Source organism: Dendronalium phyllosphericum CENA369 (genome assembly GCF_016056275.1).
Taxonomy (GTDB): domain Bacteria; phylum Cyanobacteriota; class Cyanobacteriia; order Cyanobacteriales; family Nostocaceae; genus Dendronalium; species Dendronalium phyllosphericum.
Window position 1 is genome coordinate 1 of sequence record NZ_JAECZA010000009.1, and the last position, 57,671, is coordinate 57,671.

Consider the following 57,671-nt stretch of genomic DNA (forward strand, 5'->3'; position numbering starts at 1 on the left):
GATGAGGGGGATGGGGGAGATGGAGGGGATGAGGGAGATGAGGGAGTTATGGCGAGTTGATATTCAAAAAGAGCGATCGCTTACCAAAAAAAAGATGCGATCGCAGTTCTAACCTCGGCGTTTTGAGTTCCAAACACGAAGTTTGAAGTTCCAATCTCGGCGTTTCGAGTTCCAAGCATAAAGTTTCAAGTTCTAATCTCGGCGTTTTGAGTTCCAAGCACGGAGTTTCGAGTTCTAATCTCGGCGTTTCAAGTTCCAAGCACGGAGTTTCGAGTTTCAATCTCGGTGTTCCGAGTTCTGATGTTGAATTTTGCTACTTTGAAGATGTTTGCTGCCACTTTTTTAATTAAAAAGGCGTAGGCGTAGCCCGTCGTAGACATCGCTTGCTGCAACACTCAGCTTCAATGGAGAATCCCAAGCGATCGCCTGTGCTAGTTGCGTAAATCCTGCTCTCCTTAAATTTTCTTACTTAACCTTAATTAAGCTTTTTTGTGCTTCAACTTTGTGGCATCAAACTCCTTAAATTATCCACATTTACGTTTGTGAGTGAAAAAGGCAATTTAGTAATAACAGCAACAACAGTTATTGGGTTTGGAACAAATATAGCTTTGTTGAAATGTCTAAATTCCAAACCAAGTAAATAATACACAAACTCATAATCAAAGGAAACTCACAATTATGGCGATTATTAGTGGAACTATAACCCCTGCTGACGACAAAATCATCGCTGATGGAGCAAACGATAAAATCGATGCTTTAACAGGTAACGATACAGTTAATGGTGGCGCGGGTAACGATACTTTATTAGGCAACTTTGGCAATGATTCTCTATTGGGGGGACTTGGTAACGACTTCCTCGATGGTGGATCTAACAGAGATACCCTTGATGGTGGTGCGGGTAACGATACTCTCAATGGTGGCGACGACAATGACAGCCTTTCTGGTGGGACTGGAAACAATCTCCTCAATGGCGGTGCGGGTAACGATACTCTGATCGCTCAAAATGGTAACTTTCCTGGTGTCGGCGATATTGGCGATACTTTGATTGGCGGTGCAGGTAATGACGAGCTGCGCGTTGAGGGAGCCTCAAATTATTTCTTGACTAACAATCGGCTATTTGTCGGTAATTTAACGCATCAGTTTTCTGAAGTTGAGCGTGTTAAGCTCACTGGTACTTCCGGTAATGACACGATTAATGCGTCTCAAGCTTTATTATCAGATCGAACCGATCTCTCTGGTGGTGCAGGAAATGATACCATCATCGGTAGCCGTGGTCTTGACCAAATTTATGGTGGCAGTGGTAACGACAGCATTGTAGGAGGAGCAGGATTTAACTTCCTGCGTGGCAATGATGGTAATGATACCCTGATAGGTGGAAATGACGGCAATAGTTTTAATGGTGGAGCGGGGAATGACTTGCTCCAAGGTGGAACAGGAAGAGATAATTTTGTTGATGGTGCTGTTGATGGAGCAGGTGATGACCGCTACATCGGGGGAGTAGGCGACGACTTCCTATTCATCAATGGCGACAATAACTTTGAACTGTTTACCTTTGTCAATGACCCAAACAAAAGCCAACTTAAAGGTGGCAAATTTGGCCCCTTTGCTAATCTAGACGACTCAGCTACGGGTACTGACACCCTCGAAGGTATTGAAACTGTGCAAATCCAAGGAGGTGCTAGCAGCAATCGTATAGATGCCAGTCGCGCCACACAAAACCTTTTTCTTGATGGTCGCGGTGGCGGGGATACGTTGCTAGCTGGTAGCGGCAATGATGTACTGACTGGTTCAGCGTTTGGCAATGATTCTCTTGTCGGAGGCGGGGGCAACGATCGCCTTGATGGTTTCGGTGCTTTTAACAGTGGAGAAGTAGATATTTTAAGAGGAGGAGTTTCGGCTGGAATTGTTCCCTCTGGTGCTGACGAGTTTGTAATCGGAGACGGCTATCGAAAAGCTGGTCATGCCGTGATTATAGATTTCTCTGTACAAGATAAAGACGAGATATTTCTGCGTGGTTCTGCTAGCGATTACACATTCGTCAAGCAAAACTTTAGTACTTCTACAGGTGTGAATGACTCATCAATTTTAGATACGGTCATCTACTTTGGCTCGGCTACTGCCGGCGATGTTGTTGCTGTGGCTGAGGATGTGAGTTTAACTGCGATAACTCCTGGTATTACATTTAGTATCTAAACAGGACTTACGCACTCAGATCCCCAACCCCCTTAAAAAGGCTACGGTGTACACACAAATTATCTGATCCCCCTAAATCCCCCTTAAAAAGGGGGACTTTAAGAAATTTTTCCCCCTTGAAAAGGGGGTAGTGGGGAAATCTATGTTTCAGGCTTCAGTGCGTAAGTCCTACTAAAATAGAATTCAAAACTAAAAAGTAGCCAGTACGGTCTTGGAATCGCCCCAAGACCGTACTGGCTTACGAAATAGACTAGGATTAACACTTTGATTAACTATGGATAAACAACCGATACAAGTGATTGGAGGTGGATTAGCTGGGACAGAAGCAGCGTGGCAAATAGCCCAGGCTGGAGTACCTGTAATTTTCCATGAAATGCGGCCAAAACGTTTTAGTCCCGCCCATCATACAGAACATTTGGCGGAATTGGTGTGTAGTAATTCCTTTGGGGCAATGGCAAGCGATCGCGCGGCGGGACTATTGCACGAAGAGTTACGCCAACTTGGTTCTATCATCATCTCAAAAGCTGACGAACACGCCGTACCTGCTGGTGGCGCGTTAGCTGTAGATAGAGGTCAATTCGGTCAAGATTTGACGGAAACTTTATCTAACCATCCTTTAATTGAATTCCGCCGCGGCGAAGTGCCAACTCTACCTGAAGGAATTGTAGTTTTGGCGACTGGGCCTCTAACCAGCCCCGATTTGGCAGAAGATTTGCGCCGCTTGACGGGAATGGAATATCTCAGCTTTTTTGATGCGGCTAGTCCGATTATCGTAGGAGAATCGATTAACCGCGACATTGCTTTTATGGCATCGCGCTATGACAAAGGTGAAGCAGCTTATCTCAACTGCCCCATGAATAAAGAGCAGTATTTGCGGTTCTGGGAAGCACTTTGTCAAGCCGAACAAACAGAACTTAAAGATTTTGAACGGGAAACGGCAAAATTTTTTGAAGCTTGTCTGCCAATTGAAGAATTGGCAAGCCGGGGGGAAGACACAATGCGTTACGGCCCCCTCAAGCCAGTGGGATTATCTGACAGTCGCACTGGAGAACGTCCTTATGCTGTGGTGCAGTTGCGACAAGAAGACAAAGCCGGTCAACTTTGGAATATGGTAGGATTCCAAACGAACTTGCGTTGGGGCGAACAAAAGCGAGTCTTCCAGCTAATTCCAGGTTTGGAGAAGGCGGAATTTGTCCGGTTGGGAGTGATGCACCGCAATACCTTTATCAATGCTCCTCAACTTATGCATCCTACACTGCAATTTAAACAACGTCCGACTTTATTTGCTGCTGGGCAGTTAATTGGAACTGAAGGCTACACAGCAGCAGCAGCAGGCGGCTTGTTAGCTGGCACAAATGCCGCGCGGCTAGCTTTGAGCCAAGAACCTTTGACTTTACCAGCAACAACAATGATGGGGGCGCTATTTGAGTTTATCAGTTCCGCTTCACCCAAACATTTCCAGCCGATGCCGCCTAACTTTGGAATTTTGCCAGAACTGGGCGCGAAAATCAAAAATAAACAAGAGCGTTACGGACGTTATCGCGATCGCTCTTTGGCCGATTTGGCAAATTGGAAAGATATAGCAAAGTGCTGAGTGCTGAGTCAAAAGTAGAGACGCGATTAATCGCGTCTGTACAAGAGTCGGTTGCTGTAAGGCTTTGGGCAATTGCAATTGTCCTAAAGGGTGTGACTACGGCTATACTGTCTTGAAAATGAGTGTAGAGGTGTAATACCAATTCACGAATTAGTACGATATCTCATTCCTGGTAGTTGCAACACTAAACCCATGAGTTCCAACTGTAATAAGGCACTGGAAACTGAGCCAGCATTCATACCCGTTTGTTGGACAATAAAATCGAAGGACAAATTATCAACTGCGATCGCATCCATTACTTGTTGTAGTTCTGGCGATAAAGTTGGTAAGGTTAATTGTTCTGATTTTGGTGAAGCTGCAACTACATCAAGTTGGGGAACCGCTCCCAGCATTGTTAAAAGTTCGTCTAATTCTTTGAGAATAAAAGAAGCACCTTGACTGAGTAATTTTAAACAGCCTTGAGATGGGCGATCGTCTATTCTCCCAGGTAATGCATAGACATCTCTACCAAATTCATTTGCATAGGTAGCCGTGATTAACGCCCCAGATTTTAACGGTGCTTCCATTACTAAAATGGCGCGGCTTAATCCGGCAATTATTCTGTTACGCCGGGGAAAGTGAGTGCGATCTGGCGGGGTTTTGCCTGGATATTCACTCACGACTAACCCTGCACTTAAAATCTGTTTGTACAAATCTCGATTTTTGTGTGGATAGATAACATCAACTCCCGTACCTAAAACTGCGATCGTTCTTCCACCAGCTTTGATGGCAGCTATATGACTTTCTGTATCAATTCCTTCTGCCATCCCAGAAACAACTGTAAAGCCATTTTTCGCCAAAGCTGTACTGATTTGGCGAGTCCAACGAATACCGTAATCTGAGGGCTGACGAGTTCCGACAATGCCAACTAAAGGTTTTTGTCCGAGATTTTCTTGCAGTTCAACTTCACCGCGATAGTACAAAAGTGGTGGCGGACTGGGAGTTTCTAGCAACAAGCGAGGATAATCTGTATCTGCTGGTGTCCAGAAATAAGGGTTTTCTTGCTGGTGCTTGGTGAGTAGTTGTTCTGGATGCAGATGCGATCGCTGTTGTACTACCTTTTCTAATGTCTGAAAACCAAAACCCTCTACCTCTCCTAGTTGAGGCTTAGTAGCTTTCCAAGCGGTTGCTAGCGTGCCAAAATGCTGTTGCAATCGTCGTAGCAATACCGGGCCAATCCCAGAAATTTGCGACCAAGCCAACCAATAAGCACGTTCTTCTGCCACTTTTGAGTCCTCACCCTACTGGGTTGAGTATTCCCATTTTAGGTTGCTCTGTTGATGTATATGGGAAATGAGGAGCAGAGGAATATAAAACAACTAATATCATGTTCGGATGAATGCTTATAATTAGGGTTGACGCAAAGACACGGGGACGCGGAGACACGGAGAATTTTGAATTATAAGTAATTAAGCGAACTTGATATGACAACTGACTTTTAAACTTTCTAATTAACTAATAGAGCATAAAGATAAGCGATGATTTCAGAGATAATTACCCGCACCCCTTCGCTAGAATTCCACCATTTCTTTGGATCGTAATACGGTGGTTCAGCCGAAATTATACCCACTTTAATTTTGGGAGAAAGTATTTTTTTATGTATCAGCCAACTCCTGCGAGCGTGGGCATCAGTTGTAAATAAATTTATTGATTCTATGGTTGAATTTGACTCTGTTATCCATTGAAGTAATGCCCCAGCAGATGCATTGGTACGATTTTTAACTACATTAGGGGTAGGAATAGCTATTATCTTTTCTTGTGGTACACCTAGTTTCTTAAGAGTGGTTGCGGCAATTTCTGCAAAATTTTTGTATTCAGCCAAATAATAACCGTTATCTACAGTAACTCCTAAAGTAATTAATTGGCGATAGGAACCACGTTTAAATTCAGCAGCAGCTTGTTCTAGTGCGTAGTCTGATATCCAACCATCAACAACTAAAATATCTGCTGCTTCAATTGGGGAGGTTACGGCAAGAAATGGGTATAAATGAGCGATCGCAAAAAACATTGAAGCAGTAGAAGTTGCCAGGAACAATAACCATCCCTGAGCCGTAAGCGTCCATATTTCTTGGCGTTTGATTAGCCTGATTTGTGGGAGTTTTTGAGCTTGAGGATTTTTCTGCATTAAACCTTAGTTGAACGCTGTTGTTTCAAATAAGCAAACACAGATTTATCTCCAATATCTTGAGGAATTGCTTGTACTGTTTTACGCAGGGCAAATACTAAAAATAAAATTGCCCAAATTCCTAATAAAACTTGTTCTGCTGGAGTTGGTAAAATCCCTATTAAATGTCCTAACAATAATAGTGGAACTATGAAAGTTAAGAATTTTGTTTCTAAACGATTGAAGCAAAAAGCTTCTTTGAAATAAATACCTGTCAAAGCAACAAAAGTAAAACCTAATCCAAATAAGGTAACGGGCTGATTGTAAACGGTGACAGCTAATGGTTCGCTGCTATACAGTGCCAGTACTACTGATGTCAGACTACCGATCGCCCAAAAAACTTGCAACGCTCGGTGCAGCGATGCCATATAAATATGAATGGTGAATAAACTAACACCAAGAGCAAGACTAAAACAAGCGTACAGAGGCGTTAGTACCGTGAAAACGGATGAATTATTGTTGAACAACACCAAAGCACTGCCTATGGCAAAGCTAAGTGCAGCCACCATTAACCCAGCGCGGTAGATAATCACGCCAGTGCGATCGCTTTGAGTAATTGTAAATTCCCCAAATTGACCTTGATAAACTTCTGGTGCAGTTATTGTTTGCGTAGTCATAAAAAAACAGTGATAACAGAATTGGAAATATTCTCTAGTACCTAGTCTAATAATTAATGATTAATAACTGATAGAGCATCTTGCAAGTTGATTTGTAACTGTAAGTGGGCATTACCGCTATTAATAGCAATTTCTATCCATCCGTGACTACCCACTAAAGCGATCGCTTCCCCAGCTTTGACATCACTGTAAGTTTCACCCCCTGGTATCGTCAACCCAGCAGCTTGCACGTACCAAGTTTTACCTCGCACGTAACTCTCTGGAATGTTACTCACTAAGTTGCCAAAGTGGTCAATATATTGAATGCAACCCACCACACCGTTTGCAGTCTTTTTACATTCGCCGATATCTAGCTTAACTAAAGTCGCTGGCTCGATTTCTTGTCCTAGCTGTTTGAGAGGAACGCCACTGGTAAGATGCGCCGCTACTGGTGCAAAGATATCTCTACCGTGAAAAGTTTTACTAGGTTGTTGGGTTCTCCAATAATTAAGATTTGTAAGTTCCACTGCTGCGATCGCAGGACTTTGACTTAATACTCCACTAAATATGCCATTATCTGGGCCTACTAAAAACCCTTGAGCAAATTCTACAGCGATCGCTCTGCGCTTACTTCCCACACCCGGATCTACTACCGCTACATGTACAGTTCCCGTCGGGAAATAGGGGTAAACATTCATCAGGCTAAACCTAGCTGCGACGATATCTTGTGGCGGAATCTGATGCGTTAAGTCTACTATTGTCAGCTTGGGGTTGATTTGAGTTATGACTCCTTTGATCGCGCCTACATACACATCGCGATCGCCAAAATCGCTCAACAGTGTGAGAAATCTTGCTTGTGAAGGTTCCTGCCATTGTGGAGCCACTAAATTCTGGTTATTTGACATGATTCGAGAGTTAAATTATATTAATTCAGATTTTTCTGTAGCAACAGCTACAAAATATATGTTATGTTAGGAAAAGAAGACATAAACGGAACCATTAAAGTAGGTAGCACTATGAGCCAAAATAGATTTCAAGTTATCAGCAAATCAAAAGAAACCCATAGACAGAATATTCAAAGAAACATAGAGCATCGCTTGGAAGTTGCCAAAGCAAAAGGTGATGAAAGGCTAGTTGGTCAACTAGAAGCAGAAATTAGATATTTCAGCTAAATCAATAGTTTGTTGTTCGTAGTTTTGTTGTGTGTAACCCGCTTCGGCGGGTTTTATGTTTTGAGTGCTGAGTGCTGAGTGCTGAGTTAAGAGTTAAGAGTAATTTATCACTAGTCCCCAGTCCCCAGTCCCTAATCACCAGTCTCCTAAAACCAACCTTCTTGTTCTAGAGTTTCAATCAGCTGCAAGCCACGAGGATCGCCTACGCCCAAGAGTGAGGCTTTGGCATCTTCGCGCACTCCTAAATCTTGGTCTTCAGCGAAGGCTTGAATCAGTGCGTCGATCGCTGTGGCATAAACTATATTAGAAGGTAGTTCTTTACACAATTGCCCAATTGTCCAAGCGCAATTACTCCGTACTGCTGCTACTGGGTCTTGGACTAAAGCTTCAATTAATGATGGTATAGCCCCTACAACTGCCTCATAACCTACGTCTGCCATCTGTGCTAAGGCACTAGCCGACCATAAACGTACTGCGGAAATATCAGTTCTGAGGGCATCTGCTAAGGGTGCTAAAGAACGGCGATCGCGGCAGTTTCCTAAAGCCCAAACAATACCTTTACGCACATAGCCATTCCAATCTCGATTCAGTTGGGCAATTAAGGGTTCTACTGCATCGGGACTGGGATTACGACCGATACCATAAGCAGCACTAACTCGCACCAATGGGCAGGTATCAGTTAACAAACGAATCAGATGGGGAATAGCTCGCCTATCTTCAATATCACAGAAAGCACGAGCCGCTAACATTCTTTGCTGCGGTTGGGGATTTTCTAAAAGAGCTAGCATCACTTCTGGATTTGGCTTTGCTACTTCCGATTCAGCAGTAAGCGGCTCCATTTTATCTAGGGGGCTTTCTAGCTCTGACTCGACATCGAGTAGGCTTAAATCGTATTCGTCATACATATTTCACTTACATACCCAATTGGGATTTCTATGTAACCCCCTACGTCAATAAGTCAAAGCCTGATAGGCATTAACTGAATTATTGTACACTTTCTGTAGCCATTTAGTTGACTTTTATCCGCAGGAGAATTGCTATAACTAACGCGCTATAGGATGCTAATTATGCACCAGTTTTTTTATTAGTATGGAGTGATTTTACCATCCACAGAGATTGGGTTTGATAGCCTAGCTGATTGTAAAGATTTAAAGCTGCTTGGTTGGATTGAAACACTTGCAATCCAATTTGGCGATCGCCTCTTTGAGTTGCCCAATTTTCTAAATATCGCAACAAAGCCGTACCAATACCCCGCCGCCGATGTTCTGGCTCGACGTAAAGCAGAAAAATATGAGCGTGGCGATCGCCTTGAACTTGGTCTATGGCATTGCCCACCCAGAGGCAAGCGACGGGAGAAGAGGACGCGGAGAGGGGGAGACGGGGGGACGCAGAGAGTGTTTGGAATAAATTCCCCGCGTCTCCCCGTCCCTGTGTCGCCGTGTCCTCTTCCCCAGCTCTCTCCAATTCCACCCACCACAAAGGTGTGTCCCTGGAGAAGTATTGCTCGACTGTTCGTGCTAGGTGGGCAAAATCTTGGTCTGGAAATAGATACTGGTAACTGCGCTGCATAAACTTTACTAGCAGCGATCGCTCTAACGTTGAGCCACGACGAATAAAGTACTCCGGTAGCAGTTGCTCAGACACTTTAGTTGCTTATGTTTAGTTAACTAGCTGAGTCATTTACTACTGGTGGCTTGACATGAGTGGGTGAAAAATTCCCTCCTACTTCTTCAATAGGTGCGGGGGCTGCCATGTCAGAGGGTAAAAATATGCGGGCGCTAACTGCCACTAAAGCAAATAAAAATACCAAGACTACGAGTAGTGGGGCAATGTATTGACGGAAAATAGCCATGTTTAGATTGAAAATTGCTAGGTTCTTTTTGAAAACCTAGCTGAAAATTTATAAATTTTTCTTAACTTAATTTTAGCGACTTTTTGAGCCGAGAAACATCAGGTTATACCGTTTCACTTTAAATTTGATACGAATAGGTCGCAGGGGGGCAGGGGAGCAGAGGAGCAGAGGAGCAGGGGAGAAATTATTTGTATCATTTATTTGGTGAAATGGTATTACACAAATTGAGTTCGATGTATTGAAGAAAGAGTAGGAGCGCAAGACCTTGTGCCCCTAGCGAATTACGAATTAGGAATTACCGTCGATCGCGCTCTAAATCATCAAGGACTCTTTCGCAATACCAGCTTTCTGGCATATCTGGATAATTTAGTTTTGCCTGCTCGATTAACCGTTCGGCTGCTGCAACATCACCTCCTAACTTAGCGATTAGTTTGTTTTTAAGATTATTCTCAGAGATGCTCTCGTTAATGTTTTCATTTATCTGAGTGGTTCTTCGTGCTGGCAATACTTGCGACTGTTCTCTCTTTAATTGCCAAAATAAAACGTAATAAAGTGTACCAAAAATTAAAATCAGACTGAGCGTTCCAAAAAGAGTTAGAAGATTAAATGTGAGAAATCCTAGAACTAACTGTGAGAGAACGTAGCCAAGTAATAAACCAGTAAGTAAGAGAATAAATGTGCCGACAACAATAACTACTTGGTTCCCCATAAATCCTCTTCTTCCTCAAGTCCTGGTCTGGATAATACTGGTTTTTGACTCCAGGGGGCAAAGAATGGTAATAATAGCAATCCTGGCAAAGCAGCGATTGCTGTCAGCGCAAAGAACGTTGGCCAGCCGGTGGCTTGTGCCCATGTACCGGCTGGAGCTGTGAGAATATCTCTACTAAAACCCTGCAAACTCGAAAGTAAGGCGTACTGGGTAGCTGAAAAGCTTTGGTTACAAAGACTCATCAAAAATGCTACAAAAGCGGCGGTTTCTAGACCGGCACAGAATTGTTCTATATTTACAGCAGCTAACATTAAATAGTAATTTTTACCTACCACTGCGAGAGCAAAGAAAACCAAGTTACCGACAGCTTGCAGTATAGCGAATATCCAAAGCGAGCGATTAACACCAATTTTGGTGATTATTGCTCCTGCTGCCAAAGTTCCGATAATAGTGGCGAAAATTCCCAATGCACCAGGAAACGCTATGTCGGTTTGAGTGAAATGTAAGCCTTTATCTAATAAAAATGGGGTAGATACATTTTTCAATAAAGAATCCCCCAACTTGTAGATCACAATGAAAATTAGGATTAAAAGTCCTTGCAGCCAGCCCTGACGCTGGAAAAATTCAATAAAGGGTAATTTAATGGCGGCGGATAAAGTCTGAGGTGGGCGATCGCGCTCTTGTGGTTCTGGTGCAAAAATAGAACTGACCACCCCAACCAGCATTAATAACGACATTAACAAGTACACCGCTTGCCACGGCATTCTGTCTGCTAAAAACAAGGCGACATAACCTGTCACCAAAATGGCAAGGCGATAGCCTAATAAGTAAATAGATGCTCCAGCACCTCTTTCTGTGATTTCTACTACATCAGTGCGGTAAGCATCAACTAAAATATCTTGACTAGCGCTAAAAAAAGCAACGGCTACCGCAGCAATTACTAAAGGTTGTAGCCCTTGGGATGGGTTTTGCAAAGCCATTGCCGCAATACCCAATAGTAATGCTACTTGTGTAATTACCAGCCAGCCTCTACGCCTTCCTAAAAAAGGCGGTACAAATCTATCTAATAAAGGCGACCAGAGAAATTTTAAAGAATAGGGTAGTTTTACTAAACTAAAAGCGGCGATCGCTGCTAAACCAATTCCTTCTTTGGTCAACCATGCTTGTAATGTCTGACTGGTTAGATACAACGGCAACCCTGATGAAAATCCTAGAAATAACAATGCTCCCATCTTTGGGCTGCCAAAAATTCTAAGCAGCGATTTATTTGCTTCCACAATCTTGAGGATTCCTTTTTATCTAGGTGAATAGCAGCTATCTTGCCATAACTGCTATATAATTTCGTGCAAGCATCCAAACCTGCTAAGATTTTCTTTACTAAGATACACATCAGAAATGCTCTAACAGTGCAATTATTCCTTAAGATTTTTTAATAGAATAAACCTGATGCCCCTTAATTTCTACTTCGTGTGCGGCAAGGCATTTCTCCCAACCTTGGCGAGTACCAATTTCGCTTTTGAGTTTGAGCAGTCCTAATTCCTGTTCTTGTTGCGTGAGTTTGGCAAATTCCTCATAGCGCGGGTAGTTGCTAGTTACAAAATTTTCTTTGCGGTGCAGAATGGGCGGATTTGCTCTATTTTCATAGTCTCTATGAGTTATATAGAGAGTTTTTAAGTCAATAGTTATACTTGCTTTCAAGGCTGGATGGGGATCATTATCGAATTCTGGATAAAAAAGATAGGATATTTGCGGTTGGTCTGTGTAGTATTTAATTAATGTCGCTCCATCTACGCGCCCAATGGTACGGCTGGCACAGCCTTCGTAAATTCGCAGTAAGGGGTCGAGTGCTGCCAAGGCAGAAACATGAACGTAAAGCGCACCGCGCGTGTGTTTGCCGATTTTACTTTTTTCGCAAGCTGTCTGCACAACTCTGGGATTACCTAGGCTGAAAAGTTTTTGGTCGGCTACTTGGCAAGCTTCTTCATAGCTACCAAAAAAAGCTTTGATATCATGACGGATTTCTGGCGCTAGCTGATGGAATTTTGGGCGTTGAGCGAAGTGGGTGAGGGCCAGATAAACTTGGATATCTAAAGAGCGACGGTAGGCGATCGCATCCCATTCTGCCTCATCGGTGGACTGTAAAACTATAGCAAAGGCCCGGCGGAAGTTACCAAATTCAGTTAGTAATTCTTGTTCGTTTGCTAATTCACCTTTGATAGGTAATCTGCCACGTTTGGTAAAAAAGTCCATCAGTGGTACTAACTTTTCTTGGTAGTCTTCAAACCGTTTAGTAGGGATGCGGACTCGCGGCGTGGAAGTGCGAGAAAAGAAGCGGATAGCTTTGTAGTTTTCTTTTTCAGTTTCATCGCGAAAAACAAAGTAGACTCCTAGCGCCACCGGCACTGCATCTACATTTAAAACTTCATCAATGTAAATTTTAAGTTCTTGTTGTTCATAATATTTCTGAAAAGTATTGCGGCAAGTCACAATGCCATCGCTGTAAGCATACTGGGCTTTACTGGGAGCGTTAATTAGTACTTGAGCTGCGACAATTAAAACTTTCTGGGTGAGTTCCCAGGCTTGAATGAGGCTTTGGCGGCGTTCTTCTTGGTCTTCAATAACGTTGAGGACGTAACCCAGGTTAACTACATCGGCAGTAGTAATTGGTGTATTGGGGTAGTAATAAGGGTCCCAGCCTGCACTGGTGTAGCCTAAGTTTGCGACTCGCTCGACATCACCACCGTAGCCACAGCCGTAGTCAAAAAAGGTGCTATCTTGGTTCAAAATTGACCATTCTATTGCCAATCGTACAGGGCGGGAGATGTCAGTGCGAGCGATCGCAGCTCTGTGACGCTCGATTTCTAACGCTTCAGGCATAATATTCAGTTAACAGTCAAGAGTTAACAGTTAACTAATATCCTTTCAATCTTTAATAGCCAGTTCAATTAAATCTTCAATTTTCTTGATATTTGGATCGCCTGCTAGGTAGCCGATACCGCGATGCAAGTGTAGGCGGAATTGGGTGGCGAGGGTTTCTTTGTCCGTGGAGTAGCCGTCATTGTGACAGCGTTGCTTGAGGGCGAGGAGAAGAATATCAGACATTTCGCCGCCAAAGACGCGCCAAGTCATTTCGACGTTGCTATCTTGGGGAATTGGTACGGGTGAGGGTGGAGTTGGTTCTGCTAGGGAACGACAAAATGCCCAACGGCAGAGGATATTCCATTGGTCGATTTTGGTGTTGCGTCTGAGTTTGAGGAGTTGGTCTTTGGCTGTTTGGGAAAGTTTAATTCTTTCAATTGGCGATTCCATAATATTGCTAAAAATTGAGGTACTTTTTACTCATAAACCCAAACAGTAGCGAACCGCAGTTTCAACTTCAAGCATTTTGGAGTCAGAAATTTTGCCAGCGGGGTCAGCAGGAAAGCGATTTGAATCTAGAGAACGAATCTGAAAACATAAAAACACTGTTTCTATTAACAATCCACTGTCACTCGAAGATATTCGTATATTGGTTGGATAATTACGCTTAATATTTGTTCCTTTCGTACCTACGACTACAGTCACAACCAAAGGTAACTGGTTGATAGTGTCTATAGATAATACTAAAACTGGTCGTATTCCTGCTTGCTCTCGTCCCTGTACTGGATTAAGATTGACAAAATAAATTTGTCCTCTCTCGATGCTCACAACTTTTCTAAACCATCCATTTCTGTAACACTAAATTCATCATTGATAAAGGTAATTTCTGCTTGGATATCTAAATCATTAGCCATTGTAACTAATTGTTCATTTATATATTCAACGTTCTTAAAATTCTCTAATTGCTTCCTTGTTTGCACTTGTTTTGTGATACGTTCTAAAAGCCATTCTAGTTGTTCTAATGAAAAACTACTTAGTTCGCGTTCTATTTTTAGTAAATCCGGTGAGTTCATATTTTACGACCTACTTTCCAAGGTTAATTATATATATTGAAAATATCCAAGCTAAATAAAATAGCGTAGATGCGCAGCGGCTTGTCGTTAGACATCGCCCACTTTCTTAACCTACCAAAAATATTGATTTTCTAACACTGTTGTTTGACGGGTGGCGGAGTCGTATTTGAGAAGGTATTCGCGGGCGATCGCTTCATTTTTACGCAGTGTTTCGACTTCTTTTTTACCAATTTCGGTATCAGTAGAAAGGAGAATTACTTGATGGCTAGCAGCTGGGAAGTATTTTTCTACTAGGTTGTTGCGGTGGGAAGAGTCGAGTCTACCGAGGGGTGTGTCGATGGCTACGGGTAAGCGCAGACCGGAGACTTTGGCTAATCCCCAGAGGAATGCGATCGCCAGGAGTTGTTTTTCCCCTGCTGACAGGCGATGTTTGGGAACTGGTTTCCCATCGAAATCGAACAAAGATAAAGCAAAGGTTTTAGTATCAATAGCAATGCGAAATACTAAGTCAGATTTATGCAGTAGGTAGAGGAAACAATTCTTCACTTCTTCTTCTAATTTATTGAGTTTTCGCAGCGTTAATTTTTCCCGAAAAACCTTAAGTGTTTCTTGAACTTTAGAGACTGAAGTAATGATATGTTCTCTATTTTTATGTTTTATATTTTTTTCAGTATAATCGTTTAATTCTTTTTTCGTTATTTCAATTGCATCTGTTAATGCTGCTAATTTTTGGCGAGTTGTTTCGTAATTTGCTTTAGCTTGTACAACTTCATTTTGGGCTGTATCCACAGCATCGCGCAGCTTTTGATAAGCTTCTGGTTCTGCGGCTGTTTGCACTTGTCTTTCTAAGGTAATAATTTCTTCTTCTAGATTCTTGAGATTATCTAACTTCTGTTTTGCTATATTGCGAGCGTTCTGTAAATGATATCTCACGTTATCTAGTTGACTCAAACTTTCCTCGTCAGCTAACAGCCAAGGTGCTTCAGCTTGGAGCGAATTTGCATATAAATTATCTATATCTTCGGTTAAAAATGATTGAATTTTATCAATTTTTGTTGAGGCGATCGCTAATTTACTTAGCCATTCAAGTAAGCGTTGATCTCGCTCAAGCAAAACATCTCTCGCAAGTTGTACCTGCTGATTACGAAATTCATTTGCTCCCTGTGCTTGTACCTGACTTAATAAATTAGGAATTAACGCTAAAGGTAAAATATCAGCAGCTAATTCACACAACGACTGACGAATTATTTCTAATGCAGTAGTTTTTTCTTTTTGTTTTTCTTCTAACTGACTGCGTTCTGCGGCGATTTTACCACCCTCAGATACGAATTTATCTAAGGCTTCTCGTTGGATAGTCTCTAATTCTTCAATTTGATTTTTAAAACTAGCTAATTCTTGTTCTGCTTTTTGATAATCTTCCTGCTGTTGTAATAACCTTTTCTCTATTTCTTCTAGGTTGGCTAAATCTTTAGTATCAGCCATTTCTCTACGCTTGCGGTTGACTAAAACTTCTAAATCAACTGCTAATTTATCTGCTAATTCTAGTCCTAATAATCCGCGAATAGCTTCTATTACTACTTGTGGTGGTGTTTCTTGTTCTGCCAGTTCTTTAACTTGTTCGCCATCAAAAAGAAATAAGTTAGAAATTCCTAAAGGTAACAGATTTTCTATATAGTCATCCCAAATATTTACTAAAGATTCTGGCCATGTATCACTATCACCTAAAATTCCTAGTGTATCTTTACCATCCTTAGGGTTTTTTGTCCAATAGCGTACAATACGATATTTTACTGGTTTATCGCCTTCAATGTGTTCAAAAAGTAATTCAATCCGTGTTTTTTCGGTAGGGTTAGCTTTACTATTAACACATTGATTCAAAAAATCTCCATAGCTCAGATTACCACGGGTAGAGCATTGGGCGCGTTGCCCATATAGCGCAAGACGAATAGAATCCATGAGAGTAGTTTTTCCGCCGCCATTCATACCACCTAATAGAAGAATTGGGCGAGGATTTTCCTCAGTTCTTGGGTCAAGATTAATTACTTGTTTGCCAGAGTAAGGGCCAAAATTTTCTAATACGAGTTCTAGAAATATCATTATCTATATTTAACCCTTGCCAGTGGGTTTTGTTTGTGCTATTGCAATTTCTAGTCAGCGAAAATTTTCTGTAGGGTGTGCATTGCCCACCCTACCATATTTTTCATTAGCTGAAATCTAGTCAGTTTGTCAGAATGTACCTAGTTAAAATACTCATAACTTCACCAGGGTTAGAACTAAGTAATAAAGGACTTCACTCGTTAACTTCGGCGAAACCAAGTTTGTATAAAGTCAGAATTGTGTTGTTTACACCTTTTTTAGAACCATAAAGTACTACTTTTACAGACTCTCTATCTGGTGTTGTTTGTATAGAGTCGTTAATCGAAACCAGCGGTGCGGTGGTAGGAAAAGTGTTTGCTAGAAAACTTGTATTCATTAGGATTTACCTGTTTATTGGTAAGATAATCTTGTTACGTTTATGTAACAAGATTATCTTACACTGTTTGTTACATATACAGAACATTTACTAGGTTAGAAGCCTTTGACAAAATCAAAGGCATGGGAAAAGCAGGTAAAGCGCTGAAACAAGTGTTAGAAATCTACGGCATCAGCCAAAACAAGTTAGCAGTGACGATGGGAACAGGACGGCCAAACGTTCACCGATGGGTTAATGAGATGACAGATCCAGTAGCTGATGCAGTGCTAGAAATTCGTGATGCACTCAAGAAAATTAATCCAGCCGCAGCAGAAGATTTTATCAGGCTGTACTTGGGAGATCCTGACGAGGATGAAAAACAGTCTTAAAGAGTTGTACGCTATTTTTTAAATTTTATGTTTCTCCAAGTTAACTGCGAAGAGTGTTCACTCTGACTTTCATTTACAGCATCGCCCAAAGTCAGCTGCTTGACTTTTTCTCTTACTGTTGCAATATCACCTTGACTAACAGCTTCTCTTAAATCACGTTTTAAATGAGCGTTTCTAATTGCTTGTTCGGGAGAACGGGAACTAGTATTAAAACATTTTTCTAAAGAGTCGTAAATTCCCACACGCTTTGTTTTTTTACGGAATTGCCATTCTGTGCTTAAAAGTTTTGACATGAGTTCTAAGTGCATTTTGTCATCAGCACAAATTTCTTCTAACACAGCCCATTCATCGCTACCTAGTAATTTTTGATCCGCTCCAGGACGCGGATCTTTAAACTTTTCACCAGTTACTTCTTCATAAATGTGGGGTAAGCTATCATCAAATTCGTGTCTTTCTTCCAACCAAATACGTCGAATTTCACTGAGTTCTTCTAAGGATATCAGTGTGATGTCGCGCATATTTTCAGGTGCTGTTTGACGGATTCGTTTTTGAACAGTCAATAACTGTCTGAGCCAATGTTCTCGCGCTTCTTTTAGATAAGGGCCAGGAATAGGCTCAATAGATATTTCACCTTCTAAATTACGCTCATACAGTTGGACATCTCCATTTCTGCGACGAAAATCTCGGCGATCGCGGGTTTCTTCCGCATCTAATTCCTTGCGAAAATCGAGTAGAGGTTGCATCCACTCTTTTTCCTCATCATTCTGAATCATAGCGGCCAGAGATTTATCCTGACTGACTAACGTACACACCCAACAACCAAAACGAGAGCTACCACAGCTAGGTGTAGAAGTATCAACAACTAAGGGACATTCATTATCAGCAGAAGCACCTCGATACATGGCGAATAAATCTTTATTGCTGTATCCCCAAGGATTTTGCCATTGCATGAGATAAATCCAAACATCATCATTTTGCCAATCTTCAATAGGGCTATAAATTAGAGAGTTTGGCAAATTCATGTTAGGGCTAAGGCGATCGCGTACCCGCTTGGCTTCAAATTTTTTCATTCTACTAGCACGATTTGTACTTTCAGCTTTGCGAGTACCTAATATAACGATAGCTTCACCGCTGGCTCGGATAACATCACGAATAAAGCGATTAGAGGGATTGATTTTGAGGCGTTCTGTACACCACCGAAATTTTCCCCTCGGTGCTGGGTATCCTTTGCCAATCAAACCCACCCAGAATGTCTCTTTAGTTTCTGGCTGCAACAGATAGGGTTCAAATGGTAATCCTTGAGCTTCAGCCTCAGATTTCATTTGTTTTAAAGAATTGCGTACCCAAGCAGCAACGATTGGATTTTCTACCAGTGTGTCTGTAGTAATAACGTATATTTTTTTAGTTCGTTTTTCTTCTGGGAGTCCTGCGATCGCATTCCAGACCAGCTGTAAAGTAGCGGTGCTATCTTTTCCACCTGAATAACCTATAACCCAAGGTATTGCATCCAAACAATACAATTCTTGAATTTCAGTGGTCAGAGCTTGGATATCTTCCAGTAACTCTGATACAGTACGTTTCTGCTGATCTTTATTTTCTGGCTGTGCTGCTGTACTCATTTATCCCTACCTCTGAAAACAAGAATGTCACCTCATGTATTACATCTAAGCAAATGCAATTCCTGGCTAAACAGGCAAGACAAGCCCACACGGATTTAATTCCGTGTAGGCTAAATTGGTTTGTTTAGCTACATTCCTCTGGTTCGAGGATCAAAAATTGAGGAGCCTGCTTTAAACCGTAAATATTTGATTGACTCTATATATATTTACTGCAATTTTTAAAAATTTTACAATTATCATCTAATTTTTTTATAAAGTTTTTATTTTATAGGCTACAGTTTTCAAAAACTAACATGAAAGATAGTACATTTGACCTAAATACTGACATAGCTAGAGAGTACTTAGAACGAGAGAACAAGGATAAACAAGTCTTATCCTTACTGCTGGAAAAGTTTTTAGAGAAAAAAGACCAGATTCTCGTTCAAAAAACTGAGATGGGCGGAAGTGAAGCTTATGTAGGTTCCGTTACCCTAGAATGGTTCGCTGGTAGGGTTCATTTCGCCTTTGGTTTACCTCTGCTGCAAAAAAAATACAATCCAGAGACTGATAACATCGAAATTGATGCAGATAGTATTGATGAAATTCAACAGCGTCCCCTTGACTGGTCGCGTCAAGCACCCTTAGTTCAGTATTTGGCTGCTAGAAAAAACCATAAATTTCCTCCCGTGCTAGTGGTAATCAATCAACCTTGGGTTGATGACCCTAAAGCATCTGAGTGGAATAGTGAAGAACGCGCTACAAAATCTACTACAGATTTTATACCTCTAGATAAAGATGGTAAGGTCGGCTTACTTAATGTTTCTGAAGAGAATGTGACCATTTATGCACTAGATGGTCAACATCGGCTTATGGGAGTTCAGGGTTTAATGGAGTTAATTAAAACTGGCAAACTCCAGCGGTATAAAAAGGATAAAACTGCTGATGATAGTTTTATTACAGTGTCAGATTTAATAGATCAATATCAAGTAGATCCTGCTTATTTACAAGGCTTACCTAAAGAAAAAATTGGTATTGAGTTCATCTGTGCAGTTAGTGCTGGAGAGACTCGCACCGAAGCAAGGCGGAGGGTGAGGTCAGTTTTTGTTCATGTCAACCTAATGGCTGCACCCTTAACTAAAGGTCAATTAGCACAATTAAATGAAGATGATGGTTTTGCAATTGTGGCGCGAAAAGTTGCGGTTACTCACCCACTTTTGGAACAAAAACTAAATCGAAACCCTCGCGTGAATTGGAATAGTTCAACAGTAGCAGCAAATTCTACAGTTTTGACAACGTTGCAAGCATTGCAAGATATGTCAGAAAGATATCTGGGTCACAAGTTTCCGCATTGGAAACCTTTTGAAAAAGGTTTAATTCCTATGCGTCCAGAAAATGAAGAAATTGAACAGGGAATTGACGAGTTTACAAAACTTTTTGATAACTTGGCAAGCTTACCTAGTTATAAGATTTTGGCTCATGAAGATACACCTATTTTGAGAAGATTTAGTTTTGAAAAGAGTGGCGGTGAAGCCAATATACTTTTCCGTCCTGTAGCGCAAGTTGCTTTAGCACAAGCTTTAGGATTTTTAGTATTTAAAAAAGGTCTTTCTCTATCCACCATTTTTAAGAAGTTGCGAAAGTTTGACCAGCAAGGCGGTTTTACTGGTATGGAATATCCTCAATCTCTCTGGTATGGAATTTTGTATGATTCTAATAAAAAGCGGGTACAAGTCTCTGGCAGAGATTTAGCTACTAAGTTATTAATTTATATCCTGGGTGGACTTCAAGATCCAATGGAAGTAGCTGATCTACGTAAGGCCTTGGCTAATGCAAGAACTGTAGAAAATAAAACTATAGGTTTTGATGGTGAATTTGTCGAACCAAAAGAGGTGGGACTTCCATTGCTTATATAAATTACTGGATCTAACAAGATAATTTCAGTAGGGTTTTTACTGATTACAACCCGCTTAAAAGCAGCATAGTATAATAAATACTTGACTTAAATTATACAACTGCTTTTATGGTTAACGTGAACCAGGATAGTGCTAATACCATTCCACCAGAAATTCAAGCTGCCTTCACTGCTTCTCTGGAACCTGTTTTTTCTAAATATCATCGTGAGCGTTGCTATCCAGCGCTAATTTTTAGGCAGGGTAAGCGTACTATGTTACAAATAAATGTACCTGCTGCCGATTTTCCTGCACTTTTAGTAGCTAAACCTGCTACTGACGATGATCCTGAATCAGGTAAACAACGTCCAGAAATTCCAGGCCATGCTGATGATATCAAAAACTATATTATAGAACAAGCTCAAAAGGATAAACCTTGGATTTTAGGCACGCTGACAGCAAATGTGTCTCCGGATAAAATAAAAATTATTGAATTGGGTAGGGGTATTTGTATAGTTGTTATTCCTCGTGGAGAAAAGTTAGAAATTACAGATGGGCAACATCGTAAGAGTGCTATTCAAAAATTGCTCGAAGGTGATGCAAGTTATTTAATTCGTGATGATGATTTTCCAATTACCCTGGTTTTAGAAGAAGATTCCGATCAGTGTAGAAAAGACTTTGGGGATATGGCTCAAACCAAACAATTAGGCAAAGCTCTTTTATTATCATTTAGCGAAATTGAAGGACGTGCTGGGATCACTAAAAAAATGGTAAAACATGTAAAAATGTTTTATAACAAAACAGACAAAATTCAAGATTCTCCGCGTATTCAAAAGAAATTTATTTACACAAATAATTATATAGCAAGGGCTGTGAGTTGTGCTTTTACTAATAGTCCTGATTCCGAACTTCAAGACAATAATGTAGAAATTTTATCTAATGCTTTAGCTAATTGTCTTAATAAGTTTTTCTTTGAGTGCAGTGACACAAAACATATTTCTGAAACAGATGCAAATATTTTAACTTCTGCTGAGTTAAAGAGATTTAAAGATGAATGTCTATTAGGTGTGAGTGTGGGACTCGAAGTTCTAGGACGTTTGCTTCACTTCACTTATGACAAAAATAGAAATTATTTTGATGATGCAAAAGTTTCTCAACTTGCACAGATAGGTTGGACAAAAAATAATGAAATTTGGGTAAATAATTTAATTAGGATAGACCCAAATCCTAAAAATCCAAATAAGCGTTACAAACTTTCTACTGGTGCAAATGCAGTAATTGATGCAGTGAGAACCGTAAAAGATAAATTAGGATGGGTATAAAAATACTCCCATTCAAAATAGTCTAATTCTAAGAGAGGAATTTTGTGAGATCAAATTCCTCTTCTTTTTCATCTTTATGAGTTCGTTCATAACTGAGAAATAATAAAATTCTTTCTGAGTAATCAACTGCTCCACGCAACTCATTTTGTAATATTTCTAGTCCACCGTTAGCATACTCTTCAAAAATACTGTTGCGTTGATTTGCATATTCTTCTTCATGAATGGATAAGATATTAATATCTTGCGTTTCAGTCATTCCTAATAACTTAATCACCACATCATTTCCTACTGAAGCAAAATATTCTAGCCTTATTGGTGATGGTTCTCGTTTAGAAATTTCGCTTAAAGGTACACGCTTTTTATGCTTTGCGCCCAAGGCTGCTGCAAATACAATTACATCAGCGAAGGTTTGAAAAGGGCCTGTACCACCATCGGAAGATGTTAACGCTTTTACTAAATCTGCTTTATCTTTAGCAACCCTGATTCTGCCAGTTTCAGCCATTGATTTAAATATCTACTTTGTAGCCATCTTAACCGAAGCTAAAAGCGATGCCTAGCGGCAAGCCACTTCGTGTCTACGCCCCTATAACCTCACTATTTTATACCAAGACTTTACAGCAAAGTCTTTGTTGAGCGATCGCAAAATCTTACGCACAATCACATAGTCTACTTAAACAGGAAATTGAACATTCTCATACACCAAAGATATGGGAAAGTGGAAATCAACGCTGGTTAAATGAACTTCATCCCCCTCTTCATAAGGATGTAACTCCCAAAGTCCTCTGTCATTTAACCGAAAACAATCTAAACCAACTTTTTCAGCATCAATGAGGACGTATTCTTGCAAAGTCTCAATGCGACGATACCGTGTAAATTTTTGACCTCTGTCGTAAGCTTCTGTACTAGGAGAAAGAACTTCGACAATTAAACAAGGATACTGGAGAAATTGAATTGCTTGTTTATCCCTTTCATCACAACTCACCACAACATCGGGATAATGAAAAGGCCCCTTTTCTGATATGCCTACTTTCGCGTCTGCCATGAAGGGAAGACATGCACTTCCTCGCAGGTGAATTTTTAACGCTGAAGCTAAGTTTAAAGCAATCGTCGTATGAGGAAGAGTACCCCCAGTCATGGCGAAAACTTCACCATCAATATATTCATATTTAATTTCTTGGCGTTCTTCCCATTCTAGATATTCCTGGGGAGACATATACTTACTGTCTGGACTCGCAACCATAACTTTATTCCTTCTTATTTATGTACAAAATCACTCTTCGATTTTTACTTATTACGTTCAACTGCGATAATCTCTGTATATTCAAACTCGTTGGGACTTTGCTTTACCAAAGGATATCTTTCTCCACCCAATTCAATATAATCTTGTTCGCAATTTTGCTTAGAAGAATAATACGTCAACACATATTCTCTACCAATTCTATCTGCAATTTCCTCTTCAACTTCACCCCGCCATTGCGTCTTAGTTACCAACACAATCAACTGATTTGCTAGTTTAGGAATTGTTTTAGCAATTTGACGGCGATAAATTTCATCCAAACTGCCAAATGGTGAGTCCATCACAATTGGAAAGTTACTACTGTCGGGAACCATCAGCATTTTTCGCTTTTCACTCCATTCCCGCACTCTATCAATGATGCTAGCAATAAAAGATAAACTCAAAATTTGATTCTCACCTGTGGAAGCTGCAACTGCTGCTTCCATACCAGCTGTATTTTCTACTAGTGTCAATTCATATTTATCACTGATTTTAGGAATATATGGTGTGAAAGAGATTTCAGTGAATATTTCTTGTACGCGCTTTTCTAGTTGGATGCGAAACTGCTTTTCTTGGCGGTTTCTGACTTCAGTTAGCCGTTCAATGGCATCTTGAGTTGCATTAATGCGTCGCTGTGCTAATAATTGCCTGTCTTCATTAAGCTTTTGCTTGGCAATTTGTTTACTTAAGTTATCAATCTCACCTTTCAAGTTAACAATCTGCTGCTGATTTGCACCTTGTTCTCGGTTTGATTCATCGATTTTAGCCTCAATTTCATCTAACCGTTTTTGCAGGCTGCTAATTTCTTCATTAGCATCTTTTCGCAACCGTTCTTGAATGTTATCTAGTTCGCCTTCTACTTGAGATATCGTTTGTCGTAATTGATTAATTCTGGTTTGTTCTCTGTCAACTTCTTCCCAAAAGGCAATTGCTTGCTTATCAATTTCATCAACTTGAGCGCTCATCCGAATTGCCGTTTCTTCCACTGCGGAAGAACCTGCTCTATCTAACCAGATTTTCACATTCGCATGAGAATGACTATTTTCTGTTAATTCTGCACCGCAAATGCAACGTTGAGATTTCAACAATTCATTGAGAAATTCCCGCGAGATTCCAGAGGTTAACTCACCTTGCTGCTTTAAATTGTGAATAATCTCGCGGAATTGTGTTGTAGTTTCCGAAAGTAATACGGTGTAACCTCGTGCAGAAATGATTTTTTTTAGTGCTTCTTTTGTTTGTCGTAGAGTTTCTTGATTAGATATTTTCTGGTTTTCTAACTCTTGCCGTCTTTCTTGCAGTTCTTTGGCAGCACTGAGTTCTCGTAAACGGTTACTTGTCTCTTTTTTAAAAGTTTGTTGATATTCTAATTCTTGTTGAATTTCCGTTTGTCGTTTGGTGATGCGTTCTATGTCGCGTTCAATTTTTTCTTGTTGTTTTAACAGTTGTTTGATTTCTGAATCGCCGATAGCTTTTAATTCATTTTCTAAACTTTTTTTAGCTTCTCCCAAGTGTCTAATTGCACGGTTAATTACCTCAACACCCAAAAAAATCTTCGTTGCTTCAGCAATTTCCGCTTTTTTATCAGAACGAACTATCTCTTCAATTCGTTCGCCGTCAAAGAAAAAATATTGATGTAAGCTAGCAGGTAAAATTTGCCCAATGATTTCTTCTGGTTGTTGAAGTGGAAAATACCACCTGCCATCATCTCCAGCCACTTGCATCAACAATTTTGTTTTGCCGATGTCGAAGTCAGTTTCATTTTTATAAACCTGACATTGACGTTTGACGTTGTAGCGTTTACCTTCGTGTTCCCAGCCAATTTGTACCCAACATTCTACAGTTTGCCCGTTTTTGGCTTCTGCGATCGCTCTTTTATTTACTAACTGTTCTGTTGAGGCAAACGCCGCACTGAATTTCTCATATAATACCCACGTAAAGGCATTCAGCAAACTGGTTTTACCAGAACCATTATTGCCATGAATAATTGTCGTGTTTTGAGTATCACTCCCTGCTAAGATAATCTCTGGTGTCTTACCATAAAAAGAGCGAAAATTACACAATCTGATTGAAGTCAGCTTCATCGCACTGCTTCCTTCACAATTGCCAAAATATCATCATTAATATGACCGAGACTTTTCTTATCTAGCCTGCTTTTTTCTAATTGCCATACCCGCTCAATAATTTGTCGCACTTCTGGCGGAGCGCTGTTAATTGGCTCCTGAACATCATCAATATTTGCCTCTTGTGACATCTCGGTTTTTTAAATAGCTTTTTTCTATTCTAACTGTCTCTATTCCTGTCCTCACATCGGTAAAGCTACGATTTTCACTATTTTGATATTCTAGAAACTATAGCTAGAAATTTTCAAATTATTTTGATAAAAAAGCTTTATTTTTGAGATATTTCCTGATATACTTATATTTATCTAAGCTATTATAATGGGGCAGTTGTAATTTTAAAAATTTGGCTAATACTCCATTATATTAAAATTAAACCTGATATCTAATTATTTTTTCACATTTGATGCTTCCGTTATCAAACATCAGGAAAAAATTTACAAAAATATTCCCAACTATTAAGAAAAGTTAGAAATCTGGTTGTTTGCTACATATAATAACTTGATATTTTATCCATAGACCTCTTGCATAAATATTTTTTTCTTGCACAAAGATGCGAAGAAGTTTGCCTTTTTATCAAATATCTAATAATCCATAGCGCTTTTGTAAATCTAGCAACTTCATCCTTGCTTCGCCAGCGTTATCAGCTAAATCAGCAAACTCGACAAAGCGACGCAATTCTTTTCTTAACAAGTTACGCTCAACTTCTATAGTTTCTCTATCTAAATCTGGCGGCAAAACTATCATGTCAAATATAGTTGCGCGTTCCTTACCAGGGTGAGGGCGTAAAACTCGCCCCCGTCGTTGAATAAACTGACGCGGATTACCAGAACTTGATAAAATTACCGCTGTTTTAATTGCTGGAATATCAACTCCTTCATCCAAACAGCGAATTGCCACTAAACCTTGCAACTCGCCACTTTCAAATTGCTGCCGCAAAACTTCTCTTTCTTGTAAAGAAGTTTGGGCGGTATAGGTACTGACTTTGTAACCCAGTTCTACCCCTAAAATTTTGGCAACAGCTTTGAGTTGGCGTAAGGATGAACGTCCCGCCTCTTGCGAACCATCGCTGCAATAAAAAAGTGTATGAGTAGTGTCTTTGCGGCTTACCATTAAATCCCGCAAAGCGATTAATTTATTTTCCGCCGCACCAATTAACCTCGCCCTTTGCATTAACAATGGTTTTAAATCTTCACGGTCTTCAAAGTTTGACGATTCTCCAGTTTCTCGTTCTCGATATAATAGCGATCGCCCGATTTTTTTCGTTAATTTTAAATAAGCGATACTTTCCGCTTCAGTTAACTCTACAAGTATTGGGTAATACAAATAATGCACCAAAGCCCCAGAAGCGATCGCATTTCTCAAGGTAAACTCTGGTTGGAGAACCGGGCCAAAATAATCAAATAAAGATTGCGTCCCGCCATCATCAAAATACCTCTCTGGTGTTGCAGATAAAGCCAGTCGCAAACCCACGCGCCTGGGTAAACTTTCTTCTAACTTGGGCGCGCCTAAATTATGCGCTTCATCGCCAATAATTAAAGTTTTAGGCGGAAAATACTTCAATTGAGATTGAAATCCATCTCCAATTAATGTGGAATTGGTGGTAATTACCGTGACAAACTTCTGCGAACCCGAACGCAGATTATAAAGTTGCGTAGAAAGTTGACTTTGCCAAGTGCGAAAATTATCGAAAGCTAAAATCGGCTGTAAATTAAATTTTTCACATTCTCGCGCCCATTGAGTCACAAGATGGCGGTAGGGACATACCACCAGTAATACTTGTAGATTAATTTGCTGATATAATTCACAAGCGATCGCCAGTGCTGCGATCGTTTTACCACTACCAGTAGCCATTTTTAGCGTTCCTCTGCCATTGTTGGCAAACCAGTTAGTGACAGCTTGTTGCTGATACTGCCGCAATTGCAGAGATGCAGGAACTTTTGGACATCCTGGTAATGGTTGCTGAGTTTGATACCTGCCCTTACTTTCGCCTACAAATGGTAATCGCAGTCGAAAAAAGGGCAGTTGCCGCACTGGATTTCGCGTCAGGTACATAAAAAATCAAACACAAAGGTGATGAACCCTAACAAGGCAGGAGGCAGAAGGCAGAAGGCAGAAGGTAGAGTTGACAAAACTTCTAACTACTAACCACTGACAACTGACAACTAACCCAGTATTTCAGTTGTAACCCCTCCAAACGCCGACAAGAGTACCTTGCACTTGCACTTGCATAGCAGGGACTTCAATGGGGTTGTATTTCGGATTTGCTGGTTTGAGGGTAACGCGATCGCTCTGTCGATAAAAGCGCTTTAATGTAGTACCATATCCCTCAACTCTGGCAGCAACAATAGTGCCATTTTTTAAATGTTCTGGTTCTGGTACTGGACGAAGAAAAACTAAATCTCCATCAGCAATTAAATCTTCAATCATGCTATCGCCTGTCACCCGCAAAGCGTAGGTTTGGGGAGGTAATGAGAAATTAGAAAAGTCCAAATGATCTACAGCATCTGTAAATGGTTCAATTAAACCACCAGCGGCAATTGTGCCCAAAATTGGTACGCCTTGTTTGACAGCACGCAAAATTCGGATAGTGCGGGCTTTACCTTCAGTCCATTCAATATATCCTTTGGTGCGTAAATGTTCTAAACGACTTTGAATTGGTGCAGGCGACTTCAAATTCATTGCTTGCATCATCTGCCGAATGGAGGGTGAATGCTGATGCATTCTAATGTATTCTGCCAACCATTCATACAATTCTTGTTGAGCTTCCGTTAAACGTTCCATAATTTTTCGGGAGGTAAATATAAATGTCTCTAGAACATTAGTACTACAAAAAAACTCCCATAACAAGATAAAAGTTTAAAGGATCAAGGATAAAGTATAAAATTTAATTTTCAATCCTTCTTCATCCTCGATATTTTATCCTTCATTTTGCCCCTAAAATGCTGGCTAGTAAAGCTTTTTGGGCGTGCAAGCGATTTTCTGCTTGTTGCCAAACTCGTGATTGAGAACCTTCAATAACTGCTTCAGTAATTTCTTCACCGCGATGGGCTGGTAAGCAGTGTAAAACAATCGCATCTGGGTCAGCAAGGCTCAATAACGGCTCGGAAATTTGATAAGGTTGAAAAACTGGCAAGCGATCGTCTGCTTCCGTTTCTTGCCCCATACTTGCCCAAACATCAGTGTAGAGTACCGCAGCTCCTTTGGCTGCTAATTCTGGGTCATGAGTGAGAATTACTTCAGTTTTATTGTTAGCGATCGCTCTTGCTTGTTCAACAATACTGGCATTTGGTTCGTATCCACTAGGGGTTGCTATTTTAACATTCATTCCCGCCAAAGCACAGCCCAACATTAAAGAATTAGCAACATTATTACCATCGCCTACGTAAGTCAAAGTTAAGCCCGCAAAATTACCAAAACATTCTTGAACTGTCAATAAATCAGCCAATACTTGACAAGGATGTTCTAAATCGGTAAGGGCGTTAATTACAGGAATCTTGGCATAGTTAGCAAAAGTTTCCAACTCCTGTTGTGCGAAAGTCCGAATTGCCAAAATATCAAGATATCGATCCAACACTCTTGCAGTATCTTGTACGGGTTCTCCTCGACTAACTTGAGTTACATTCGGGTTCAAGTCAATTACCTGGCCGCCCAATTGGTACATCGCCACAGTAAAACTAACTCTTGTGCGAGTTGAAGCTTTAGAGAACAACAAACCCAATACTTTATTACACTGCAATTGCAACTGTTGTGATTTTAATTGCGTCGCCAATTGCAGAAGTTCTTGAAGTTCTGTTGGACTGAGGTCAGCCAAACTTAATAAATCTCGTCCGATTAATTCTGCCATGCTTCTAACTCTGTAGAGAACAATTAGATATTTCTGTTCCTTTATTTAGCTGTGTTAAAAAAAATACAGTTTTACAACTGCACACTCAGCCTAGGATTTGAATTAGCTTTTGCTATGAATATTAATTTATCAACTTTATCAGTCATTAAAATCCCAGATTTTTTTCGGGTTCGTTGCATTTCTAGGGACTGGGTACTAGGGACTAGGTAATAAATAATGAACGAGAAAAATAATCCCCAATCCCCAATTCCTAATCCCCAATCCCTTTTACAATTTCCGGTTCTTTTAGCCCAACTCCTAAAATAGATTTAGTCCTTGCTAGACAAGTAGCGTACTTATGGTACAATGAGAAATCGGTTAGTGCTTAAAAGCAACGATTGAGTTTGCCAGCATAGCACAGTGGTAGTGCATCCGACTTGTAATCGGAAGGTCGTCGGTTCAAATCCGACTGCTGGCTTAAAATTAAATGCGCTTTAGCTTATCTGCGTGTATAACGATGCTTGACTCCAACCGGAAAATATTCAGGATCGCCAGTTGCAGCTAATGTAACTTGTGGTGTTTGATATTCTGGGGGAACATAGTTAGCAAATTCACTATTAAGCCGCAATAATTGCGAGAAAATCGAAGCTGCGATCGCTTGTTGCTTGTCCTCGCTTTCTTCTACTCCTGGTGCTAATTCCACAATCACAGATAAAAATCGGTTTTTGTCAGTATCTTCTTTTACCTGCAAAACAAATTTACCCGTCACCCACTCTTGAATTATCGGTTGCTCTAACCCTACAGTGACATTTTCTGGATAAATATTCGCTCCAAAGTAGGAAACAGTAAAATTAGAGCGTCCGAAAACATAGACGAAGGGTAGGGAATGAATTCCTCTAAGTGAATCCTGAGTTTGGAGAGACGCGACGCCAGTCGCTACAACGGGGGGAACCCCCGCAACGCGCTGGCTCATTAATCGCGTCTGTACAAGTTTTTCTCGCGGATCGAATCCCCATTCTGCCAAAAACTGAAGCATGGCATCATAACTAACAATCCCGCCAGTATCCAAGATGTTGTAACGCACCAAGGGAATACCATTGTCTCCAGAAAAGAGTAATGTGCCGTCTTGAACTTCAAAAAAGCGATTTATGGGATCGTATTGGATGAGTGTGGGTAAACGAGATTCTCCAAATAAAGCTTTAGCAGCATCTGGATGTTCTGCCAGAAAACGGCGAATACAAATACTCAACGGTGTTTCATTGCCTAATACACCTGCATCCGCAGTTCCGTAAAGCGATGCAAAATCATAACAGGGATTTTTTGCACCAATTCTTTCGCCAACTAAACTCCGCCATTCTTCGCTAAAGACTTCTCCCGCCATAACTAACTTAATCTGATATTGCTGCCAGTCCACACCACGGGCTATACCAGTATCAATGACATCTTTGAGGAATGGCGGGTATCCTAATAATACAACTTGCTCAAAATTTGACCCAAGTTCCCGAACAACACGCAAAATTTCTTCTTTGTTGTTACCAGGAGTAATGACGGTAATAGGATAACCTTTACTAGCTAAATAGCGACAGCAATTAGTAGTAAACATCCCGCCTACCCAAGTGCCTAAAGTGAAACAAATCACTGCTAGAGTGCTTCTGGTATCTGCAAAGAAACTATCGTGAAAAATTTGCTCAAAACGCGTAGCGATTTGCAGTTCATCTGTGAAGAAACGCGGCCAAAATGTCGGTTTACCTGTAGAACCGGAGGAGGCAGCGATTATATCACACGTTTGTAACTGGCCGTAGCGACATAAGTCAGGCAAAGGATAGCGCAATATATAATTTTCTTTAGCGATCGCTGGTAATTTCTGAAAATCTTCAAATGTTTGGATAGCCCTAGGATCTATTTCTTGTTCTGCCAAAAAAGCCTTATAGGCGGGCACATTTGCAGCCACATCCTCAAATAAAGTTAAAACTGCTGATTGGCTTGAAGTGTCCAGATGCCGTTGTAGTCGTGTTTCTAGAGGGGTAGATACAAAATCTTCAAATGCCTTAATTGCCCGTTGGCTTTGGTGATTAGTCATTGTTAGAGACGCGATTAATCGCGTCTGTACAATAGTCAATAGTTATTTTCTCATGTCCCAGTCATCAGTCATTAATTAGCAATGTCCGTAAAAAGAACTGCATTCATTGTAGTAACGTAATAAAACTCTCATTCATCCTTCAGCACTATGCAGGTTTATTGCAGTAAACAACACGCAAATAATGGCAGTAACCGTTTTTGTACTCACTGCGGTGAGCCATTGCCTCTTGCTGTGGGGCAGGTTGTTGATAATCGCTATCGAATTATCCGTCAACTCGGACAGGGCGGCTTTGGACGCACTTATGTGGCGGAGGATAGAAATCAATCGCATCAAATCTGTGTGCTGAAGGAATTTGCACCCCAAGTACAACAACAACAAGATTTACAAAAAGCTAAAGAGTTATTTGAGCGAGAAGCGAACGTTCTCAAAAAACTCCAACATCCCCAAATTCCGCGTTTTCACGCCTCGCTACAGGTAAAAATAGGCAGTAAAGATTTTTTCCTGTTGGCACAAGATTATGTAGATGGCGATAACTATTCGCAATTGTTAGAACAGCGCCAAAGTCAAGGAAAGACCTTTAGCGAAGAAGAAGTAATAACTTTACTACGACAAATTTTACCCGTATTGTCTTACATCCACTCGTTAGATGTAGTTCACCGCGATATTTCTCCTGATAATTTGATTTTGCGACGTTCCGATAATCTACCAGTACTGATTGATTTTGGTGGTGTGAAGCAATTGCCTGCTTCTCAAGGTTTTTGGTTCACTAAGTTAGCTGTAAATAATACTTTACTAGGTAAAAAAGGCTACGCTCCAGAAGAACAGCTACGGCAGGGGAAAGTATTTGTTAACAGCGATTTATATTCTTTAGCGGTGACTGCATTAGTATTGCTTACGGGCAAGGAACCGCAAAAATTATACGATAGCTATCAAGGTCTTTGGTATTGGGGAAAGGAAATTAATGTCAGCGCGAAACTAGAATCTGTGTTAAAAAAGATGCTGGCTTATAAACCGAGCGATCGCTATGAAACAGCCGATAAAGTCCTCAGAGATTTACCCTTGGCAACTGCTACCAAAGCACCAACCGCCTATGTTACCAAGCTCAAAACCATGATAGTTGCTCCCGGAGGTAGACGCGCCAACACTCTTGTCAGTAAAGTCCGCAACAAAACCCAGTTGATAACTAAAACTATACCTTTACCTGGTTGGCTTCGCCCTTTTGCCGTGAGTCTTGGGGGAACCGCTTTAGTCGTCTTAACTGGCGCAGGCACTTGGGCAGTAGTAAATGCAGTTATTACCAGCGTATCATCAATTAAAGTACCATCAATTTCGTTACCGCAAATTCCCCAAATACCAAACCCTCTGAGTAAACCAGGAAGTAATAAAAATACTAATAACACCCAAGTTCTTAGTCGCCGCCAACAACTAGAAATTCCCGAAGTATTTTTTACACAGATGGTTGATAACTTGTTCTATACTAAGAAACCCGAATTACAGGGACGCAGCCTCACATCCAAGTCAGAAGATGGTGGGTTACGGGATGAGTGGTACAGTATTGCCGGGGATTTATTAGATAAAATAGAACAAGCTGACCTCAGTACAGTAACACGTAGAAATTTAGGTAATTATAGTCAAAAAGATTACGATATTTGGCGACAAGAAGCGCGATCGGGACAATTGGGGGACTATACAATTAACCAACTTAACAAAGATACATATCAAAAATTTGACAGATTGTTTCCCGGTCAAGAGCGTGGCAAACTGAATCAAAAGACTTACGGTCAAATTTGGTATGCGATCGCTGCCGAGCAAGTTAGTAAAGTAAAATCTGGCAAATAAGGTGAGAGATGAGGAAGATGAGGGAGATGAGGGGGATGAGGGGGATGAGGGAGACAAGGGGGAAATAATAACTACCTCTACCTCTTGCCTTTTGACCCTTCGGGTTCGTCAGTTGTTCATGGGGGAAACCACGCCAGATGCTCCACTTGGGGAGACCCCAAGACCGCACTGGCTCCCCAAGACCACACTGACTCACAACTGACAAATGACAACTGACAAATGACTAAAATATATTGTTCTAAGGGTCACGAAAATTCCCCAGGTAGCCATTTTTGTCTTCAGTGTGGTGAAAAGTTATCTGTTACGCCCAGTTATGGTATTCAACCAGGGCTAACTTTGGGCGATCGCTATGTCATTGTACGTCAACTCGGTCAAGGAGGATTTGGACGTACTTATTTAGCAGAAGATATTAACCGTTTCCGCGAATCTTGTGTTTTAAAGGAATTCTCTCCGCAAGTTCAAACTGCTTATGTTGTCCAAAAAGCTGAAGAACTATTTGAGCGAGAAGCAAATGTTCTCTACAAGTTGCAACATCCCCAAATTCCGCGCTTCCGAGAACAGTTTCGCATCAACTTGGAAGGTAAAGAATACCTATTTTTGGTGCAAGATTATGTCGAAGGACAAACTTACAATTCTTTATTAAATGAACGCAAACAGCAAGGTTTGCGGTTTACAGAGACAGAAGTACGCCAGCTGTTACAGCAAATTTTGCCAGTTTTGGAATATATCCACTTCCAAGGAGTAATTCATCGGGATATTTCTCCAGACAACTTAATGCTTCGCACCGTTGACCAACTACCAGTATTAATTGACTTTGGCGGTGTCAAACAAGTAGTAGCAACTGTCGCCTCTGAATATTACCAACCCGGTGTAGCCGCTACGCCACCAGCAACTTTACTAGGTAAAGTGGGATTTGCTCCCCCAGAACAAATGCAAACTGGGATGGTATCGCCGCACAGTGACTTGTATGCTTTGGCCGCAACAGTGCTGGTTCTACTGACAGGCAAACAACCACAAGACTTAATTGATACCTACACTCTCACTTGGCAATGGCGGCGAGAAATTAACCTCAGCCCCATTTTGGGACAAGTATTAGATAAAATGCTATCCTCCAGACCGAGCGATCGCTACCAATCAGCTCGTCAAGTCCTCCAAGCACTCACCCCAGCACCAGTTAACTATCCCCCAACTCAACCCCCTGTTCCCGCCTCAGATCCCACATCTGCCACCGTTGCTGTCTCCCCTGCTCCCCCAGCTTCCCCTGCTCCCCCACCTCCCTCAAACTGGTGGACACCAACAAAAACCATCCTAGTATCGCTAGCATTGGCTGGTACTGTGGGAGTAGTTTGGTGGGGAGTAAATCGGGGACGAGATGTGGTAGATAACCCCACGCCAACACCTAGCCCCACCCCAACGGCTAGTCAACCCGTCGATCCCTTGGCACAATATTCACCGGAAGAACGGCAGCGCAAACAAAGATTAAGCGATCGCCGCCAACAGTTAGGAATTGACGAAGCATTCTACATTAACTTTGTCAATCAAATCTTTTGGGAGACTAATCCCAGTTTAAAAGGACGCGTTCTCAGTAATGGCCCCGAAGATGAGAGTTTAAGAGCAGAATGGGATAAAACAGCTGCCCAATTACTCGAAAAGCTATCGTCACTGAGTGCTAAGGCACGCCAGCAACTTGGCAGTTACACAACAGCCGAACGCGATCGCTGGAAAGTCCAAGTTAATCAAATCAACGTTGGTAGTCGTTCATTGTACGATTTGGGGGATGCTGCCTTCTTCAATGAATTTCCCGAACAGCGCGACAAAAATAATTTTCTCAATCAACCCATTGGACAAGTTTGGTATGGCATTGTTAGCGATCGACTTAATGCCATCCTCGCTGGTAGTGCTTTCCAGAAAATAGTCTTCGCTCCTGGTGCTACAAGCAAAACAGTTAGCGGCACTCTTCAACCCGGTGGCGGTAAAGTTTTCATCGCTGGACTTGCCAAAGAACAATCGATGGAATTGAACCTACAAGCAAATTCCCAAGTTTTGTTTTCAGTTTATTCTCCTTCTGGCAAAATCAAGTTTCTAGAAGATTCTAAGCAACGTACTTTGTCAGCTAAATTACCAGAAAACGGATTTTATGAGTTTGTTGTTGTCTCCACAGCATCACAACCAGTAGATTATCGAGTGACTATTACAGCAGAAAATCCCACTCCTCCACCATTACCTACACCAACTCCTACAGAAACTCCCACACCTATAGAAACTCCTACCGAAACTCCCACGCCTACCGAAACTCCCACGGAAACCCCCATACCTACACCAAGTTCTACTCCGCCTAGTTAAACTCCTATCTTGCGAACTAGCTAAGGATTTCGCTTGGCTAAACCTAGGGCTTTAAGGTTTGAGCTGCCGAACTTATCTAATGCGAATTACGAATTGGTATTAGATAGAGGTTCAGCATTCACGTTTATGACGCTTTTTAAAACTTCAAATTCCAAGCGCCAAAAGCTAAAGCACCCCAACCGACAAGAAAGGCTGCACCGCCTAGTGGTGTAATAGCACCCAAAGATTTAACACCAGTTAAGCTCAGAGCGTACAAACTTCCTGAGAAAATAGCAATGCCAATGATAAATAGCCATCCACTAGCAATGAGGGTGGGTTGAGGTGATTCATTGCGACTGATGAGTAGCGCCACCAGTAACAGTGCTAGAGCGTGATACATTTGGTAACGAGCGCCGGTTTCAAAAATTTCTAGCGATCGCTCGCTGATTTTTTCTCGCAAGGCATGGGAAGCAAAAGCGCCAGCAGCAACCGATAAACCGCCTAAAACAGCAGCTACGCTCAAAAAAATCTGCGTCATGAGAACTATGAGATATCTATTCCTATATATTCTAAAAGCTGAATACTTGCTAGAAATATAAAAATAGGGGCGTACATATGCACCCCCCAGAAAATATAGCCGTAGTCACTAATGTAAGGACAGTAGTTATTGCTTAAAGCCTTGAATTGACTTTGTTTTTACTCAGCAACGCCACTTGATGCCAGTCCGCTCAAGTCGGGAGACCCGCCCACGCGGCTGGCTCCTCTACTTGGGGAGACCCCAAGACCCTAAAGGGTTCAGCAGTTACTCTACTTGGGGAAACCCCAAGACCGTACTGCTTCACCGCAGTGGCTCCTCAGCACTCAGCACTCAGCACTCAGCACTCAATTTGAGATTACCTAGCGCCGTCTGCTACCAAAACCAGTTGAACGGCGGCTGGGAGAACGTCCGCTACCAAAGCTAGGACTACGCCTAGTTGAACCGGATCTACCAGAAGGTCTGAGTTCGCTGCTACCATAACCAGAACCAGAGGGACGATTACCCGTTGTGGTACGCGGTGTTGTGCGTACAGTTGAACCACTAGGATATGACCTTTTAATATTTCCCGTACTGCGGAAAGCAGTGCGATTCCTGACAGCTGCGGGTGGTGCATTGTAGCGACTCCGGTAGCTGTTAACCGCTTGGTCATAGCTATTACCATAACCTCCAAAACCAGTTAGCACTCCTCCTGATTGATAGACAGGCGGTACATAGTATTGAGGTCTAAATAACAGACTACCCAGCGCTTGGCCGGCTATGCTACCAGCTACCGCTCCAGCAAATGGCGACCAAAAGCTATTTTCTCGACGGACTACGACTGTTTCCTGTTGTCCCGTTTGGGGATTAGCTTGTGTCTCAGTCACATTGTGGACGTACTCAATTTTGAAGTCTTCTGTTAAGTACAAAATTGGCTGTCCATTTTCTACTTTCAGATAAGTTTTCTTACCTTGTTTGATTTCATCATCAGTTAACCTTGCCATTTGCAACTTTTCACTGACAAGGGTTGGAGGCGTGCTGTTGAGTAAAAACAGCGTGTACTCTCCATTTGCATCATCATATGTAGCTTGTTGTACTTGATACTGACCATCACTCAACTTGGTGTTAGTAGAGGTTTGGCTAACGTTCCTACTGGGAGAGGTAGTTTGGTTTCCTCCGCCGCAGGCAACAGATGTCAAGCACAAACTTAGGGCTAAAAAAACGACAGTAAACTTACGCAATATGCTCACAATCATTCCACTATTTCCTTATCTTTGAGCTTAACAAGTTCTCAATGTGGGTACTAGTACGGACAACCCCCACAAATTACAAAGGTATCAATTCTGGGTAATATTGCAACAGTTGATCGTTAGTCAGTTCATCACCAAGCTGTGCTGGTGAGAAATGTACTTGGATTGCCCGTAGTTTGTGTTTGTAATGCAAATTGATTAAAGCTTTTAAACCTTCTTTCAGTGCTTGAATATTAGCGAGATCGGTTTCCAACTCTGGTACTTCGCCTTCATAAGCTACTGTAATCATCACAACTACGTTGCGGGTTACGGGTATAGATAAGGGCTGATTTAAGTCCGATTCCGGGCTGAAATCGAGGTCAGCACCATATCTTTCAGCAGAGTCTGTAAATAACTCATTCACATAATCTCCCGCTTCGCCTTCGCTCCAAAATACATCGCCTTCATTGGCAGCCGAAAGCCAATATTCATCAGATCGCAGCAGAGTTTCGCAAAGTTCTACCAATCCTTCTCCTAAAACTTGCAAGTCGCCATCTGCATCGATCGCATCTCTAGCATCACGATTTAATACTCCCAAAATTGGTGCTACCTCAGAGCCAGCTAAATGGACAAACAAGCGCAAGACTACATAACGAGTCCGGCCAATCATTTTATTAAAAATATCGGGCATATGCTTTCTCCGAAAATTTGTCAGTTGTTAGTGGTCAGTGGTCAGTTGTTAGTTGCTACTGACTACTGACTAATGACTATTGACTGATATAGTGGAAACTTTTGACAAAATCTACAATCATATTTAACGAAGGCAATATAGACATAGCATCACTAGATGGCTCGGCTAAAAATCCGACATCAAGCTCGGAAGGATTAATAAATCGTTTACCAAAATTCGGATTGTAATGCACAATCAAAGTTTGGGCGCTGGAATTCGTTAATATTGTTTGGGTAGGAACTCTAAAGAAATTTAATTTTGCTGCTAATTCTAAATTTTTTTTCATCTGTCTAATAGTCTTAGCCTGACTAATAGCTTGCTGGATAAGAGTAGATAATTGCTTCACCCGATGGGGTGTTTTTTCTCCAAGATGTGGCAAATCTTCTTGAGCTAACATTTCTATTACTGTGTAAATATTTTTTTGCGTGTTAGCGGCATCTCTAAAGGGAAGAATTGCAATACAAGCTGTAGGCAATAAGGCTTCATCACTATCTACGCGAAATGTGAAAACAGTCCGGCGACGACCGATTTCCGTGCTAGGAGGTTGTTTCAGCATTCGGTATTCCTGAGCAATTTGGAAATATGCACCAGCGAGGGCAAAATTGGCTTCGTGTTCTAAAGCGGTATCGACGATAATACGGATTGTTGGTGGAGTTTCATTGAAAAAGTCTCGCGGGTCTTCTGACTCAAACTTTTGGATGATGGAGCGATCGCCATTCGGACTGAGATCGACCCACTCACAAGTCAAGCCTTCGGTTTTTAAACCAAAGCGGGAAGTCGAGTAAAGTTTTGCTCCAGTTAAAATTGCGCCTGTTAAGTCAGCGCCTATCCACTCTGCTTTAATTAAAGTTGCCTGAGTCAAATCGGCATGTACTAAACTTGCATTCGTTAAATTCGCATTGCTTAAGTCTGCGCCCATTAAGTTAGCTCCACTTAATTTGGCTCCGCTTAAATCTGCCCAACGGAGATTTGCCCCGCTTAAATCTGCCCAACGGAGATTTGCCCCGCTTAAATCTGTACCATTAAGGTTAGCATGGCTGAGATTTGCTTGTTTGAGTTCAGCTTCTCGCAAATTTGCACCACTGAGGTCAGTACGAATCAAATCGGTAGCGTTTAAATTAGCCGTTTCTAAGTTGGCTCCTGCTAAAGAAGCACCTCGCAAAATTGCCTCATTTAAGTTGACACTACGGAGATTTGCCTGTCGCAGCGTCGCTTCTCGCAAGTCAGCGCAGTTCAAGTTAGCTTCGCACAAGTCAGCATGACTGAGATCGGCGCGAATTAACTCAGCCCGAACCAGTGAAGCCCCTCGCAGTTGAGCGCGACTGAGATCGGCGCGAATTAAATTAGCTACATTCAGGCTGGAATTGTTGAGGTTGGCGTTGTCAAGATTTGCACCACTAAGTCTTGCGACATTCAGCTTGGTATGGCTTAAGTTGGCGGCGCTGAGATTTGCCCCACTCAGGTTAACTACATTTAAGTTAGCCGCACTCAAATTAATGCCACTGAGTTTAACACCACTCAGGTTAGCTTCACACAGGTCAATACCACTAAAGTTTATGACTCCTGTGGCGTATTGTTCCAACAATTCCTCTACAGTCATAGATGCTACCCCTCATACCAATTTTGGATTTTAGATTTTGGATTTATAAAAAGCTGATTTTTGTGTCGATCGAATATTATTTTTACCCAGTCGCCCTTCGGGTGACGCTCGCAAGCTCGCTAACGCAGTCGCCTGATGCCACTTTGCTCAAGTCGGGAAACCCGCCCACGCAAGTGGCTCCGGAGGGAAACCCTCCCGCAGCGCTGTCTCACCAATCCCTAATCCCCAGTCGCCAATCCCCAATCCCTTTTACTAGCTGGTAAAGTATGCAGAAAATACTTAGAAAATAAACTTTCAAAATCAAAAATGAAAATTGGTATTTTAGGACTCGGACTAATAGGCGGTTCTTTAGGTTATGACTTGCGATCGCTTGGGCATCATATCCTGGGAGTCAGCCGCCGCGCATCAACCTGTCATAGAGCGATCGCCCTAGGCAGTGTCGATGAGGCAGATGTTAACATGAGCCTATTAGCAACCGCAGAGGTTGTATTTATTTGTACGCCTATCGGGCTTATTGTTCCCCAATTTCAGCAGCTGATTGAACATTTATCTGCTGCAACAATTGTGACTGATGTCGGTTCGGTAAAAGCACCGATAGTCAAAGCTATTTCTCCGCTGTGGCCAAATTTTATTGGCGGCCATCCGATGGCAGGAACAGCAGATAGTGGTATAGAAGCTGCACAACGGGATTTATTTCTTGGTAGACCTTACGTACTCACACCAGATACGACAACACCAACTACTGTAATTTCAGTTGTAGAAGAAATTGTGCGATCGCTGGGAGCTAATATCTACTATTGTCAACCAGAACAACACGACCGCGCTGTGAGTTGGATTTCTCATTTACCAGTGATGGTTAGTGCTTCATTGATTGCTGCTTGCATGGGTGAAACCGACCGCGAAGTTTTGCAATTAGCTCAAAATTTAGCTAGTTCGGGTTTTCGAGATACTAGCCGCGTCGGTGGTGGCAATCCTGAGTTGGGCGTAATGATGGCGCAGTACAATCGCCAAGCATTGTTGGGGTCTTTGCAACAATATTGCCATCAGCTCGATGAATTAATCACCTTAATCGAGCAAGAAAATTGGCATGCTTTAGAGGCAAAGTTGCAGTCAACACAGCAGGCGCGGCCTGATTTTGTTGAATAGGCACAGAAGCAGAAGGAGCGGAGTTTTATTGGCTTTGCTGCTTATGCTTTTTCCAGAGATGAGAAAAACGACCACAGCTATAACTGCGATCGCAACGAATTAACTATAACCTTTATTTTACTACGAATAATTACTGAATCTTCTATCCCTCTTAAGGGGGTTTTTTATATATACTAAGTATGCGTCTCAGGTATTAATAGAATACAAATAAGCCTTGTTATATTTGAGCAAAGATTGTTTTAAAGCCTGATAACAAAAATGCATCTTGGTTAAAAGTGTTACCAAGATGCTGTTATACCAATTTAAAATCCGGCTAGGGTTATACATTTAAAGTACACGTACTGTCGTAATACGTCTAGTCCTTATGCAACAACACTTTCAAAAACAACACAACAAACCCCTGTACAAACAGAAGTTGCAAGGAACTAGAGCTGCGGTGAGTTGGTTTGAGCTGAGAAAATAGCACTTAGCTCTAAACCTACCGCTACGCTAACGACGGAAGAAATCGCCAAGACGAGCTTGTCTAACCGTAGTGGCTTCACAAGACATGCGGTTAGGCAACGGTACTGGCTTTTCTTACACCCTTACACGCAATCCCTTCACAGCGATTAGACTGCTTCTGTGTTCTTTTCTCCAGTACGAATCCGGATAACTTGCTCAACAGGCGAGATGAAAATTTTGCCGTCGCCAATTTCGCCTGTACGGGCAGCAGCAATAATTTTGTCTACTACCATATCAACTTGACTGTCTTCAACAACGATTTCCACTTTGAGTTTTTGCAGAAACTCAACGGTGTATTCAGAACCGCGATAGCGTTCTGTTTGCCCTTTTTGCCGTCCGAACCCCCGGACTTCAGAAACAGTCATACCAACAATACCAGCGTTAACCAAAGCAATTTTTACTTCGTCCAGCTTAAATGGGCGGATAATTGCTTCTACTTTTTTCATGTTCTCGACTCCTTAACTTCTCATAGGTTCGTTTATCTATCTAACCAGATCCACTGTCTGACACTTTCATCATTTGTACTATTTCAAAAAGATATGTAAGAATTGCCTGTTTTTTAAGTCTATGCGCCCTAGATGGGCAATTCTAACATTAGCAGTGGTAAGGATTGCACAATTGGTTAATCCTTGAGGTGGCGATACAAGACATTTGTCCCCAAATAAACGTTTTTGTATGTGGTTTTTGTGATTTAAAAGACAAATTCCATTATTGACTAAATTTAGTCCGATATTGACAGAGTGATTTTGGATAATTTACACAAAATTTAGAAACATGAAAAAGCGATGAATATGTGGGCTAACGGCTCTGATGTTCAAATAAAGGACGCACTATCAAATAGCCAGCAGCAAAAGCAGTAAGCATAATTAACAAGATAGTAATGGCTAACCACCAACCACTAAATTCTTTTACCTCTGTCTGCGTAGACGGATAATAGCTTACTTGCTGCTCTTCTATAAGGACTGCTTCCGGCATTGGGGAAGTTATTTCCACTATGGGTACAGAGAAGTTAGAATGACGATTTTTGCTGTTAGGAACTTCTTTTGTGCTCGATGGTACGGGAACTACAGGTTGACGCGAACGAGAAACCTGCTGGCGCGGCCGCTTTTGATTGTCTGGATGATTAGTTGAATTTTTCACCTCACCAGAAGAATGCTGGACTTGGTGAGAACTAGATATATCGGGTGAATCTACTATTTTTTGCAGGTGTAAAAAAGACTGAACTACTTTGGTAATTTCCTGGTGAAGTAGCTGATTTTCTTGCACCAGTTGTTGGTTTTTGGCAGTGAGTGCATCTAATTTTGCCTGTGTTGCTTGTAACTCTGTTGCCAATTCTCGGTATACGTACATTGGTACAGAGGAAGAGTAATTTTGACTTGGTTTTGGGGGATTGCTATGAACAGAACCCGTGGTTGTTCGCATCGGTGAGTTGGTATCAAAAAATTAAGAATATCGGATTATCCAGAGAAGCTATCACATTATAGTCAGCCCTGAAACTAGCCCAAGAATAATAGAAAAATGCCGAGAGGGCAAAGATTTTTTATTTACAGTTGGGATGCGTCAGTCGTCAGTGGTCAGTTGTCAGTGGTTAGTGGTATAACAACAACTAATACCAGTTTGAAAAATGATTGCGACAGATAAATTACTCAAAAGGTTATGTAACAACTGTTTTACAATCAAAAAACCCAAATGGTATAACAACTGACTACTGACAATTAGCCAAGCAGTTAATTTTGTAACAATGGGAAGAAGTGTCCTACAGGCCCTTGTCCTTTGCCAATATTTAGGGCGTAACAGAGTGCAGTTGTAACATATTCTTTGGCTTGTTGTACTGCTGGCCACAAGTCTTCTCCCATCGCCAGATTAGCTGCGATCGCTGCTGATAGTGTACAACCAGTACCGTGGGTATTTGTAGTCTCTATTTGCTTTGTTGTCAAGATTTCCAGTTTTTCCCCATCAAACCAGACATCTACACCACGTAAGTTTCCTTCCATTCCTCCACCCTTGACTAAAACAGCCTTTGCTCCCAAATTTTTGTGAATAATTTGAGCAGCTTTCCCCATATCATCGAGGGAATGAATTTGTAACCCACTCAAAATCTGTGCTTCGTAACGATTTGGAGTAACAATAGTCGCTTTGGGAATCAAGGCATTGCACAGAGTCTTGATAGCCTCATTGTCAATCAATTGCGCCCCAGTGCGGGACACCATCACCGGATCGACCACTAAATTATTGATTTGTAAAGTTTCTATCTGCTGGGCAACAGCAAAGATAATTTCTTGATTGAGCAGCATTCCTGTTTTTGCGGCTTGCACGCCGATATCCTTGACAACTGCTTGAATTTGCGCTACAACTGCCTCGACTGGCATAGCGTCAACCCGCACCACCCCTAAAGTATTTTGTGCTGTAACGCAGGTGATAGCGCTAGTACCGTGAACGCAGTTAAAGGCAAAGGTGCGTAAATCAGCTTGAATTCCTGCACCGCCACCACTATCTGAACCAGCAATAGTTAAAGCAACAGGCACTCTGGATATTGTTTGCGCGTTCATAAGTGAAGATTACTGGCGAGATGGTAATTCGTTGACTTTTGCTGCCAAAGGATTTGGTTGTGGGTTTTGCGGTCGTGCTTGCGGTACAACCGTTAAGTAAGGTTGAAGTTTGGCTTCATCGACCCAACCAGAGTAATATTTTACACTAGTTGATTTTGGGGAAAGCTCAAGTAACTCTAGGTCGCCACGCATGGCATTCCAATTGATTGGAACTTCTGGTGAGAGTTGACCAGAACCAATACCTCGCGGGCCACCACCGACTAAATTGAGAGAAACTTCATCTAATCCTCGCACAAAGCGAGCCTCCTGCGGAGGAGCTGCGCTAACGCCATTCCAATGCCATTGAAAACCAGGCCAATCAACCGCTGGTTTTCCTGGCGATAAAGAGTTATTAAACTCATAAATACTTGCGCCCTCATCCAGCTTCACGCTGAAGCCTTGAGGATATGTCACCTCATAGCGCCCTTTCAGAGTTTGATATTCAACAGGACTCCACCATAAAACTTCCACAGTTTCCCCACTGTTGTTACGAGATAAAGAGACAGCAGGAGTTTTATTAGTCAATGCACTGTAAAGTGGCACTTCTTCAGATGGCAGTTTAGCCATTGCTGTAAATCGCCAACAAGACCAATCAGAATTATCAGCAGCTTGCCAATTAATTTGACAAACACCATTAGCAGTACTGACCCACAGCTTATCGTTTTCCAACTTGAGTTTGTCAGGAATTGCCCCTACCAACTGGCTATTGTCAACAGTGTAAGCAGTCAAAGAACCAGAATTAGGATTTTGCGAATTGGGACGGTAAGCAACTAATCCTTTAGCAGGAATATAAAGATTTCCTTCCCCACTAATATTAGTACCCATCCAAAAAGTAGGATTTTTCGGATCTCCAGAGATAGCTAGATCGGTAATTTGTGTTGACGAAAGTACTTCTGGTTGAATGAGACTAAATTTTTCAGTTTTCGGGTCATAACTGACGATAGTAGCAATTCCATTGTTACCTTCACCTTGTTCAAAAGCCACTGACCACCAAATGCGATTGTCATAAATCACAGCAGATGTAACGCGAGGAAAACCTAATTGACCTCCCGTACCATATCCTGCTTTTACCGCTGCATTTTGCAAATCTTTGAGAGTGTACAGCGTTTTTGTTTGAGGTTTTTTACTGTTAGGAGGAACTACTTCAAAAACAACTCGATCCTTTGTGGGTTCTGGTTCATTGGGTCTTGATATATTATTGTTTTCACCCACAGAAAACTTTGGCTCTCTCAATACTCGATATTGATAGGTTTTACCCGAAAAATCGATATTTTTTAATTTTGGATTTACCGTCTCTTCTGCGAATGCTGCATAGTTACTTTCTGGCTGCAAATCCTTGGGTAAAGTCCCTGGTCGCACCGTCCAAGAATTATTACTTCGACAGAAAACAAAATCTTGCTTTAAAGTTTGAAACTTAACTGTATCTGCATCTGTGATAATATTGCGAATATGAAAATCAAAGCGATCGTAAAAGCTTTCATTCTTCTTCGGTAAGGGTAAATAGACAACTGTAGCCTTGGGACAGTTTTCTACTTGAGGTTTAACACTATTATTTGCTTGAGAAGAAGTATCCCAGCTACCAATACAAGCATTAAGCAGTAAAGCAATCCCAAAAATAGGAATAATTCTTTTCATCACAACCTATACTCTTAAAACAGAGATTTGCCACTTTTAATTGATTAAATTGACTACAAAATATCTAAAGATAATTCCTAATTTTCTAGAGATAATTTTATAAAAATCTTTCTATTCTTTGCGCCTTTGCGGTTTGTTAAAAAAGTAAGTATTACAACACGAATAAATTTGCTATAATAGCAAAGCTTTCAATAATAAATAGTAAAAATTGTCTATAGTAGGGCTAGTAAATACTATACTTTCACCCTACCCACCATTAATCTTTAATAATAACTAATGACTAACAACTACTGACTTTGTTCCGACTGCAAACTTTGCAATGCGCCTTGCAAATACTTTCCCCATTCTGCTGCCAAAGTAATTTCTGTAAACGGAACGTGTACCGAGTTAGCAGGGTCAGAAAAAATAAATTCCAATTCAATCGTTCTACCTTTTTCTGGAGGCACTTCCGTTTCTACTGCTTTGCCATCCACCACAAGTTGGATTTTCTCAACATCAACTAAAGAAAACGTTTCTAATTTAATCGGGCCTTTTGGTGTAGGTTTCCCCCAAGTTATATTGTTGCCTTTTTGCCCCAATACCGCATAAATATCATACTTAGCCCTTTCAAATTGCTCTGCCCAAGCTCGATAAGCTTCAACTTTTTGATACTCCTTCGAGCCTTGCCAAGCTAACCAGAAAAACATTGCTAACAAAGGCAACCACAAAAGACCGCGTTCCATCGTTTAAACTATCCTAAATCTGAGTAACAATTGTGTAACTAAAGTACAAAATACATCCACATAGAGACAGATATAAGTTATGGTAGTGAGCAAACTGGCAAAAAGCGGTAACGAGTTAATATGAGAAGACTTATATTATTGTGCTTGTTTGTCATTGGGTTAGTAACTGCTGTATTTGGCTTCCTGAACTTTCAAGGATTAGCAGCCAAAGGTGATTTCGAGACAATTTTGCTTGATTTTCGGGAAGATATTCCTACAGAGATAGTGAAGCAAGATTTACAAGCGATCGCACAACAATACAACGTTACACCCCAATTAGATAACAAATTTTCAGCATCAGATAATGTTTATATTATCAAGGGCGATCGCCAGCGACTGAAACAACTGCAAAAATCTCCATTTGCTAAAGCCACAGAAATTATCGAGCCAAATTATATCTACAGGCTAATTCCTCAACCGCCTAAAGCAACTGGACAGGAAGCGTCTTTGACATCCAATAACTGTGGGGAAACAACCCCCTCGTTAATTGGCCCTAACGACCCGTGTTACAGCAAACAGTGGAACCTGCACAAAATCGGCATTGAAGGCGCATGGAGTCAAACCAAAGGTAGCGGCATCACAGTTGCTGTAATTGACACAGGCGTTACGCAAGTGCGCGACTTGCAACAGACAAAATTCGTCAAAGGCTACGATTTTGTTAACGACCGCGAACAAGCCACAGACGACCACGGACACGGTACTCATGTCGCCGGCACTGTTGCCCAATCTACTAATAACAATTATGGCGTAGCTGGCATTGCTTACGAAGCTAATATCATGCCGCTTAAGGTACTCAGTGCCTATGGTGGCGGTACTGTTGCCGATATTGCCGAAGCCATTAAATTTGCTGCTGATAAAGGCGCAGATGTTATTAACATGAGCTTGGGTGGTAGCGGTGAGAGCCAGTTAATGAAGCAAGCAGTTGAATATGCCCATAGAAAAGGCGTTACAATCATTGCCGCTGCCGGAAATGAAAACGCCAATGGAGCAGGCTATCCAGCGCGTTATCCCCACGTTATCGGCGTTTCAGCACTCGGCCCTGATGGAGAAAAAGCCCCCTATTCTAACTTTGGTGCTGGCGTTGATATCTCAGCCCCTGGTGGTAGTGAAGCTGGTACGATTCTCCAAGAAACCATCGACGAAAACGGCGAAGGTGTTTTTCTAGGACTTCAAGGCACAAGTATGGCTTCTCCCCATGTTGCTGGTGTGGCAGCATTAATCAAAGCCAGTGGCATCAAAGAACCAGATGAAATATTAAAAGTTCTCAAGCAGTCAGCCAGAGTTATCCAGGATGACAGTTTGAACTACTATGGTGCTGGACACCTGAATGCCGAAGCCGCAGTTAAACTTGCTACTAACGGACAAATCACTTTCCAAGATTTCTTCCGCTGGTTACGTGATAACGGCTATCTTAACCCCCGCTTTTGGATTGATGGCGGTGCAGTGGCACTGTTACCCAAAATTGCAATGGTAGTCGGTTCCTATCTCCTAGCTTGGTTTTTACGAGTTTACTTCCCCTTCACCTGGAGTTGGACTTTATCCAGTGGCTTAATTGCTGGCAGTTCCGGGTTATTCTTCCTCAAAGGAATTTATATCTTTGACCTTCCCCAGTGGCCTTTTAGAGTTTTGGGCAGTTCCATTCCCGAACTCGGCAATACCATACAGGGCACTGATGCGTTTAATCCCCTGTTTGCCAGTGTGGCGATTCCCCTTGTTTTAATAGCATTACTATTAGGACATCCTAGTTGGAAATGGTTTGCCATTGGCTCTAGCCTAGGTGTTGCAGCGTGCTTAACAGTAAGTGCAATTTACGACCCAACAGTTTGGGGCTTGGGAAGTGGTAACTTGGCTAGAATCTTCCTCATTGTCAATGCCCTACTTTGTTATGGCCTAGCTCGTTTAGCATTGAAAAACGAAAGTAAACCAGTATAAGAGAGCTGGGGAAGCTGGGGAGTCTGAGGAAGCCAGGGAAGATAAAACTACTAACTCTAACTCCCCACTCCCCACTTTCTACTCAGCACTCAGCACTCAGCACTTAATTATGAGCATTACAGTTACAGGTACTATCGAACATCGTCAACTTGGCATGGGCGCTTGGGCGCTAGTTACAGATGAGGGCGTTACTTACGAAATCCTCAAAGGCGCAGATAAAAGCTTACTCAAAGCCGGACAAAAAGCAAAAGTTAAAGGACAAGTGCGTGAAGATATCATGACAACTGCCATGATAGGCCCTGTCCTAGAGGTTAAATCTTTTGAAGTTATTAGTTAGTTGTCAGTTGTCAGTTGTCAGTTGTTATTCTTCGCGTCCCCGCATCTTCGTGCCTAAGCACTGGCCGTTGAATTTAGAACCTGTTGCAGGCGACTTCTAAACTCTCCTTTGGGATGACCTCCTTTTACTTCACCCATAATCTGAAATTCTCCTTCTGGAGAATCACAGAGAATATAAGTAGGCCATCCCATCTCTGATTTATCGGGATATTGGGTTAACAAAATCTTACGATACTTGCGATAAGTAGCTGTATCTTGCATTTTCACATCAATAAATTGCAAACCTAGCTCTTCAGCCACCTTTTGGTCATAAAAAGACATTTTGTGGCAGATGCCGCACTCTTCCGAAGAGAACTTAATAATAGCTAAACTCATCTGGCTCTGTGCCTCTCTGCATATAGGCAGTATATAATAACATAGCTCTTGGCAGCTTACCACAAACATAGCATCTTAAATACCTCAATAGCCTAGAATCAAGGTATTTTAAGTTTCAATTTGAGGTAGCGTTCTTTGCTCGTCAAGGAATGAAAATTATTTAGTAACAAAGATAGAATGTGAACCAGTATTTAATGATATGATGGGCAGACTTACGATTTTTACGTAACGGAAATTTTATCGGGTGTCCAAGCAATACCGCCGCTGAGTACTGCGTCCAACGCAAAAAAAGCAATATCCTTAAATAATTCATTATTTGGCTAACACTGCGAGTTAAAGCACCTAAACTGAGGTCATACCCACCAAAAGTACCCTAAAAACCTTATCTGTGAAGAGGTTGCTGGCGCGGATTAAAAGCAAAATAAGTCAACAAGCGGTGACACTAAAAGGAATAACACATCATACACTCTAGAATATTGTTCTCAAGTTGCGCTAGAATATTGCCCTAAGCAAATATCAGCGGTTAGGGCACACAAGAAAAGATTTCCCACAAAAATCCCCCAGTGAGTGTTAGCCAACCAGGGGAGTTAATTATCAGGGTGCATCTACCAATTAAATGTTCTCAGCCCAAACACAATCTTCCGGATTAATTTGTACAAACTGAAGTTGTTTTTTTCTGAAGATAAAAAAATCCCCTAGTGGTGGTAGCCAATTAGGGGGAGTTAATTATCAGGGTGCATCTACTAATTAATCTGTTCTAGAATTAAGCAACATGTTCCGGATAAAATTGTCACTAATGGAGATGCTACTTTCTCAGCAAAAAAAAATCCCCCAGTGGTGGCAGCCAACTAGGAGAGTTAGTTATCAGGGTGCATTTACTGATAATCTATTCTAGGATTAGACAGTATGTTCCGGATAAAATTGTCACAAATAGAGACGCTGTTTTCTCAGCAAAAAAAAATCCCTCGGTGGTGGCAACCGGCTAGGAGAGTTAATTATCAGGGTATGTTTATCATTAATTGATCTTTTTGAGGCGCAATCAGTAACTTCCAGATAAAATTTTCATCAATGGAGTTACTGTTTGCCTCTCATAAAAAATCCCCCAGCAAGTGTTAGCCAGCCAGGGGAGTTAGTTATCAGGGTGCATCTACCAATTAAATGTTCGCGCCTGCATCAGCGTCTTCCGGATAAATATTTCATAATTATGGTTGTCAGTGGTGTCCAGCATAAAAAAACAGTGAGTGTTAGCGAACTAAGAAAATTAGTTCTCAAAGAGCAATTTTCTCAAGTTAAGCTCTATTCTCTGGATAAAAATGCTTGTATTGGTAGTTGTTATTCAACATTAAAAAAAACCCTAGCAGGCATAAACCAACTAGGGAATTTGAAGATCAAGGTGCATCTACCAATAAAGTGTTCTGTGCGGATGCCAACCAATCCGGATAAAGTTGTAGAAGCTGAGAAAGCAAGACAACTTAGTTTAGAAACATTCGATAGCAGGATGCATCTAAGGTATCAGAAGGAGCAAAAAATCGACTTGAAACTTTCGCGTTTCAAACTAGATTTAGGAGGCGAACAGGAGAAACTGTGACTCAAGAATTTCACATTTCCGTAACCCCAGTAGGACAAAATGACTACTTGGTGCGGACGGAACGAGTCGCGCCTGGAGTGCCATTGGCAGAAGAACTGGTGACTTGGCCTGTAGTTGAATGGTTGGCTGTGGCTGGGCATCTGATGAATGACCCATTAAAGTCGGTATTGCAGGGAGATGCATTACCCTTCAGCGGGCGGGAAAGCGACATTGCCAGGAACTCTGTCAATTTAGTGGCATTGGGCCAGCAGTTTTATAACGCACTGTTTCAAGGCACTCTTAGAGATAGTTGGATTACCGCTCAAGGTATTGCCCAAAACCATCAACAGGTACTACGTCTGCGTCTGGGGTTAAAAGATGTAAGATTAGCACGTCTGCCGTGGGAAGTGATGCACGCAGGCGATCGCCCCCTAGCAACTGGGCCTTATGTTGCTTTTTCTCGCTACCAAAGCGGAATTCTGGCGGCATCGCGTTTGCCATCGAGAAACATACCTAAAATATCACAAGAAGATGGCGTGAAAGTTTTGATGGTTCTTGCTTCTCCTCCCGATCGCATCCATCTCGACCTCCTCAAACAAGAAGCTATCAGACTGCAAGCGGAACTTCATCGCAACATTTCACGAACTGACGAAAATGGCAATCATCTTCCCGAAATTGAACTAACCCTGCTAGACCAACCAGGGCGGGAAGAATTGACACAAGCTCTAGAACAAGGAAGATACCATGTTCTACACTACTCCGGTCACAGTAGCTTAGGGCCGAACGGTGGCGAAATATATCTTGTTAGCAACCGAACTGGCTTAACAGAAACCCTCAGTGGCGACGATTTAGCAGGCTTGCTCGTTAACAATAACATCCAAATGGCAGTGTTTAATTCCTGCTGGGGAGCATATACAGCTACATCCGATACTGTTGGGGAAACAGGCGAACGTAACTTGACTGAAAGTTTAGTCAAGCGCGGTATTAGAAGCGTTTTGGCAATGTCAGAACGCATTCCCGATGAAGTAGCGCTAACACTCACACAATTGTTTTACCGCAACCTCAGTCAAGGATATCCTGTAGATTTGTGTGTGAGTCGAGTGCGTCAGGGATTAATATCTGCTTATGGTTCTCACCAGACATACTGGGCGTTACCGATTTTGTATCTCCAGCCAGAATTTGATGGTTTTCTCTGCCCAGAAATTTCTGTAGACTTAAGTGCAGATTCGCTCAACGAGTACAGACCGCCTCGTACAAATCCTAGTACAACGTACTCTGCGATCGCAGATGATACCGACCAGATGCATTTACCAATCGACGACATGATGCCCTCTGGTTTAGTTCACGATTCTTCTGGACTGGATTGGCTTGGTGAGGAGACTTGGGGCGATCTCGTTGACGAAATTGAGTATGATGACCCAAGTTATGCAGAAGATTCAGCTTTAGTTTCAGATTTATTTCGCCAGCTTGATAACCAAAACACACTCAACGAGCAACCTCCTGTAGCTGGGGAAATGCAACAGATTAGAGAAAATAATCTTCACAAAGAACAGGTTGCTGGGGAAATTGCCCGCCTTGAAAGACAAGTCAAGTCGTGGCGAGAAGTTCCAGAAGCAATCACCGAACCTAACCGCAATGTGGCAGAAGGTTGGAAAAATTCTCTGACCGCATCATCACAAAATTCATTGACTCGTACCCGCCGTCAACTGCGACCTATTATAGGTATTATCGGAGCAAGCGCGATCGCAGGTGCGCTTGGTTTAGGTTGGTGGTGGCAACGACAGATATCAAACTTACCTAAAATACCGCCAATTCCTACCCAGTCTCTACCCACCGCAAAGAACCCTAATACCGACTTAAACAAGACTGCGACTGGAATTGTGACTGCTATTGCTACAGAGAAATTAAGCCAGGGCGACTTGCAACCTGGGCTTGCAGCAGTAGAAGAACTACTCAATCGTGGCGCACTTGCTGCTGCTCAAGCTGCCTTGACTTTAGTGCCGTCAAAGCAAGCCGACGATCCATCTGTTAACTTTCTCAAAGGACGATTGGCATGGCAATCTGTGCAGATTAAAGACGAAAAATACAGTATCGATGATGCCCGTCGTTACTGGGAAAGTGCTGTCAAGGCGCAACCAGATTCGCTTTTGTATAATAATGCTTTGGGATTTGCCTACTATGCAGAAGGCAATCTTAACCGAGCGAATGACTCTTGGTTTAAGGCTTTGAATTTAGCTCTCAAGCAACAAAATACAGCTTCTACTGCACCAGTTTCGGTGAAAGCAACAGTACCTCAAGATGGTTTAACTTCCTATGCTGGTTTAGCCATTGGATTGTATAAATCTGCACTCAATCAACCTGCTGCTAAACAAGCACAATATCTGAATGAAGCCATCAAGTTACGGCAAATGGTGATTACGGACGATCCAGTAAATTTCCAAATCAATAAATTAAGTAACAATTGGCTATGGACAGAAAAGGCGATCGCAGATTGGCGATCGCTTCTCCAGGAGAAAAGTGGAAAGTAAAAGGGATTGGGGATTGGGGATTGGGGATTGGGAAAGGGAAAGGGGGAAAACTTTGTTTGATATCATGTCCGGTAAATCACTTACAATGAAAAATTCTCCGCGTCCCCGCGTCTCCCCATCTCCGCGTCACTCTTATCGTAACTATTTAGGCGGACATGATATGATTCATTTTCCCCTTCCCCTTTACCCTTTTCCCAGTCCCTAGTCACCATTTACCTTTTTGGCGATGAAACTTCCAATATTTCTAAAAGCGATCGCTTGATAATTTGACTCACTAGCTGATTGCCTTGCAAATTAAGATGTATATGGTCTTGGTACAGGGCTTTAACGTTAGCGGCGGCATTAAATATCGGTAGAAAATCTACATAAGTAATTTGCTGGGCTTTGGTAAAATCGTCCAAGCGTTGCCGTGCTTTGATTTCGTAATCGCGGGGGCCTGGTTCGCCAATTTCTCGCAGTAAGGGAGTCATGATCAGTAAGAATTTACTATTGTTGTTGCGAGTCAGCGCTTGAATTTTACCTATCGCCTCTAGATTAATCCCGACGCGATCGCCTGCTTCTTCTTGTACTGCTTTCATTTCGGGAATTGGCTTTTGCTTGGTGAGGTAACGCTGCCAGACTTCCACTAAGGCAAGAGGAGGTTTACTATCTGGGTAGTTGCGATCGCGTCCCACTGGTAAAGCAGTTGGAGCAGTAGCAAATAAATCATCGGTATTAATTAATAACACCACTGCCTCAGCATTAAAATTGCCAAACTTTTGTAAATAGGCTAATTCGTTTCTTGGCCCCCAAGAGTTAGCTGAAGCATTTAGCACTTCTAAAGTTTGATATTTCTCAGTGGTAGCTGATATTAGGGAACCCATCATCAAACTAGAAATTGTATTGATTTGATCTGTCCACCAACCACCATTAGCGATAGAATCCCCAATAAGTAAGACTCGCAGTGTCGAAGGCGCTGGCATCTGGGAAATCGCTGCACCGCGCATAGAATACTCATTAATTTCAATGCGATTACCAAAGCGACGCGTGCGCTGGTGGGGGGCTAATAAATAACCAATATCCGGATCGCCAATATAAATCAGGGGATTCCCAAAACCAAACAGCGATCGCAGTCCTAGCTCTATCGCCGCCAACAATCCTATAACTACCACCAAAATTGCGATCGCCACTTCTTTCACCTGCAAACACCCTTCAAAATTAAGTTGTGAATTATACTATATTCTTTCGACTTGGGAGATGGTGGCGGAGCGGAGGGGCACAGGGGCACAGGGGAAAAAGACGGTTGCAGAAATTACCTTATCCCCCTATCTCCTCATTTCCCCATCCTCTTCTTGGCTCCTAACTACTGATTCTTGTACAGACGCGATTAATCGCGTCTCTACTACAACTGACAAACATAACAGAGGATATGTTGCACACTTGTATAAAGATAGCTACTATATCTGGGGTAATAAGTAAATTTAGGATTGGACTAGTTGCAAAGCTTAAACAAAATATTATGAGCAACTTTGCTCGATATGCAAATAGAAGGACTACAATCAAAACGGACAAATTAGCCCTGAAACAAAGGAGGATTACAAAATTATGTCCGACTTAAATCGAGGCATTATGAAATTTAAGGGTGCTGACTCCCCAAAAGCAGTCACTATTTCTACTGTATTACTGTTGGGGTCGATTGCAGCCCTGATTATTTGGGCGTTGCAAGCTGCCTATGCGCTAAACTAAAACCATTAGTAGCCTAAGAAGGATACTGGCAAAAAACGGTTTCCGTATAAGCTAAGTGTCCTTCTAGCAACTAATAAAAGAAAGCGCCCAAACACCCATCAAAAAATTTCAGAAAACTTTTAAATTTAGAGATTTGAGATTTTAGGTGGAAGATAAATCTAAAATCACGCCACTTGCTATAACTCTTTAAGCAGAGCTACGCAGTGGATCTAAAATCTACAATGATTGAACTTTGGGGTGCCTTAGTTATTTTAATTGTCTGCCCCCTCGTGGGTGCGTTACCAGCGATCGCTTGGATTACCTACGCCCTGACAGGGAAGCAGTTAGCAAGAGTTGGTACTAAAAATATCAGTGTCTCAGCCGCTTTTTATCACGGTGGCACACTGGTAGGAATATTGGCAGTTTTGTCCGAAGCTTTGAAAGGAATTGCGGTAGTCTTACTGACCCGTATCTTTTTTAAAGAGGGATCGCCTTGGGAAATAGTTGCTCTAATTGCCCTAGTATTAGGTAGATACTGGATAGGTAGAGGGGCAGGCACAACAAACGTTGCTTGGGGATTTCTGGTACACGATCCGCTGGTGGCAGGATTTGTCAGTTTTTTTGCACTAATCGGCTTTACGGTTCTGCAATCCCGACGACTGGTAAAGTATGGAGTGTTATTCCTATTTCCCTTGTGTGTGATTATCCTGCACGCTGATGATTTTCCGAGAATTATTGCTGCTGTTACCCTCGCTGGCTTGCTGGGGTGGATTTACATGCGGATTCCTGATGACTTGAATCTATCAGCCCAAGAAGTCGAACCAGAGTCCCAAGCCGCTTTTGAATATTTGCGCGGCAATGGCGAAATTCTCACTCTTGATGATGAGTTAGATGCTGCTGTAGTCGGACAAAAGGCAGCTACATTATCTCAAATTAAGCGATGGGGTTATTCAGTACCCAAGGGGTGGGTACTTAGTCCAATGGACAATCCCCAAAACTTAATCGACATTCTCCAGCCTTCAGATTTATCGCCCTTAGTGGTGCGTTCCTCGGCAATTGGGGAAGATTCGGAACAAGCTTCCGCCGCTGGGCAATACGAAACATTGATTAACGTTACCAGCAAACAGCAATTGCAAGAAGCGATCGCTGCTGTTCGCGCTTCTTACAATCATCCCACAGCCGTGCAATATCGGCGCGATCGCAGTTTACCAGATGCGGCAATGGCAGTGCTGGTACAACAGCAAGTCCAGAGTGTCTATTCGGGAGTGGTTTTCAGCCGCGATCCCATCACTCAACAAGGCGATGCGATCGTCATTGAAGCCCTTCCAGGTAGCCCGACGCAAGTTGTTTCTGGAAAATTCACGCCAGAACAATATCGCGCTTTTGTCGTCGAGTCAGAAAGTATCTCGTCTGTCCATTTGGAAGGAACAGGGCAAGTCCCACAAGCATTAATCAAACAGGTAGCATACTTAACCCGCCACATCGAAAAGCGTTACCACGGTATTCCTCAAGATATCGAATGGAGTTATGACGGTCAAACTCTTTGGGTGTTGCAAGCTAGACCGATTACGACGCTGTTACCCATCTGGACGCGCAAAATCGCAGCAGAAGTAATTCCTGGCGTGGTTCACCCTTTAACTTGGTCGATTAATCGTCCCTTAACTTGTGGCGTTTGGGGAGATATTTTTGGTGTAGTTTTAGGCGATCGCGCTTTTGGACTAGATTTTAGCGAAACTGCCACACTGCATTATTCTAGAGCTTATTTTAGTGCATCTCTGCTAGGAGAAATTTTCCTCCGTATGGGATTACCGCCAGAAAGTCTGGAGTTTTTAACCAGAGGCGCTAAAATGAGCAAACCGCCGTTGCGGACGACTTGGGAGAATCTACCAGGACTAATGAAGCTGCTGAAACAAGAATTAAATCTCGAAAAAGACTTTAAGCAAGATTACAGCAAACGATTTATTCCAGGGTTGTCGCAATTAGCTCATGAAGCAATAGACGAACAAGAACCAGCCCAACTATTAGAAAAAATAGACTTTATCCTAGAATTACTGCATCGCGGCACTTACTACAGTATTTTAGCCCCATTGAGTGCAGCCTTAAGGCAAGCAATTTTTCGAGTAAAAGATAGTAAAATTGATAACAGTGTTACCCCAGAGGTAGCGGCATTGCGATCGCTAAATGCTTTAGCCGCAGATGCCAAACAAGTATTACCTGATTATCAACCAGATAAAGTGTTTGAGCAGTTGGCGCAAACAAAAGAAGGAGAGAAGATTTTATACGAGTTTCAAGAACTGCTTGAAGACTACGGTTATTTAAGTGATGTCGGTACTAATATTGCCATTCCCACTTGGAAGGAAGACCCGCAGCCAATTAAGCAATTGTTTGTGCAGTTGATTCAGGGACAACAACAGACAGAGGGTATAGACCCGGTAAACCGCGCCTTATCGGGAAGGCGCAAACGCGGCTTTGTGCAACGACGTGTAGATATTAAAGGACGAGTTACCGAAGTTTATTCTCGGTTATTAGCAGAATTACGTTGGCGATTTGTCGCTTTAGAAAAGATTTGGTTAAAAGCCAGCTTACTCAAAGAAGTAGGAGATATCTTTTTTCTGGAGTTAGATGAAGTACGGCGTTTGGTTGCCGATCCTGAGTCTGAGTTAAGCCAGCAATTGAATGAGATCGTAAAATCGAGGCGATCGCAATTCGTCCAAGACAGTCAATTTACTCAAATTCCTGTTTTAGTCTACGGGAATGCACCACCTCATCCCCTAGCCCCTTCTAATATCTACTCCGACCAGATATTACAGGGTATTCCTGCCAGTCACGGGCAAGCAGAAGGACGGATCAAGGTGGTACGAAATTTACAAGACTTGCCAGAAATAGACAAAGAAACAATTTTAGTAGTACCTTATACAGATTCCGGCTGGGCCCCATTGTTAGTCAGGGCTGGCGGTTTTATTGCTGAAGCTGGAGGACGGCTTTCTCACGGGGCGATCGTTGCTCGTGAGTATGGAATTCCCGCAATCATGGATGTAAAAGGCGCTACATGGCTTCTGCAAGATGGTCAGCGGGTAAGGATTGATGGGTCTAGGGGTATTGTGGAACTGTCTTATGACTTGCGACCAGAATTATATTAATTCGTAATTCGTAAACGGTAACAG

The 57,671-nt window shown here is 41.9% G+C and carries 50 protein-coding genes and 1 tRNA gene; 16 read left to right on the top strand and 35 right to left on the bottom strand.

Annotated features, from left to right (window positions below):
* The first annotated feature begins 678 nt into the window (after positions 1–678).
* Both I8752_RS03835 and trmFO read left to right on the top strand, forming a co-directional pair.
* Positions 679–2,193: a calcium-binding protein gene (locus I8752_RS03835; RefSeq protein ID WP_214431008.1), complete on the top strand. Its 1,515-nt coding sequence runs from the start codon at positions 679–681 to the stop codon at positions 2,191–2,193.
* Between the two features lie 274 nt (positions 2,194–2,467).
* Positions 2,468–3,787, top strand: coding sequence for an FADH(2)-oxidizing methylenetetrahydrofolate--tRNA-(uracil(54)-C(5))-methyltransferase TrmFO (trmFO, locus tag I8752_RS03840; RefSeq protein ID WP_214431009.1), 1,320 nt, complete (start codon positions 2,468–2,470; stop codon positions 3,785–3,787).
* Between the two features lie 143 nt (positions 3,788–3,930).
* Here trmFO and dprA read toward each other — a convergent pair whose 3' ends face one another.
* The 4 genes from dprA to I8752_RS03860 form a co-directional block, all read right to left on the bottom strand.
* Positions 3,931–5,052, bottom strand: coding sequence for a DNA-processing protein DprA (dprA, locus tag I8752_RS03845; protein ID WP_214431010.1), 1,122 nt, complete (start codon positions 5,050–5,052; stop codon positions 3,931–3,933).
* Between the two features lie 221 nt (positions 5,053–5,273).
* On the bottom strand, positions 5,274–5,951 hold the full coding sequence (locus tag I8752_RS03850; RefSeq protein ID WP_214431011.1) for a YdcF family protein: 678 nt from the start codon (positions 5,949–5,951) through the stop codon (positions 5,274–5,276).
* Entirely contained in the window at positions 5,951–6,607 is a 657-nt protein-coding gene (locus I8752_RS03855) for a DUF2301 domain-containing membrane protein (protein WP_214431012.1), read from the bottom strand. Before I8752_RS03855 ends, I8752_RS03850 begins: the two co-directional genes overlap by 1 nt.
* A 53-nt stretch (positions 6,608–6,660) precedes the next feature.
* Positions 6,661–7,491, bottom strand: a complete 831-nt coding sequence (locus tag I8752_RS03860; protein ID WP_214431013.1) for an SAM hydrolase/SAM-dependent halogenase family protein — start codon at positions 7,489–7,491, stop codon at positions 6,661–6,663.
* Between the two features lie 111 nt (positions 7,492–7,602).
* Here I8752_RS03860 and pirA point away from each other — a divergent pair, with 111 nt between their 5' ends.
* Positions 7,603–7,758, top strand: coding sequence for an arginine synthesis PII-interacting regulator PirA (gene pirA / locus I8752_RS03865; RefSeq protein ID WP_214431014.1), 156 nt, complete (start codon positions 7,603–7,605; stop codon positions 7,756–7,758).
* Between the two features lie 146 nt (positions 7,759–7,904).
* Here the strand turns inward: pirA and I8752_RS03870 are convergent, their stop codons facing one another.
* From I8752_RS03870 to I8752_RS03920, 11 genes are all read right to left on the bottom strand, one after another.
* Entirely contained in the window at positions 7,905–8,663 is a 759-nt protein-coding gene (locus I8752_RS03870; RefSeq protein WP_214431015.1) for a HEAT repeat domain-containing protein, read from the bottom strand.
* Between the two features lie 160 nt (positions 8,664–8,823).
* Complete coding sequence (locus I8752_RS03875; RefSeq protein ID WP_214431016.1) at positions 8,824–9,402, bottom strand: GNAT family N-acetyltransferase; 579 nt, start codon at positions 9,400–9,402, stop codon at positions 8,824–8,826.
* Between the two features lie 19 nt (positions 9,403–9,421).
* Positions 9,422–9,610 (bottom strand): hypothetical protein, encoded by a 189-nt coding sequence (locus tag I8752_RS03880; RefSeq protein ID WP_214431017.1) that lies wholly within the window; start codon positions 9,608–9,610, stop codon positions 9,422–9,424.
* A 295-nt stretch (positions 9,611–9,905) separates the two neighbouring features.
* Entirely contained in the window at positions 9,906–10,319 is a 414-nt protein-coding gene (locus I8752_RS03885; RefSeq protein WP_214431018.1) for an ABC transporter permease, read from the bottom strand.
* Entirely contained in the window at positions 10,304–11,596 is a 1,293-nt protein-coding gene (locus tag I8752_RS03890) for an AmpG family muropeptide MFS transporter (RefSeq protein WP_214431019.1), read from the bottom strand. The genes I8752_RS03885 and I8752_RS03890 overlap by 16 nt, the downstream gene beginning before the upstream one ends.
* A 142-nt stretch (positions 11,597–11,738) precedes the next feature.
* On the bottom strand, positions 11,739–13,196 hold the full coding sequence (locus I8752_RS03895) for a DNA phosphorothioation-associated putative methyltransferase (protein ID WP_214431020.1): 1,458 nt from the start codon (positions 13,194–13,196) through the stop codon (positions 11,739–11,741).
* 45 nt (positions 13,197–13,241) lie between these two features.
* A complete protein-coding gene (gene dndE / locus I8752_RS03900) occupies positions 13,242–13,628 on the bottom strand; it encodes a DNA sulfur modification protein DndE (RefSeq protein WP_214431021.1) in 387 nt (128 codons plus the stop codon).
* Positions 13,629–13,658: 30 nt separating this feature from the next.
* Entirely contained in the window at positions 13,659–14,006 is a 348-nt protein-coding gene (locus I8752_RS03905; RefSeq protein WP_214431022.1) for a type II toxin-antitoxin system PemK/MazF family toxin, read from the bottom strand.
* The gene (locus I8752_RS03910; protein WP_214431023.1) at positions 14,003–14,251 is read right to left on the bottom strand and encodes a hypothetical protein; all 249 of its coding nucleotides are present in this window, start codon (positions 14,249–14,251) and stop codon (positions 14,003–14,005) included. Before I8752_RS03910 ends, I8752_RS03905 begins: the two co-directional genes overlap by 4 nt.
* A gap of 111 nt (positions 14,252–14,362) precedes the next feature.
* Positions 14,363–16,348 (bottom strand): DNA sulfur modification protein DndD, encoded by a 1,986-nt coding sequence (gene dndD, locus I8752_RS03915; protein ID WP_214431024.1) that lies wholly within the window; start codon positions 16,346–16,348, stop codon positions 14,363–14,365.
* Between the two features lie 193 nt (positions 16,349–16,541).
* Positions 16,542–16,724, bottom strand: a complete 183-nt coding sequence (locus tag I8752_RS03920; RefSeq protein ID WP_225895424.1) for a hypothetical protein — start codon at positions 16,722–16,724, stop codon at positions 16,542–16,544.
* Between the two features lie 122 nt (positions 16,725–16,846).
* On the opposite strand from I8752_RS03920, the gene I8752_RS03925 reads away from it, so the two are divergent.
* Positions 16,847–17,092, top strand: a complete 246-nt coding sequence (locus I8752_RS03925) for a helix-turn-helix domain-containing protein (RefSeq protein ID WP_214431025.1) — start codon at positions 16,847–16,849, stop codon at positions 17,090–17,092.
* 11 nt (positions 17,093–17,103) lie between these two features.
* Here the strand turns inward: I8752_RS03925 and dndC are convergent, their stop codons facing one another.
* A complete protein-coding gene (gene dndC / locus I8752_RS03930; protein WP_214431026.1) occupies positions 17,104–18,711 on the bottom strand; it encodes a DNA phosphorothioation system sulfurtransferase DndC in 1,608 nt (535 codons plus the stop codon).
* 293 nt (positions 18,712–19,004) lie between these two features.
* Between dndC and I8752_RS03935 the strand changes: the two genes are divergently transcribed.
* Both I8752_RS03935 and I8752_RS03940 read left to right on the top strand, forming a co-directional pair.
* Positions 19,005–20,603 (top strand): DGQHR domain-containing protein, encoded by a 1,599-nt coding sequence (locus I8752_RS03935; protein WP_214431027.1) that lies wholly within the window; start codon positions 19,005–19,007, stop codon positions 20,601–20,603.
* Positions 20,604–20,710: 107 nt separating this feature from the next.
* Positions 20,711–21,901 carry a DNA sulfur modification protein DndB gene (locus tag I8752_RS03940; protein WP_214431028.1) on the top strand — a complete coding sequence of 397 codons (1,191 nt, stop codon included), beginning with the start codon at positions 20,711–20,713 and terminating at the stop codon, positions 21,899–21,901.
* Positions 21,902–21,929: 28 nt separating this feature from the next.
* Here the strand turns inward: I8752_RS03940 and I8752_RS03945 are convergent, their stop codons facing one another.
* The 7 genes from I8752_RS03945 to argF form a co-directional block, all read right to left on the bottom strand.
* Positions 21,930–22,403 (bottom strand): DNA phosphorothioation-associated protein 4, encoded by a 474-nt coding sequence (locus tag I8752_RS03945; protein ID WP_214431029.1) that lies wholly within the window; start codon positions 22,401–22,403, stop codon positions 21,930–21,932.
* A 168-nt stretch (positions 22,404–22,571) separates the two neighbouring features.
* On the bottom strand, positions 22,572–23,141 hold the full coding sequence (locus tag I8752_RS03950; protein WP_214431030.1) for a Uma2 family endonuclease: 570 nt from the start codon (positions 23,139–23,141) through the stop codon (positions 22,572–22,574).
* 44 nt (positions 23,142–23,185) lie between these two features.
* Positions 23,186–25,258 carry an AAA family ATPase gene (locus tag I8752_RS03955; protein ID WP_214431031.1) on the bottom strand — a complete coding sequence of 691 codons (2,073 nt, stop codon included), beginning with the start codon at positions 25,256–25,258 and terminating at the stop codon, positions 23,186–23,188.
* On the bottom strand, positions 25,255–25,428 hold the full coding sequence (locus I8752_RS03960) for a hypothetical protein (RefSeq protein WP_214431032.1): 174 nt from the start codon (positions 25,426–25,428) through the stop codon (positions 25,255–25,257). The genes I8752_RS03955 and I8752_RS03960 overlap by 4 nt, the downstream gene beginning before the upstream one ends.
* 442 nt (positions 25,429–25,870) lie before the next feature.
* The gene (locus tag I8752_RS03965; RefSeq protein ID WP_214431033.1) at positions 25,871–27,349 is read right to left on the bottom strand and encodes a DNA phosphorothioation system restriction enzyme; all 1,479 of its coding nucleotides are present in this window, start codon (positions 27,347–27,349) and stop codon (positions 25,871–25,873) included.
* Between the two features lie 123 nt (positions 27,350–27,472).
* Positions 27,473–28,078: a transcriptional repressor LexA gene (gene lexA / locus I8752_RS03970; protein WP_214431034.1), complete on the bottom strand. Its 606-nt coding sequence runs from the start codon at positions 28,076–28,078 to the stop codon at positions 27,473–27,475.
* 142 nt (positions 28,079–28,220) lie between these two features.
* Complete coding sequence (argF, locus tag I8752_RS03975) at positions 28,221–29,141, bottom strand: ornithine carbamoyltransferase (protein WP_214431035.1); 921 nt, start codon at positions 29,139–29,141, stop codon at positions 28,221–28,223.
* A gap of 385 nt (positions 29,142–29,526) precedes the next feature.
* Between argF and I8752_RS03980 the strand changes: the two genes are divergently transcribed.
* Positions 29,527–29,598 (top strand) — tRNA-Thr (locus I8752_RS03980).
* A 21-nt stretch (positions 29,599–29,619) separates the two neighbouring features.
* Here the strand turns inward: I8752_RS03980 and I8752_RS03985 are convergent.
* A complete protein-coding gene (locus I8752_RS03985) occupies positions 29,620–31,200 on the bottom strand; it encodes a phenylacetate--CoA ligase family protein (RefSeq protein WP_214431036.1) in 1,581 nt (526 codons plus the stop codon).
* A 147-nt stretch (positions 31,201–31,347) separates the two neighbouring features.
* Between I8752_RS03985 and I8752_RS03990 the strand changes: the two genes are divergently transcribed.
* On the top strand, positions 31,348–33,039 hold the full coding sequence (locus tag I8752_RS03990) for a serine/threonine-protein kinase (RefSeq protein WP_214431037.1): 1,692 nt from the start codon (positions 31,348–31,350) through the stop codon (positions 33,037–33,039).
* A gap of 219 nt (positions 33,040–33,258) precedes the next feature.
* Positions 33,259–35,382 (top strand): serine/threonine-protein kinase, encoded by a 2,124-nt coding sequence (locus tag I8752_RS03995; protein ID WP_214431038.1) that lies wholly within the window; start codon positions 33,259–33,261, stop codon positions 35,380–35,382.
* Between the two features lie 136 nt (positions 35,383–35,518).
* On the opposite strand, the gene I8752_RS04000 is transcribed toward I8752_RS03995, so the two are convergent.
* From I8752_RS04000 to I8752_RS04015, 4 genes are all read right to left on the bottom strand, one after another.
* Positions 35,519–35,899, bottom strand: coding sequence for a DUF423 domain-containing protein (locus tag I8752_RS04000; RefSeq protein ID WP_214431039.1), 381 nt, complete (start codon positions 35,897–35,899; stop codon positions 35,519–35,521).
* A 359-nt stretch (positions 35,900–36,258) separates the two neighbouring features.
* Positions 36,259–37,131: a hypothetical protein gene (locus I8752_RS04005; protein ID WP_214431040.1), complete on the bottom strand. Its 873-nt coding sequence runs from the start codon at positions 37,129–37,131 to the stop codon at positions 36,259–36,261.
* Positions 37,132–37,201: 70 nt separating this feature from the next.
* The gene (locus tag I8752_RS04010) at positions 37,202–37,795 is read right to left on the bottom strand and encodes a DUF1517 domain-containing protein (RefSeq protein WP_214431041.1); all 594 of its coding nucleotides are present in this window, start codon (positions 37,793–37,795) and stop codon (positions 37,202–37,204) included.
* Positions 37,796–37,871: 76 nt separating this feature from the next.
* Positions 37,872–39,434: a pentapeptide repeat-containing protein gene (locus I8752_RS04015; protein WP_214431042.1), complete on the bottom strand. Its 1,563-nt coding sequence runs from the start codon at positions 39,432–39,434 to the stop codon at positions 37,872–37,874.
* Between the two features lie 306 nt (positions 39,435–39,740).
* Between I8752_RS04015 and I8752_RS04020 the strand changes: the two genes are divergently transcribed.
* A complete protein-coding gene (locus I8752_RS04020; protein ID WP_214431043.1) occupies positions 39,741–40,580 on the top strand; it encodes a prephenate/arogenate dehydrogenase in 840 nt (279 codons plus the stop codon).
* Positions 40,581–41,188: 608 nt separating this feature from the next.
* On the opposite strand, the gene I8752_RS04025 is transcribed toward I8752_RS04020, so the two are convergent.
* The 5 genes from I8752_RS04025 to I8752_RS04045 form a co-directional block, all read right to left on the bottom strand.
* Complete coding sequence (locus I8752_RS04025; RefSeq protein WP_206263173.1) at positions 41,189–41,527, bottom strand: P-II family nitrogen regulator; 339 nt, start codon at positions 41,525–41,527, stop codon at positions 41,189–41,191.
* A 352-nt stretch (positions 41,528–41,879) separates the two neighbouring features.
* Entirely contained in the window at positions 41,880–42,503 is a 624-nt protein-coding gene (locus I8752_RS04030) for a hypothetical protein (protein ID WP_214431044.1), read from the bottom strand.
* Positions 42,504–42,808: 305 nt separating this feature from the next.
* The gene (thiD, locus tag I8752_RS04035; protein WP_214431045.1) at positions 42,809–43,630 is read right to left on the bottom strand and encodes a bifunctional hydroxymethylpyrimidine kinase/phosphomethylpyrimidine kinase; all 822 of its coding nucleotides are present in this window, start codon (positions 43,628–43,630) and stop codon (positions 42,809–42,811) included.
* A 9-nt stretch (positions 43,631–43,639) separates the two neighbouring features.
* Entirely contained in the window at positions 43,640–45,304 is a 1,665-nt protein-coding gene (locus tag I8752_RS04040) for a hypothetical protein (RefSeq protein WP_214431074.1), read from the bottom strand.
* A gap of 287 nt (positions 45,305–45,591) precedes the next feature.
* Positions 45,592–46,026 carry a hypothetical protein gene (locus I8752_RS04045; protein ID WP_214431046.1) on the bottom strand — a complete coding sequence of 145 codons (435 nt, stop codon included), beginning with the start codon at positions 46,024–46,026 and terminating at the stop codon, positions 45,592–45,594.
* A gap of 120 nt (positions 46,027–46,146) precedes the next feature.
* Between I8752_RS04045 and I8752_RS04050 the strand changes: the two genes are divergently transcribed.
* Both I8752_RS04050 and I8752_RS04055 read left to right on the top strand, forming a co-directional pair.
* On the top strand, positions 46,147–47,997 hold the full coding sequence (locus I8752_RS04050) for a S8 family peptidase (protein WP_214431047.1): 1,851 nt from the start codon (positions 46,147–46,149) through the stop codon (positions 47,995–47,997).
* 109 nt (positions 47,998–48,106) lie between these two features.
* Positions 48,107–48,334, top strand: a complete 228-nt coding sequence (locus I8752_RS04055; protein ID WP_214431048.1) for a hypothetical protein — start codon at positions 48,107–48,109, stop codon at positions 48,332–48,334.
* Between the two features lie 53 nt (positions 48,335–48,387).
* Here I8752_RS04055 and I8752_RS04060 read toward each other — a convergent pair whose 3' ends face one another.
* Positions 48,388–48,708, bottom strand: a complete 321-nt coding sequence (locus I8752_RS04060) for a thioredoxin family protein (RefSeq protein WP_214431049.1) — start codon at positions 48,706–48,708, stop codon at positions 48,388–48,390.
* Between the two features lie 1,081 nt (positions 48,709–49,789).
* Here I8752_RS04060 and I8752_RS04065 point away from each other — a divergent pair.
* Positions 49,790–50,296, top strand: coding sequence for a hypothetical protein (locus I8752_RS04065; RefSeq protein ID WP_214431050.1), 507 nt, complete (start codon positions 49,790–49,792; stop codon positions 50,294–50,296).
* Positions 50,293–52,803, top strand: coding sequence for a cell division protein HetF (gene hetF, locus I8752_RS04070; RefSeq protein WP_214431051.1), 2,511 nt, complete (start codon positions 50,293–50,295; stop codon positions 52,801–52,803). Before I8752_RS04065 ends, hetF begins: the two co-directional genes overlap by 4 nt.
* A gap of 212 nt (positions 52,804–53,015) precedes the next feature.
* Here the strand turns inward: hetF and I8752_RS04075 are convergent, their stop codons facing one another.
* Positions 53,016–53,981, bottom strand: coding sequence for an SGNH/GDSL hydrolase family protein (locus I8752_RS04075; protein WP_214431075.1), 966 nt, complete (start codon positions 53,979–53,981; stop codon positions 53,016–53,018).
* 406 nt (positions 53,982–54,387) lie between these two features.
* Here I8752_RS04075 and I8752_RS04080 point away from each other — a divergent pair, with 406 nt between their 5' ends.
* Positions 54,388–54,528 (top strand): hypothetical protein, encoded by a 141-nt coding sequence (locus I8752_RS04080; RefSeq protein WP_017652995.1) that lies wholly within the window; start codon positions 54,388–54,390, stop codon positions 54,526–54,528.
* 221 nt (positions 54,529–54,749) lie between these two features.
* Entirely contained in the window at positions 54,750–57,647 is a 2,898-nt protein-coding gene (locus tag I8752_RS04085) for a glycerol-3-phosphate acyltransferase (RefSeq protein ID WP_214431052.1), read from the top strand.
* Positions 57,648–57,671: the final 24 nt, after the last annotated feature.

What these genes read in the sequence shown, in the direction of transcription:
- dndD (WP_214431024.1), bottom strand. Translation starts at nt 16,348, where the DNA reads ATGATATTTCTAGAACTCGTATTAGAAAATTTTGGCCCTTACTCTGGC.
- I8752_RS03995 (WP_214431038.1), top strand. Translation starts at nt 33,259, where the DNA reads ATGACTAAAATATATTGTTCTAAGGGTCACGAAAATTCCCCAGGTAGC.
- I8752_RS03855 (WP_214431012.1), bottom strand. Translation starts at nt 6,607, where the DNA reads ATGACTACGCAAACAATAACTGCACCAGAAGTTTATCAAGGTCAATTT.
- lexA (WP_214431034.1), bottom strand. Translation starts at nt 28,078, where the DNA reads ATGGAACGTTTAACGGAAGCTCAACAAGAATTGTATGAATGGTTGGCA.
- I8752_RS04000 (WP_214431039.1), bottom strand. Translation starts at nt 35,899, where the DNA reads ATGACGCAGATTTTTTTGAGCGTAGCTGCTGTTTTAGGCGGTTTATCG.
- I8752_RS04030 (WP_214431044.1), bottom strand. Translation starts at nt 42,503, where the DNA reads ATGCGAACAACCACGGGTTCTGTTCATAGCAATCCCCCAAAACCAAGT.
- I8752_RS03910 (WP_214431023.1), bottom strand. Translation starts at nt 14,251, where the DNA reads ATGAACTCACCGGATTTACTAAAAATAGAACGCGAACTAAGTAGTTTT.
- I8752_RS04055 (WP_214431048.1), top strand. Translation starts at nt 48,107, where the DNA reads ATGAGCATTACAGTTACAGGTACTATCGAACATCGTCAACTTGGCATG.
- argF (WP_214431035.1), bottom strand. Translation starts at nt 29,141, where the DNA reads ATGGCAGAATTAATCGGACGAGATTTATTAAGTTTGGCTGACCTCAGT.
- I8752_RS03850 (WP_214431011.1), bottom strand. Translation starts at nt 5,951, where the DNA reads ATGCAGAAAAATCCTCAAGCTCAAAAACTCCCACAAATCAGGCTAATC.
- I8752_RS04080 (WP_017652995.1), top strand. Translation starts at nt 54,388, where the DNA reads ATGTCCGACTTAAATCGAGGCATTATGAAATTTAAGGGTGCTGACTCC.
- I8752_RS03940 (WP_214431028.1), top strand. Translation starts at nt 20,711, where the DNA reads ATGGTTAACGTGAACCAGGATAGTGCTAATACCATTCCACCAGAAATT.
- dndE (WP_214431021.1), bottom strand. Translation starts at nt 13,628, where the DNA reads ATGGAATCGCCAATTGAAAGAATTAAACTTTCCCAAACAGCCAAAGAC.
- I8752_RS04050 (WP_214431047.1), top strand. Translation starts at nt 46,147, where the DNA reads ATGAGAAGACTTATATTATTGTGCTTGTTTGTCATTGGGTTAGTAACT.
- I8752_RS03985 (WP_214431036.1), bottom strand. Translation starts at nt 31,200, where the DNA reads ATGACTAATCACCAAAGCCAACGGGCAATTAAGGCATTTGAAGATTTT.
- I8752_RS04045 (WP_214431046.1), bottom strand. Translation starts at nt 46,026, where the DNA reads ATGGAACGCGGTCTTTTGTGGTTGCCTTTGTTAGCAATGTTTTTCTGG.
- I8752_RS03835 (WP_214431008.1), top strand. Translation starts at nt 679, where the DNA reads ATGGCGATTATTAGTGGAACTATAACCCCTGCTGACGACAAAATCATC.
- trmFO (WP_214431009.1), top strand. Translation starts at nt 2,468, where the DNA reads ATGGATAAACAACCGATACAAGTGATTGGAGGTGGATTAGCTGGGACA.
- I8752_RS03950 (WP_214431030.1), bottom strand. Translation starts at nt 23,141, where the DNA reads ATGGTTGCGAGTCCAGACAGTAAGTATATGTCTCCCCAGGAATATCTA.
- I8752_RS03935 (WP_214431027.1), top strand. Translation starts at nt 19,005, where the DNA reads ATGAAAGATAGTACATTTGACCTAAATACTGACATAGCTAGAGAGTAC.
- I8752_RS03945 (WP_214431029.1), bottom strand. Translation starts at nt 22,403, where the DNA reads ATGGCTGAAACTGGCAGAATCAGGGTTGCTAAAGATAAAGCAGATTTA.
- I8752_RS04015 (WP_214431042.1), bottom strand. Translation starts at nt 39,434, where the DNA reads ATGACTGTAGAGGAATTGTTGGAACAATACGCCACAGGAGTCATAAAC.
- I8752_RS03880 (WP_214431017.1), bottom strand. Translation starts at nt 9,610, where the DNA reads ATGGCTATTTTCCGTCAATACATTGCCCCACTACTCGTAGTCTTGGTA.
- pirA (WP_214431014.1), top strand. Translation starts at nt 7,603, where the DNA reads ATGAGCCAAAATAGATTTCAAGTTATCAGCAAATCAAAAGAAACCCAT.
- I8752_RS04005 (WP_214431040.1), bottom strand. Translation starts at nt 37,131, where the DNA reads ATGATTGTGAGCATATTGCGTAAGTTTACTGTCGTTTTTTTAGCCCTA.
- I8752_RS04085 (WP_214431052.1), top strand. Translation starts at nt 54,750, where the DNA reads ATGATTGAACTTTGGGGTGCCTTAGTTATTTTAATTGTCTGCCCCCTC.
- I8752_RS04020 (WP_214431043.1), top strand. Translation starts at nt 39,741, where the DNA reads ATGAAAATTGGTATTTTAGGACTCGGACTAATAGGCGGTTCTTTAGGT.
- I8752_RS04025 (WP_206263173.1), bottom strand. Translation starts at nt 41,527, where the DNA reads ATGAAAAAAGTAGAAGCAATTATCCGCCCATTTAAGCTGGACGAAGTA.
- I8752_RS03955 (WP_214431031.1), bottom strand. Translation starts at nt 25,258, where the DNA reads ATGAAGCTGACTTCAATCAGATTGTGTAATTTTCGCTCTTTTTATGGT.
- I8752_RS03920 (WP_225895424.1), bottom strand. Translation starts at nt 16,724, where the DNA reads ATGAATACAAGTTTTCTAGCAAACACTTTTCCTACCACCGCACCGCTG.
- thiD (WP_214431045.1), bottom strand. Translation starts at nt 43,630, where the DNA reads ATGAACGCGCAAACAATATCCAGAGTGCCTGTTGCTTTAACTATTGCT.
- I8752_RS03870 (WP_214431015.1), bottom strand. Translation starts at nt 8,663, where the DNA reads ATGTATGACGAATACGATTTAAGCCTACTCGATGTCGAGTCAGAGCTA.
- I8752_RS03860 (WP_214431013.1), bottom strand. Translation starts at nt 7,491, where the DNA reads ATGTCAAATAACCAGAATTTAGTGGCTCCACAATGGCAGGAACCTTCA.
- dndC (WP_214431026.1), bottom strand. Translation starts at nt 18,711, where the DNA reads ATGAGTACAGCAGCACAGCCAGAAAATAAAGATCAGCAGAAACGTACT.
- I8752_RS04040 (WP_214431074.1), bottom strand. Translation starts at nt 45,304, where the DNA reads ATGAAAAGAATTATTCCTATTTTTGGGATTGCTTTACTGCTTAATGCT.
- I8752_RS03965 (WP_214431033.1), bottom strand. Translation starts at nt 27,349, where the DNA reads ATGTACCTGACGCGAAATCCAGTGCGGCAACTGCCCTTTTTTCGACTG.
- I8752_RS03885 (WP_214431018.1), bottom strand. Translation starts at nt 10,319, where the DNA reads ATGGGGAACCAAGTAGTTATTGTTGTCGGCACATTTATTCTCTTACTT.
- I8752_RS04010 (WP_214431041.1), bottom strand. Translation starts at nt 37,795, where the DNA reads ATGCCCGATATTTTTAATAAAATGATTGGCCGGACTCGTTATGTAGTC.
- I8752_RS03895 (WP_214431020.1), bottom strand. Translation starts at nt 13,196, where the DNA reads ATGCCTGAAGCGTTAGAAATCGAGCGTCACAGAGCTGCGATCGCTCGC.
- I8752_RS04060 (WP_214431049.1), bottom strand. Translation starts at nt 48,708, where the DNA reads ATGAGTTTAGCTATTATTAAGTTCTCTTCGGAAGAGTGCGGCATCTGC.
- I8752_RS03925 (WP_214431025.1), top strand. Translation starts at nt 16,847, where the DNA reads ATGGGAAAAGCAGGTAAAGCGCTGAAACAAGTGTTAGAAATCTACGGC.
- I8752_RS03960 (WP_214431032.1), bottom strand. Translation starts at nt 25,428, where the DNA reads ATGTCACAAGAGGCAAATATTGATGATGTTCAGGAGCCAATTAACAGC.
- I8752_RS03990 (WP_214431037.1), top strand. Translation starts at nt 31,348, where the DNA reads ATGCAGGTTTATTGCAGTAAACAACACGCAAATAATGGCAGTAACCGT.